Annotated in this window: 48 protein-coding genes and 1 pseudogene (1 of these 49 only partly in view); 26 read left to right on the forward strand and 23 right to left on the reverse strand. The window is 60.2% G+C overall.

The window, feature by feature from the left end; translation table 11 throughout:
• Positions 1-169 precede the first annotated feature (169 nt).
• A complete protein-coding gene (locus tag ACZRJ6_RS06450; RefSeq protein ID WP_149413428.1) occupies positions 170-739 on the reverse strand; it encodes a DUF2780 domain-containing protein in 570 nt (189 codons plus the stop codon).
• Positions 740-1,055: 316 nt separating this feature from the next.
• Here ACZRJ6_RS06450 and ACZRJ6_RS06455 point away from each other — a divergent pair, with 316 nt between their 5' ends.
• A complete protein-coding gene (locus tag ACZRJ6_RS06455; protein ID WP_463967843.1) occupies positions 1,056-1,514 on the forward strand; it encodes an anti-sigma factor domain-containing protein in 459 nt (152 codons plus the stop codon).
• Positions 1,515-1,612: 98 nt separating this feature from the next.
• Here ACZRJ6_RS06455 and fdhA read toward each other — a convergent pair whose 3' ends face one another.
• The 9 genes and pseudogenes from fdhA to ACZRJ6_RS06500 form a co-directional block, all read right to left on the reverse strand.
• Complete coding sequence (gene fdhA / locus ACZRJ6_RS06460; protein WP_133102340.1) at positions 1,613-2,812, reverse strand: formaldehyde dehydrogenase, glutathione-independent; 1,200 nt, start codon at positions 2,810-2,812, stop codon at positions 1,613-1,615.
• A 94-nt stretch (positions 2,813-2,906) separates the two neighbouring features.
• Complete coding sequence (gene purU / locus ACZRJ6_RS06465) at positions 2,907-3,764, reverse strand: formyltetrahydrofolate deformylase (RefSeq protein WP_149413425.1); 858 nt, start codon at positions 3,762-3,764, stop codon at positions 2,907-2,909.
• A gap of 152 nt (positions 3,765-3,916) precedes the next feature.
• Positions 3,917-4,549 carry a sarcosine oxidase subunit gamma gene (locus ACZRJ6_RS06470; protein WP_463967842.1) on the reverse strand — a complete coding sequence of 211 codons (633 nt, stop codon included), beginning with the start codon at positions 4,547-4,549 and terminating at the stop codon, positions 3,917-3,919.
• A gap of 27 nt (positions 4,550-4,576) precedes the next feature.
• Entirely contained in the window at positions 4,577-7,594 is a 3,018-nt protein-coding gene (locus tag ACZRJ6_RS06475) for a sarcosine oxidase subunit alpha (RefSeq protein ID WP_463967841.1), read from the reverse strand.
• A complete protein-coding gene (locus ACZRJ6_RS06480; RefSeq protein ID WP_076017832.1) occupies positions 7,591-7,893 on the reverse strand; it encodes a sarcosine oxidase subunit delta in 303 nt (100 codons plus the stop codon). The genes ACZRJ6_RS06475 and ACZRJ6_RS06480 overlap by 4 nt, the downstream gene beginning before the upstream one ends.
• A 14-nt stretch (positions 7,894-7,907) precedes the next feature.
• Entirely contained in the window at positions 7,908-9,158 is a 1,251-nt protein-coding gene (locus tag ACZRJ6_RS06485) for a sarcosine oxidase subunit beta (RefSeq protein ID WP_133102516.1), read from the reverse strand.
• A gap of 22 nt (positions 9,159-9,180) precedes the next feature.
• Positions 9,181-10,434, reverse strand: coding sequence for a serine hydroxymethyltransferase (glyA, locus tag ACZRJ6_RS06490; protein ID WP_133102345.1), 1,254 nt, complete (start codon positions 10,432-10,434; stop codon positions 9,181-9,183).
• A gap of 158 nt (positions 10,435-10,592) precedes the next feature.
• Positions 10,593-10,682, reverse strand: a pseudogene (locus ACZRJ6_RS06495) (outer membrane lipoprotein carrier protein LolA); the annotation flags it as partial.
• Between the two features lie 17 nt (positions 10,683-10,699).
• Positions 10,700-11,428 carry a TraX family protein gene (locus ACZRJ6_RS06500; protein ID WP_463967934.1) on the reverse strand — a complete coding sequence of 243 codons (729 nt, stop codon included), beginning with the start codon at positions 11,426-11,428 and terminating at the stop codon, positions 10,700-10,702.
• Between the two features lie 90 nt (positions 11,429-11,518).
• Between ACZRJ6_RS06500 and ACZRJ6_RS06505 the strand changes: the two genes are divergently transcribed.
• A complete protein-coding gene (locus ACZRJ6_RS06505; protein ID WP_463967840.1) occupies positions 11,519-12,559 on the forward strand; it encodes a threonine aldolase family protein in 1,041 nt (346 codons plus the stop codon).
• 83 nt (positions 12,560-12,642) lie between these two features.
• On the opposite strand, the gene gbcB is transcribed toward ACZRJ6_RS06505, so the two are convergent.
• Positions 12,643-13,743 carry a glycine-betaine demethylase subunit GbcB gene (gbcB, locus tag ACZRJ6_RS06510; RefSeq protein WP_463967839.1) on the reverse strand — a complete coding sequence of 367 codons (1,101 nt, stop codon included), beginning with the start codon at positions 13,741-13,743 and terminating at the stop codon, positions 12,643-12,645.
• A 283-nt stretch (positions 13,744-14,026) separates the two neighbouring features.
• Between gbcB and gbcA the strand changes: the two genes are divergently transcribed.
• Positions 14,027-15,322 carry a glycine-betaine demethylase subunit GbcA gene (gene gbcA, locus ACZRJ6_RS06515; protein ID WP_463967838.1) on the forward strand — a complete coding sequence of 432 codons (1,296 nt, stop codon included), beginning with the start codon at positions 14,027-14,029 and terminating at the stop codon, positions 15,320-15,322.
• 856 nt (positions 15,323-16,178) lie between these two features.
• Here gbcA and etfB read toward each other — a convergent pair.
• The 6 genes from etfB to ACZRJ6_RS06545 all read right to left on the reverse strand — a co-directional run bounded on the left by etfB (position 16,179) and on the right by ACZRJ6_RS06545 (position 23,909).
• A complete protein-coding gene (etfB, locus tag ACZRJ6_RS06520; RefSeq protein WP_463967837.1) occupies positions 16,179-16,949 on the reverse strand; it encodes an electron transfer flavoprotein subunit beta in 771 nt (256 codons plus the stop codon).
• A 15-nt stretch (positions 16,950-16,964) separates the two neighbouring features.
• Positions 16,965-18,185, reverse strand: coding sequence for an electron transfer flavoprotein subunit alpha (gene etfA / locus ACZRJ6_RS06525; protein WP_463967836.1), 1,221 nt, complete (start codon positions 18,183-18,185; stop codon positions 16,965-16,967).
• Positions 18,185-20,128, reverse strand: coding sequence for a dimethylglycine demethylation protein DgcB (dgcB, locus tag ACZRJ6_RS06530; protein WP_463967835.1), 1,944 nt, complete (start codon positions 20,126-20,128; stop codon positions 18,185-18,187). Before dgcB ends, etfA begins: the two co-directional genes overlap by 1 nt.
• A 132-nt stretch (positions 20,129-20,260) precedes the next feature.
• A complete protein-coding gene (dgcA, locus tag ACZRJ6_RS06535; protein WP_463967834.1) occupies positions 20,261-22,321 on the reverse strand; it encodes a dimethylglycine demethylation protein DgcA in 2,061 nt (686 codons plus the stop codon).
• 15 nt (positions 22,322-22,336) lie between these two features.
• Complete coding sequence (locus ACZRJ6_RS06540; protein WP_095147211.1) at positions 22,337-22,867, reverse strand: DUF5943 domain-containing protein; 531 nt, start codon at positions 22,865-22,867, stop codon at positions 22,337-22,339.
• A 64-nt stretch (positions 22,868-22,931) separates the two neighbouring features.
• A complete protein-coding gene (locus ACZRJ6_RS06545; RefSeq protein WP_133102352.1) occupies positions 22,932-23,909 on the reverse strand; it encodes a dipeptidase in 978 nt (325 codons plus the stop codon).
• A gap of 222 nt (positions 23,910-24,131) precedes the next feature.
• Between ACZRJ6_RS06545 and ACZRJ6_RS06550 the strand changes: the two genes are divergently transcribed.
• The gene (locus ACZRJ6_RS06550) at positions 24,132-24,536 is read left to right on the forward strand and encodes a lysozyme inhibitor LprI family protein (RefSeq protein WP_463967833.1); all 405 of its coding nucleotides are present in this window, start codon (positions 24,132-24,134) and stop codon (positions 24,534-24,536) included.
• Positions 24,537-24,586: 50 nt separating this feature from the next.
• Here ACZRJ6_RS06550 and ACZRJ6_RS06555 read toward each other — a convergent pair whose 3' ends face one another.
• A complete protein-coding gene (locus tag ACZRJ6_RS06555) occupies positions 24,587-25,549 on the reverse strand; it encodes a tyrosinase family protein (protein WP_463967832.1) in 963 nt (320 codons plus the stop codon).
• A gap of 106 nt (positions 25,550-25,655) precedes the next feature.
• Here ACZRJ6_RS06555 and ACZRJ6_RS06560 point away from each other — a divergent pair, with 106 nt between their 5' ends.
• On the forward strand, positions 25,656-25,901 hold the full coding sequence (locus ACZRJ6_RS06560) for a hypothetical protein (RefSeq protein WP_463967831.1): 246 nt from the start codon (positions 25,656-25,658) through the stop codon (positions 25,899-25,901).
• Between the two features lie 58 nt (positions 25,902-25,959).
• Positions 25,960-26,376 (forward strand): DUF3010 family protein, encoded by a 417-nt coding sequence (locus ACZRJ6_RS06565; RefSeq protein WP_463967830.1) that lies wholly within the window; start codon positions 25,960-25,962, stop codon positions 26,374-26,376.
• A 57-nt stretch (positions 26,377-26,433) separates the two neighbouring features.
• Here ACZRJ6_RS06565 and ACZRJ6_RS06570 read toward each other — a convergent pair whose 3' ends face one another.
• Positions 26,434-27,378 carry a GlxA family transcriptional regulator gene (locus ACZRJ6_RS06570; RefSeq protein WP_463967829.1) on the reverse strand — a complete coding sequence of 315 codons (945 nt, stop codon included), beginning with the start codon at positions 27,376-27,378 and terminating at the stop codon, positions 26,434-26,436.
• A 208-nt stretch (positions 27,379-27,586) separates the two neighbouring features.
• On the opposite strand from ACZRJ6_RS06570, the gene ACZRJ6_RS06575 reads away from it, so the two are divergent.
• The 6 genes from ACZRJ6_RS06575 (at position 27,587) to ACZRJ6_RS06600 (ending at position 32,748) form a co-directional block, all read left to right on the forward strand.
• Positions 27,587-28,531, forward strand: a complete 945-nt coding sequence (locus ACZRJ6_RS06575) for a choline ABC transporter substrate-binding protein (RefSeq protein WP_463967828.1) — start codon at positions 27,587-27,589, stop codon at positions 28,529-28,531.
• A 100-nt stretch (positions 28,532-28,631) separates the two neighbouring features.
• Complete coding sequence (gene cdhC / locus ACZRJ6_RS06580) at positions 28,632-29,519, forward strand: 3-dehydrocarnitine:acetyl-CoA trimethylamine transferase CdhC (protein ID WP_149413410.1); 888 nt, start codon at positions 28,632-28,634, stop codon at positions 29,517-29,519.
• Positions 29,520-29,592: 73 nt separating this feature from the next.
• A complete protein-coding gene (locus tag ACZRJ6_RS06585; RefSeq protein WP_463967827.1) occupies positions 29,593-30,558 on the forward strand; it encodes an L-carnitine dehydrogenase in 966 nt (321 codons plus the stop codon).
• A gap of 27 nt (positions 30,559-30,585) precedes the next feature.
• Positions 30,586-31,062: a thioesterase family protein gene (locus tag ACZRJ6_RS06590; protein ID WP_463967826.1), complete on the forward strand. Its 477-nt coding sequence runs from the start codon at positions 30,586-30,588 to the stop codon at positions 31,060-31,062.
• A gap of 9 nt (positions 31,063-31,071) precedes the next feature.
• Positions 31,072-32,232 carry a gamma-butyrobetaine dioxygenase gene (locus ACZRJ6_RS06595; RefSeq protein WP_463967825.1) on the forward strand — a complete coding sequence of 387 codons (1,161 nt, stop codon included), beginning with the start codon at positions 31,072-31,074 and terminating at the stop codon, positions 32,230-32,232.
• 252 nt (positions 32,233-32,484) lie between these two features.
• Positions 32,485-32,748 carry a hypothetical protein gene (locus ACZRJ6_RS06600; protein ID WP_149413406.1) on the forward strand — a complete coding sequence of 88 codons (264 nt, stop codon included), beginning with the start codon at positions 32,485-32,487 and terminating at the stop codon, positions 32,746-32,748.
• A 122-nt stretch (positions 32,749-32,870) separates the two neighbouring features.
• On the opposite strand, the gene gbdR is transcribed toward ACZRJ6_RS06600, so the two are convergent.
• Positions 32,871-33,974 (reverse strand): choline metabolism transcriptional regulator GbdR, encoded by a 1,104-nt coding sequence (gene gbdR / locus ACZRJ6_RS06605; protein WP_133102362.1) that lies wholly within the window; start codon positions 33,972-33,974, stop codon positions 32,871-32,873.
• A gap of 518 nt (positions 33,975-34,492) precedes the next feature.
• The gene (locus tag ACZRJ6_RS06610; RefSeq protein WP_463967824.1) at positions 34,493-35,869 is read right to left on the reverse strand and encodes an L-serine ammonia-lyase; all 1,377 of its coding nucleotides are present in this window, start codon (positions 35,867-35,869) and stop codon (positions 34,493-34,495) included.
• A 438-nt stretch (positions 35,870-36,307) separates the two neighbouring features.
• On the opposite strand from ACZRJ6_RS06610, the gene ACZRJ6_RS06615 reads away from it, so the two are divergent.
• The 3 genes from ACZRJ6_RS06615 to choV all read left to right on the forward strand — a co-directional run bounded on the left by ACZRJ6_RS06615 (position 36,308) and on the right by choV (position 39,343).
• The gene (locus ACZRJ6_RS06615; RefSeq protein WP_149413404.1) at positions 36,308-37,255 is read left to right on the forward strand and encodes a choline ABC transporter substrate-binding protein; all 948 of its coding nucleotides are present in this window, start codon (positions 36,308-36,310) and stop codon (positions 37,253-37,255) included.
• A 67-nt stretch (positions 37,256-37,322) separates the two neighbouring features.
• Positions 37,323-38,168: a choline ABC transporter permease subunit gene (choW, locus tag ACZRJ6_RS06620; RefSeq protein ID WP_133102365.1), complete on the forward strand. Its 846-nt coding sequence runs from the start codon at positions 37,323-37,325 to the stop codon at positions 38,166-38,168.
• On the forward strand, positions 38,165-39,343 hold the full coding sequence (gene choV / locus ACZRJ6_RS06625) for a choline ABC transporter ATP-binding protein (protein ID WP_463967823.1): 1,179 nt from the start codon (positions 38,165-38,167) through the stop codon (positions 39,341-39,343). The genes choW and choV overlap by 4 nt, the downstream gene beginning before the upstream one ends.
• Positions 39,344-39,428: 85 nt before the next feature.
• Here the strand turns inward: choV and ACZRJ6_RS06630 are convergent, their stop codons facing one another.
• Positions 39,429-41,426, reverse strand: coding sequence for a BCCT family transporter (locus tag ACZRJ6_RS06630; protein WP_463967822.1), 1,998 nt, complete (start codon positions 41,424-41,426; stop codon positions 39,429-39,431).
• A 439-nt stretch (positions 41,427-41,865) separates the two neighbouring features.
• On the opposite strand from ACZRJ6_RS06630, the gene betI reads away from it, so the two are divergent.
• From betI to yccS, 11 genes are all read left to right on the forward strand, one after another.
• The gene (gene betI / locus ACZRJ6_RS06635; RefSeq protein WP_463967821.1) at positions 41,866-42,459 is read left to right on the forward strand and encodes a transcriptional regulator BetI; all 594 of its coding nucleotides are present in this window, start codon (positions 41,866-41,868) and stop codon (positions 42,457-42,459) included.
• 112 nt (positions 42,460-42,571) lie between these two features.
• Positions 42,572-44,044 (forward strand): betaine-aldehyde dehydrogenase, encoded by a 1,473-nt coding sequence (gene betB, locus ACZRJ6_RS06640; RefSeq protein ID WP_463967820.1) that lies wholly within the window; start codon positions 42,572-42,574, stop codon positions 44,042-44,044.
• Positions 44,045-44,172: 128 nt separating this feature from the next.
• Positions 44,173-45,873: a choline dehydrogenase gene (gene betA, locus ACZRJ6_RS06645; protein WP_463967819.1), complete on the forward strand. Its 1,701-nt coding sequence runs from the start codon at positions 44,173-44,175 to the stop codon at positions 45,871-45,873.
• Between the two features lie 200 nt (positions 45,874-46,073).
• Positions 46,074-46,769: an RraA family protein gene (locus tag ACZRJ6_RS06650; RefSeq protein WP_149414459.1), complete on the forward strand. Its 696-nt coding sequence runs from the start codon at positions 46,074-46,076 to the stop codon at positions 46,767-46,769.
• A gap of 69 nt (positions 46,770-46,838) precedes the next feature.
• On the forward strand, positions 46,839-48,281 hold the full coding sequence (locus tag ACZRJ6_RS06655; protein ID WP_463967818.1) for a TldD/PmbA family protein: 1,443 nt from the start codon (positions 46,839-46,841) through the stop codon (positions 48,279-48,281).
• The gene (locus ACZRJ6_RS06660) at positions 48,281-49,597 is read left to right on the forward strand and encodes a TldD/PmbA family protein (RefSeq protein ID WP_463967817.1); all 1,317 of its coding nucleotides are present in this window, start codon (positions 48,281-48,283) and stop codon (positions 49,595-49,597) included. The genes ACZRJ6_RS06655 and ACZRJ6_RS06660 overlap by 1 nt, the downstream gene beginning before the upstream one ends.
• A 347-nt stretch (positions 49,598-49,944) precedes the next feature.
• Positions 49,945-50,835, forward strand: coding sequence for an alpha/beta fold hydrolase (locus ACZRJ6_RS06665; protein WP_463967816.1), 891 nt, complete (start codon positions 49,945-49,947; stop codon positions 50,833-50,835).
• 35 nt (positions 50,836-50,870) lie between these two features.
• Positions 50,871-52,298: a multidrug transporter subunit MdtD gene (gene mdtD / locus ACZRJ6_RS06670; RefSeq protein ID WP_463967815.1), complete on the forward strand. Its 1,428-nt coding sequence runs from the start codon at positions 50,871-50,873 to the stop codon at positions 52,296-52,298.
• A 155-nt stretch (positions 52,299-52,453) separates the two neighbouring features.
• On the forward strand, positions 52,454-53,791 hold the full coding sequence (gene dbpA, locus ACZRJ6_RS06675; RefSeq protein ID WP_256666344.1) for an ATP-dependent RNA helicase DbpA: 1,338 nt from the start codon (positions 52,454-52,456) through the stop codon (positions 53,789-53,791).
• A 177-nt stretch (positions 53,792-53,968) separates the two neighbouring features.
• Positions 53,969-55,147, forward strand: coding sequence for a BaiN/RdsA family NAD(P)/FAD-dependent oxidoreductase (locus tag ACZRJ6_RS06680; RefSeq protein ID WP_463967933.1), 1,179 nt, complete (start codon positions 53,969-53,971; stop codon positions 55,145-55,147).
• A gap of 150 nt (positions 55,148-55,297) precedes the next feature.
• On the forward strand, positions 55,298-57,481 hold the full coding sequence (gene yccS, locus ACZRJ6_RS06685) for a YccS family putative transporter (protein ID WP_463967814.1): 2,184 nt from the start codon (positions 55,298-55,300) through the stop codon (positions 57,479-57,481).
• 4 nt (positions 57,482-57,485) lie between these two features.
• Here yccS and ACZRJ6_RS06690 read toward each other — a convergent pair whose 3' ends face one another.
• On the reverse strand, positions 57,486-57,671 hold the 3' end of the coding sequence (locus tag ACZRJ6_RS06690; RefSeq protein WP_463967813.1) for a substrate-binding periplasmic protein. It continues 552 nt past the right edge of the window; 186 of the gene's 738 nt are visible here — the last part of the coding sequence; the start codon falls outside the window, past its right edge; the stop codon is at positions 57,486-57,488.

A 57,671-nucleotide genomic window follows, 5' to 3' on the forward strand; every position in this document is an offset into this window, starting at 1 on the left:
CCTTGGATAGAGTAGGCAGTGGGGGTTTAGACAGTAGCCGGGGAATTGGTTCGCTTTACGCAGCATACCCTGCCACTACCCTTGCGTTTCGCCAGACCGTCCAGAACTGGGTCAACCAGCTCTGGATGGAAAAAGATGCGCGTATCCAAGCATTACGCCGCGCCAGTCGTTAGCTGCCAGCGCCCCAGATACCGCTCAGGTTTTGCAACAGTGAACCGCCGATGCCCTGGTCACCCAGGTACTTGAGGATCACCGGGGCGAACTGGCCAACCATGCCACTGTCCATGCCCAGGGCGCTGAACGCGGTGTTCAGGTCATTGGTGTCTTTCACATTACCCAACACACCTTCCAGACCTGAGGTCTTGCTGCCGCCGCTCTGGCCGAGCATGCCGCTCAGAGCGCCCAGGCTGCCCAGTGCGTTGTTGCCCGACAGCTTGTCCAGGCCCGGCACACTCTTGCCCAGTTGTGAGTAATCGGTACCGCTCAGCTGATTCTTGGCCAGACCCAACATGGCGCCGGTACCACCGACAGCCTGCTCCGGTGTCACGTTCAATTGCGAGGTCAAGGCGCCCAGCAAACCGGCGGTTTGTGACGTCGGCGCTGCGGCAGCAGCCTTATCGCCACCCTGCATGCCGGAAATGGCGTTGGCCGCGTCGTTAAGGTTAAAGCCTGCTGCAAACACCGGGCTGGCAGCCAGGGTCAACAGGCAAGACAGGGCAACACCGTGTGAAATCTTCATCGAGACAACCTCTGGATTAGGAACTGCACCCCTACACACGGAGGGGCCAAAGCAGGCGTTTGACCGGGCACGCTCAAGAATTGTTCCGCGTTGGCCGGCGCCTGCAGATTTGTTCAGAAATTGAAGCGTTTCGACGGAGAAACAGGCGAGGCAAGGCCATTTGACATCACTGGAGCCAGTATTCATTGGACCAAAGGCCGGAACCCCTCAGTCATATCAGGGTCAATCCAGTACTGAAAAAATTCGTAACACCCAAAAGCAAAGAGCCACCACTGGCCGTCGCCCGTAGTACTCAACCACTGTCAGGAACAGCCTAATGACTCAGACCTCCTCCACCGTGATTGACCACAACCCCTCTTTCTGGACTCGCTCACGTCTATTCATCGGCGTCTGCGCCGTGGTGATTGCCGGCGTTGGTGGCGCGATCTACACCCAGGACAGCGTCAAGTCCGCCGCCACCCTGGTCAGCACCACCCAGCAACCTGCCGCGCAAATCATGGCCCACAAGGACTACCTGGAAGTTCACCCGATTGCCTCGACGGCACCGGAACCGGACCGCAGCCTGGAGCTGTGGGCACTTCCCGCTGGCGGCACACCCGTCTCCCTTGGTCTGTTGCCGGAAGATGGCAAGGGCATCATTGGCCTCAACCCGCGCCAGCAGGAAACCATCAGCGGGCCTGTGGAGTTGATGGTGAGTTCGGAAACCAAGGGTGGGTCAGTGAGCAAGCAGCCTACCGGACCTAGGGTGTATCAGGGGGCGTTGGCCATTCGCTGAGCCACTTTCCACTGGTCGTTCACCGAGTGGGAACGCTCATACAGTTACTTTGATGCAAAAAGGGCGACCCGCGGGTCGCCCTTTTCTTTGCCTTGCGTTTACGCCGCGCTAAACAACTTGTGCGGATCAATCACAAACTTCTTCGGCACGCCCGCATCGAACTCGCCATAGCCACGTGGCGCGTCATCCAGGCTGATGACTTCCACGCCCACAATGTCGGCAATCTTGATGCGATCCCACATGATCGCCTGCATCAACTGGCGGTTGTACTTCATCACAGGCGTCTGCCCGGTGTGGAAGCTGTGGGACTTGGCCCAGCCCAGACCGAAGCGAATGCTCAGGCTGCCCATTTTCGCGGCGGCATCCACCGCACCTGGATCTTCGGTGACATACAAGCCGGGGATGCCGATTTTGCCGGCAACACGCACCACGCCCATCAACGAGTTGAGCACGGTGGCCGGGGCTTCGTGCTTGACGCCGTCATGGCCGTGGCCGCGAGCTTCAAAGCCCACCGCGTCCACCGCACAATCGACTTCCGGTTCGCCCAGCAGTGCGGCGATCTGTTCGTGCAGCGGGGTGTCCTGGGACAGGTCAGCGATTTCGAAACCCTGGGCCTTGGCGTGGGCCAGGCGGATCGGGTTGACGTCGCCGATGATCACCACTGCCGCGCCCAACAGGCGGGCGGAAGCGGCTGCGGCCAGGCCGACAGGGCCGGCACCCGCCACGTAGACGGTGCTGCCTGGGCCGACACCGGCGGTGACTGCACCGTGATAGCCAGTGGGGAGAATGTCGGAGAGGCAAGTCAGGTCGCGGATTTTCTCCATGGCCCGGTCGCGATCCGGCAGCTTCAGCAGGTTAAAGTCAGCGTATGGCACCAGGGCGTATTCGGCCTGGCCGCCAGTCCAGTCGCCCATGTCGACATAACCATAGGCGCCGCCTGGGCGGGCCGGGTTAACGCTGAGGCAGACACCCGTGTGCATTTCCTTGCAGGAGCGGCAACGGCCGCATGCGACGTTGAACGGTACAGAAACCAGATCGCCGATTTGCAGGTTTTCGACGTCGCGACCTTTTTCAATCACTTCACCCGTGATCTCGTGACCCAGCACCAGGCCGGTCTGGGCCGTGGTGCGGCCGCGCACCATGTGTTGGTCAGAGCCGCAGATATTGGTGGAGACCACGCGCAGGATGACGGCATGTTCAATCTTCCTGCCACGGGGGTCCTGCATTTTGGGATAGTCGATTTTCTGTACTTCGACCTTGCCGTTGCCGAGATACACGACACCACGATTACCAGACATGCTTTCACCTCGCTGTTGTTGTTATGGAACCGCGTTGCCCAGGCAGGCAGCGCGTTAAATGCTCGGGTACAGATGCTGTTTCTTGTGTTGTTTGTCAGAGCACCACGGTGCGATTAGCGTTCAAGAACACCCGCCGCTCAATGTGATACCCCACCGCCCTGGCCAACGTCTGGCCTTCGATGTCCCGGCCCTTGGCGATCAAGTCTTCCGGGTAGTGACTATGGTCCACCACCTCGACGCCCTGAGCGATGATCGGGCCTTCGTCCAGGTCGTTGTTGATGTAGTGCGCGGTGGCGCCCACCAGTTTCACGCCCTTGTTGTAGGCCTGGTGATAAGGCTTGGCGCCCTTGAAACCAGGTAGCAGGGAGTGATGGATGTTGATGGCTTTGCCATCGAGCTTGCGGCACAGCTCCGGTGACAGCACTTGCATGTAGCGGGCAAGGATCACCAGCTCGGCGCCGGACTCTTCGATCACCTGCCACACCTGACGCTCCTGCGACGGCTTGTCGTTGGGGTCCAGGGGGAAGTGGTAATAGGGGATCTGGTGCCAGTCGGCCAGGGGCTTGAGGTCGGGGTGGTTGGAGACCACGGCGACCACATCCATGGACAACTGACCGATACGCTGGCGGTAGAGCAAGTCGTTAAGGCAGTGATCGGCCTTGGAGACCATGATCACCACTTTGGGCCGGTAGTTTGGCGCGGTGAGTTCGAAGATCATGCCGAAGGCTTCACCGCGCTCCACCAGGCCATCGCGAAAGCCTTGTTCATCGAAGCCGTCGGGCTGGCGGAACTCCACGCGGATGAAGAAGCGGCCCGAGAGCCGGTCATCGAAGGAGTGGTGTTCGGTGACGTAGCAGCCCTGCTCGAACAGATAGCGGGTCACCGCGTCCACCGTGCCGAGCACGCTGGGGCAATCGGCGGTCAAAATCCATGTATCGGGTACGCGGCTCATTGTTCGTGACTCCTAAGGCATCTGTAGGCAACGCTGCCTCCTGTAGGAGCGAGCTTGCTCGCGAAGAACTCAAGGGCGACGCGTGTATTCTGGAAGCACGCGTTATCGTTGGCGCTTTTCGCGAGCAAGCTCGCTCCTACAGGAGGGTCGGGTCAGGCTTCGACGTTCACCCCATACTCCGCCGCCGCATCCTGCAACCACAGCCACCAGTAATCCGAGAAGCTGCGACGAATCACCAACTCCCACGTGTCTTCAGCGGTATGGCGGATCACCAATTGCGACTTGGCGAACACCGTGCCAATTGCCTTGCCCACCGGAAAGTTGTCGGGATGCACGTCGTAGCTGGTGGATTTCATCAGCACGTCGCGCACATTCGGGCCGCTAAGCTCCAGAATTTGCTGGCCGCCGCTGACGTTGACGATCTGGATATGCAATCCCCCCAATGCGTCACGCAAGCTTTTCTCGGCGTCGAACTCTTCACCGCTCGGCACCACCAGCAGCCACTCATCCGGGCCGAGCCATTGCAGGCTGGTTTCACCCTTGACGATCACGGCCAGGGCACCAGGTAATTCGATGCCCAGGGCCTTGTGTACGCCAGCAGCGAAAGCGGCGTCATGGCCATCGCCACGAATGGTCAGGTGGCCGAGGAGTTTCTTTTCGCGGATGGTCACGCCGGCGTTCTTGCGACCCTTGCCCACCTGGCTGACAAGGTCGGCATGGTGCAGCGACGACTCGGCCTTGGCCCCGGTGATGGGGCGTTGTTGGTATACGTTGACTGCGGTCATATGGAGCACCTGTCTTGAATTCATGCGTCAGATATTCTGACGATCACCCTTGGGATCAAAGAACACCGAAGAAACAATCTGCGCCTCGATCACGCTGCCATCCGCCAGCGGTGCAAACACCCGCTCGCCGATACGCTTCAAGCCGCCCTTGACCACACCCATGGCAAACGAATAGCCGAGGGAGTTGTGGGCATAACTTGAGGTGACGTGGCCAACCATCTTCATCGGGATCGCCTGCTTGGTGTCGAACACCAGCTGCGCGCCTTCCGGCAACCACACGTTCGGATCAATCGGCTTCAAACCCACCAGTTGCTTACGCTCTTCACGCACGCAATCTTCACGGTTCATCCCGCGCCAGCCGATCCACGAGAACGGTTTGGTGCGGCCGACACACCAGCCCATGTTCAGGTCGTCCGGGGTCATCGAGCCGTCGGTGTCTTGCCCAACGATGATGAAACCCTTCTCGGCCCGCAGCACGTGCATGGTCTCGGTGCCGTACGGGGTCAGGTTGTACTGCTTGCCGGCTTCGACGATCTGCTCCAGCACGCCCATGGCGTAGTCGGCCTGCACGTTGATCTCGTAGGAGAGCTCACCGGTAAACGAGATACGAAACACCCGCGCTGGCACGCCGCCTACCAGGCCTTCCTTCCAGGTCATGAACGGGAAGCCGTCCTTGTCCAGGTCGATGTCAGTGACTTCAGCCAGCAGCTTGCGGCTGTTGGGCCCGGACAGGGTCATGGTCGCCCAGTGGTCGGTGACCGAAGTGAAGTACACCTTGAGGTCTGGCCACTCGGTCTGTTGGTAGATTTCCAGCCATTGCAGCACGCGCGCAGCGCCGCCGGTGGTGGTGGTCATCAGGAAGTGGTTGTCGGCGAGGCAGGCAGTAACGCCGTCATCGAAGACCATGCCGTCTTCCTTGCACATCAGGCCGTAGCGGGCCTTGCCCACGTCGAGCTTGGTCCAGGCGTTGCTGTAGATGCGGTTGAGGAACTCGCGGGCATCCGGGCCTTGAATGTCGATCTTGCCCAGCGTCGACGCGTCCAGCAGGCCGACGCTATCGCGCACCGCCAGGCATTCGCGTTTCACCGCGGCGTGCAGGTCCTCACCGTTGCGCGGGAAGTACCACGGGCGCTTCCACTGGCCGACGTCTTCAAACTCGGCGCCGTTTTTCACGTGCCAGGCTTGCAGCGCGGTGTAGCGCACCGGTTCAAAGATGTGCCCACAGTGACGGCCTGCTACCGCACCGAAAGTCACCGGTGTGTAGTTGGGGCGGAACATCGTGGTGCCCATTTGCGGGATGGTCACGTTCAGCGAGCGAGCAGCAATCGCCAGGCCGTTGACGTTGCCCAGCTTGCCCTGGTCGGTGCCGAAACCCAGTGCGGTGTAGCGTTTTACGTGCTCTACCGACTCGAAACCTTCGCGGGTCGCCAGTTCGATGGCGGCGGCGGTCACGTCGTTTTGCAGGTCGACGAATTGCTTCGGTGCCCGTGCAGTGGCTTTCTCATGAGGCACCTGGAACAGCGCCAACGTCGGTTCTTCCAGACGGGTCAGGGCTTTGGGCAATACGCCTTCCACCGGCTGGAAACCCGCTTCGCTGGCTGCGCGCACGCCGCCTTCAAAACCGTCCGCCAGGGAATCACCGAGGCCGTAGACACCGTTGATGCCGCCGACGCACACACGTTTTTGCGGTGCTTCGCCCGGTACAAAGCCGAGGATATCTTCACGCCAGGTCGGCTTGCCGCCCAGGTGCGAGGCCAGGTGAACCACTGGGCTGTAGCCGCCGGAACTGGCCACCAGGTCGCAATCCAGCCATTCGCCGGGGCTGGTAACTTTGTGGGCCTTGACGTCAATCGCCGCCACACGGACGCCGGTAACGTGCTTGCTGCCACGGGCCTCGATCACGGCGCTGCCGGTGAGGATGCGAATACCTTTGGCGCGCGCTTCTTCAACCAACGCGCCGCGTGGGTTGTGGCGAGCGTCGGCCACAGCCACCACTGCAAGGCCGGCATCAAGCCAGTCCAGCGCGACGCGGTAGGCGTGATCGTTGTTGGTGGACAGCACCAGTTTTTTGCCCGGTGCCACGCCGTAACGGCGCACGTAAGTCGAGACTGCACCTGCCAGCATATTGCCCGGCACATCGTTGTTGCCGTAGACCAGCGGGCGCTCACAGGCACCCGTCGCCAGTACCACGCGCTTGGCGCGGATGCGGTGGATACGCTGGCGCACCTGGCCAATCGGTGCGCGGTCGCCGAGGTGATCGGTAAGGCGCTCGTGAATGGTCAGGAAATTATGGTCGTGGTAGCCGTTGACCGTGGCGCGAGGCAGCAGCAGCACGTCCGGCAAGGATTTCAGTTCGGCGATCACACTGGCGACCCATTCGGCCGCCGGCTTGCCGTCGAGGCTTTCGCGCGAATCCAGCAGCGTGCCGCCGAACTCTTCCTGTTCATCGGCAATGATCACACGGGCACCACTACGGGCGGCGGCCAAGGCAGCAGACAGACCCGCAGGGCCAGCGCCGACAATCAGCACGTCGCAGTGACGGTTCATATAGTCGTAGGTGTCCGGATCGTTCTCGGTCGGCGAGCGACCAAGACCTGCCGCCTTACGAATGTACTTCTCGTAGGTCATCCAGAACGATTGCGGGTACATGAAGGTTTTGTAGTAGAAACCCGGCGGCATCAGCTTGCCGCCGACCTTGCCGAGAATGCCCATCACGTCGTTGTTGACGCTCGGCCAGCCGTTGGTGCTGGTGGCGACCAGGCCTTGGTAAAGCGCCTGTTGCGTGGCACGCACGTTAGGGATTTGCGTGGCTTCGGTAGCGCCAATCTGCAGCACTGCGTTGGGCTCTTCCGCACCGGCAGCGAAGATGCCGCGCGGACGCGAATACTTGAAGCTGCGACCAATGACGTCGACGCCGTTGGCCAGCAGGGCAGCGGCCAGGGTATCGCCTTCAAAGCCTTTGTAGCTCTGGCCGTTGAAGGTGAAGCTCAAGACTTTGTTGCGGTCGATCCGGCCACCGTTGGACAGGCGATTGATCTGACTCATACCTTCTCTCCAGAAGCCTTGGCGGTGAATTGAGGCTTGCTGCCAATCTTGTAGGTTTCAAGAATTTCGTAGGTGACGGTGTCGCGGGTGGCGTTGAAATACTGGCGGCAACCGGCGGCGTGAATCCACAGCTCGTGGTGCAGGCCACGGGGGTTATCGCGAAAGAACATGTAGTCGCCCCACTGCTCGTCGGTGCAGGTATTGGGGTCCAGCGGGCGCGGAATATGCGCTTGGCCGGAGGCGTGGAATTCCTCTTCGGAGCGCAGTTCGCCACAGTGAGGACAGAAGATATGCAACATAGGAATTTCTCCTGTTAGTGGGCGACGGCCGCAGCGCCGTGTTCGTCGATCAGCGCACCGTTGTGGAAACGGTCGATGGAGAATGGAGCCGCCAACGGGTGCATTTCACCCTTGGCGAGGCTGGCGGCAAATACGTTGCCCGAGCCTGGAGTCGCTTTAAAACCACCGGTGCCCCAACCGCAGTTGAAGAACATGTTCGGCACTGGCGTCTTGGAGATGATCGGGCAGGCGTCCGGCGTGGTGTCGACGATGCCGCCCCACTGACGGTTCATGCGCACGCGGGACAACACCGGGAACATCTCGACGATGGCCTGGATGGTGTGTTCGATCACCGGGTACGAACCGCGCTGGCCGTAGCCGTTGTAGCCGTCGATACCGGCGCCGATCACCAGGTCGCCCTTGTCGGACTGGCTGATGTAGCCGTGCACGGCGTTGGACATGATCACGCTGTCGATGATGGGCTTGATCGGCTCCGACACCAGCGCTTGCAGCGGGTGGGATTCGATCGGCAGGCGAAAGCCCGCGAGGCCGGCCATGTGCCCGGAGTTACCGGCAGTCACTACGCCAACGCGCTTGGCACCGATAAAGCCTTTGTTGGTTTCGACGCCAATGCACACACCGTTTTCCTTGCGAAAACCGATCACTTCGGTTTGCTGGATCAGGTCCACGCCGAGGGCATCAGCGGCACGGGCAAAGCCCCAGGCCACGGCATCGTGACGGGCCACGCCGCCGCGACGCTGGACGGTGGCGCCCAGTACCGGATAACGGGTGTTTTTTGAGCAATCGAGGTACGGGATCTCGTCCTCTACCTGTTTGGCATTAAGCAATTCGCCGTCGACGCCGTTGAGGCGGTTGGCGCTGACGCGGCGCTCGGAATCACGGATATCCTGCAAGGTATGGCACAGGTTGTAGACACCGCGCTGGGAGAACATCACGTTGTAGTTCAGGTCCTGGGACAGGCCTTCCCACAGTTTCATCGCGTGTTCGTACAGGTGCGCCGACTCGTCCCACAGGTAGTTGGAACGCACGATGGTGGTGTTGCGCGCGGTGTTACCGCCGCCCAGCCAGCCTTTCTCGACCACGGCCACGTTGGTGATACCGTGCTCTTTCGCCAAGTAATAGGCAGTCGCCAGACCATGCCCGCCACCGCCGACGATGACCACGTCGTAGACCTTTTTCGGGGTCGGTGTGCGCCACATTTTTTGCCAGTTTTCGTGATGGCTGAGTGAGTGTTTGAAGAGGCCAAAGCCCGAGTAGCGTTGCATAGTCATTACTCCAAAACCGCGCTCAGCGATAAACCGGGAAATCAGCGCACAGGGCGGACACATGCTTGGCGACGTTGGCCTCGACATCGGCGTCGCCGAGGTTGTCGAGGATGTCGCAGATCCAGCCGGCAAGCGTGAGGCACTGGGTCACTTTGAAACCGCGAGTAGTCACCGCAGGGGTGCCGATACGCAGGCCCGAGGTCACGAACGGCGACTGCGGGTCGTTAGGCACGGCGTTCTTGTTGACGGTGATGTGGGCGCGACCGAGGGCGGCGTCCGCCTCTTTGCCAGTAAGGCCCTGACGGATCAGGCTGACCAGGAACAGGTGGTTATCGGTACCGCCGGACACTACATCGTAGCCGCGTTTGATAAACACGCCGGCCATGGCCTGGGCGTTGTCGATCACTTGCTGTTGATAGGTCTTGAAGCCGGGCTCCAGGGCTTCCTTGAAGCACACGGCCTTGCCGGCGATCACGTGCATGAGCGGGCCGCCCTGGCCGCCGGGGAAAACGGCTGAGTTGAATTTCTTTTCCAGCTCTTCGTTGGCTTTGGCGAGGATCAGGCCGCCACGAGGACCGCGCAGGGTCTTGTGGGTGGTGGTGGTGACCACGTCGGCGTAAGGCAGCGGGTTCGGGTACAGGCCAGCAGCGACCAAGCCGGCAACGTGGGCCATGTCGACGAACAGGTAGGCGCCCACCTTGTCAGCGATCTGGCGAAAGCGTGGAAAATCCAGGGTCTTCGAATAAGCGGAGAACCCGGCGATGATCATTTTCGGCTGGTGCTCGACCGCCAGGCGTTCGACTTCGTCGTAGTTGATCAGCCCGGTGTCGGTATCGATGCCGTACTGCACGGCGTTGTAGAGCTTGCCGGAGAAGCTGACCTTGGCGCCGTGGGTCAAGTGGCCGCCATGGGCCAGGCTCATGCCCAGCACGGTGTCGCCAGCTTGCAGCAGAGCGAGGAACACTGCGGCGTTGGCCTGGCTGCCGGAGTGCGGCTGGACGTTGGCGTAATCGGCGCCGAACAGCTGCTTGGCTCGTTCGATGGCCAGGGCCTCGACCTTGTCCACATGCTCGCAGCCGCCGTAGTAACGCTTGCCCGGGTAACCTTCGGCGTATTTATTGGTCAGGCCGCTGCCCTGGGCTTGCATGACACGCTTGCTGGTGTAGTTCTCTGACGCGATCAGCTCGATATGATCTTCCTGACGCTGCTCCTCGGCATTCATGGCCGCCAGCAGTGCATCGTCATAACCCTGGATCTGGTCTTGCTTGCTGAACATCGCGTCTCTCCCAGCATTTCGTCTTGTTGAGGCCCGTGCACGCGGCAGCGCCCTTTGATGCGATGGTAGGGCTGGTGCAGACAGACCAAATGCCTACGGACGCCACGCAAAGGTGCGTTTACGACATGGGTTGAGCAAATGCTATTGGGGGGCTGACAAACTGTAGGAGCGAGCTTGCTCGCGAAAAACCTGAGGGCGCCGCGTTCAATCAGGCAGCCCGCGTTATCGTTGACGTTTTTCGCGAGCAAGCTCGCTCCTACAGGGGTCAGGCGATGATCTGACGGACGAGTAATAACAGGATGAAATGCAACGGATAGAGGGCATACGCCCAGCGCCGCATGGCGGGCGGTGAGACGTGTCCGGCATGTCGCAACAGGACAAGTCCGGCCAATGGCGCAATCAGGCATGTCGCTAACCCCAGCAGCGCAACAGCAGTGCCGCTATTGAGCAGAATCTGCCATTGATTGGCCGCTAGACACACCAGCCCCGGCAGCACGCTGAAATACCACGGCCTGCGAAACACCAGCAGCATCGCCAGCGGCAGCAACACGCCAAAGAAGCCGAACATCAATTGCGTCGAGAAAACAGCCGCCAGAACAAGAGCGATCAGCGCCAATCCTCGATCCATGAGCGCCTTCTGCTGCCATCCTCGGGCAACCAGCAACCCCAGCGCCAGAGTTGGCAGCACGTTGAGAGTGTCCGCATCGACGATGAACATCCGATACGGCACCTCACTGATCACACTGAACAGCAACAACCAACCCAGATAACGCCACTGCCCCGTCACCGGCGCATTCCCGACCCGATGCAAATTCGCCGCAATCGCCAGGCAGAACCACGGGAACGCCAAGCGCCCTGGCACATACAGCCCATCCAGGTTCAAACCGACATACCGCAGGTGATCCAGCACCATGCTTAGCAGCGCCAGCCACTTGAGCAGATCGAGGGCGCCATTGCGGACGCGGCTTACAGGAATCGTTTCAGTACCGTGCATAATTCCCCAAAGACTTTGCATTAACAGTGCGTGCGCACCCTCGACAATCTTGGTTAAAGTGCGCACCAACATCGACCATAGGAACGGGCCATGACCGACAAGAGCCAACAATTCGCCAGCGACAACTATTCCGGCATCTGCCCTGAAGCCTGGGCCGCGATGGAACTGGCCAACCAGGGCCATCAGCGCGCCTATGGCGATGATGAGTGGACCCACCGCGCCGCCGACGGCTTCCGCAAACTATTCGAAACCGACTGCGAAGTATTCTTCGCCTTCAACGGCACGGCGGCCAACTCCCTGGCGCTGTCTTCACTGTGCCAGAGCTACCATAGCGTGATTTGCTCGGAAACCGCCCACGTCGAAACCGACGAATGCGGCGCGCCGGAGTTTTTCTCCAACGGTTCCAAGCTGCTCACCGCCCGCACTGAAAACGGCAAGCTGACGCCTGAGTCGATCCGCGAGATCGCCCTCAAGCGCCAGGACATCCACTATCCAAAACCACGCGTTGTGACCCTCACCCAAGCCACCGAAGTCGGCAGCGTCTACACCCCGGAAGAAATCCGCGCCATCAGCGTCACCTGCAAGGAACTGGGGCTGAACCTGCACATGGACGGCGCGCGCTTCTCCAACGCCTGCGCGTTCCTCGGCTGCTCGCCTGCAGACCTGACCTGGAAAGCCGGCGTCGACGTGCTGTGCTTTGGCGGTACCAAGAACGGCATGGCCGTGGGTGAGGCTATCCTGTTCTTCAACCACAAACTGGCCGAAGACTTCGACTATCGCTGCAAACAGGCCGGGCAACTGGCGTCGAAGATGCGCTTCCTCTCCGCGCCATGGGTCGGCCTGCTGGAAAACGACGCCTGGCTCAAACACGCCCGCCATGCCAACCACTGCGCGCAACTGCTCAGCAGCCTGGTGGCGGACATTCCTGGCGTTGAGTTGATGTTCCCGGTACAGGCCAACGGCGTGTTCCTGCAACTCTCGGAACCGGCCATCGCCGCGCTGACAGCCAAGGGCTGGCGTTTCTACACCTTTATCGGCAAGGGCGGCGCGCGGTTCATGTGCGCGTGGGATACCGAAGAAGATCGCGTGCGGGAGTTGGCGGCGGATATTCGGGAAGTGATGAGCGCCTGAAACGCTGATACACAGGGTAAAACCGGTCTCTGTGGCGAGCGAGCTTGCCCGCTCGCCACAAGAGTTTGTGCACAACTTAGCGCTTAGAACTCGATACGCACGTCGCCCTTTGGCACGCTGCAGCACGACAGGATGTAGCCTTCAGCTTCATCTTCCTCGGTGATCCCGCCGTTGTGCTCCATCTCGACTTCGCCGCCCAGCTTCATCACCTTGCAGGTCCCGCAAATCCCCATGCCGCAAGCTTTGGGGATCAGCAGGCCGAGCTTGGCCGCAGCGGCGTGAACGGTCTCGCCCGGTGCCACGCGTATGCTCTTGCCAGAAGAAATGAACTCCACCTGATGCAGATCCGCCAGGGCGATTTCCGGTGCATCCGCCGCTTGTTCGGCTTGCTCCACCGCGTCGGCCCGGGCTTCCGGTGGCGTCGCACCGAAGGATTCCTCGTGGTAGCGGCTCATGTCGAAGCCGTTGACTTCCAGCAAGCGCTTGACTGCGTTCATGTACGGCGTGGGCCCACAGCAGAAGACTTCCCGCTCCAGGAAGTCTGGCACCATCAGTTCGAGCATTTTCTGATTCAGGTAACCGCGATAGCCGGCCCAGGGCTCGCCCAATCCATGTTTTTCGCAAATCAGGTGCAGGCTGAAGTTATCGATCCGCGACGCCATGTGCTCCAGCTCGCGGTGGTAAATGATGTCTTTCGGTGAGCGGGCACTGTGGACAAACACCATGTCGACATTGGCATTGGTGTCGTAATACCAGCGCGCCATGGACATCACCGGGGTGATACCCACGCCACCGCTCAGATACAGCACTTTCGGGTTGGTGAAGTCGATGGCGTTGAACAGCCCGACCGGCCCGTGCACCGCCAGCTCCTGGCCTTCGTGCAGGGTATCGTGCAGCCAGTTGGAAACCTTGCCGCCCGGTACACGCTTGATGGTTACCGAAAAGCTATAAGGCACCGACGGTGAGCTGGAAATGGTGTAGGAGCGCATGATCGGCTGGCCGTCGATTTCCAGCTCCAGGGTGACAAACTGCCCCGGCTTGAAAAAGAACAGGATCGGCTGATCAGCCATAAAGCAGAAGGTGCGCACGTCCCAGGTTTCCTGGATGACTTTGACGCAGCGGACGATGTGCCGACCATTGGCCCAGGTCTGGGTGGTTACCGGATTCAGGAAGCTGTTGGACATGCTTGTACTCCACCGCCGATGGTCGGCCTTATGGTGGCGATTCTGCGTAACGCGCGAACCACCCATTTATCTATCTGCGACATTCACATACTTATCGCGACCAGCCCCCATACCACGGGGGTTGCACGTCGGAAACAGAGTGGGCCATGTCGCTAATGGATAAGGTTGCGGGCGCCGCCGGCCCCACACTCGCTCCACATAAAGACGCTTTCTTTACGCCTTGCGCAGCACTAACCGTAGCCACTTTCGCCGGCCACACAGAATGGCCATGAGGACACACACGATGGACGTCACCGCAACCTTAAGCTTGGGCGATCCGCTGGAACCCGCACGCAAGGCCACCGCGCTCATGCTGCAAGAGCGCGAGCGCACCTTTTCGCTGCCGCAGCCGTTTTACTCTGATGAGCGGCTGTTCGATATCGATATGCAGGAGATCTTCCAGAAAGAGTGGTTGATCGCCGGCATGACCTGCGAAATCCCCACCAAGGGCAACTACATCACCCTGCAAGTGGGCAAGAACCCGATCATCGTCATTCGCGGCGCCGACGGCGTGGTGCATGCCTTTCACAACGTCTGCCGCCATCGCGGTTCGCGCTTGTGCACCAGCGACAAGGGCAAGGTGGCCAAGCTGGTCTGCCATTACCACCAGTGGACCTATGAGCTGGACGGCCGCCTGCTGTTCGCCGGCACCGAGATGGGCGCTGACTTCGACATGAAGCAGTACGGCCTCAAGCCAGTAAGCGTGAAGACCGCAGGCGGTTATATTTTCATCAGCCTGTCGCAGAACCCACCGGCCATCGACGACTTCCTGTCGACCCTGAGCCATTACATGGAGCCCTACGACATGGAAAACACCAAGGTGGCGATTACCACCACCTTGTTCGAAAAGGCCAACTGGAAGCTGGTGCTGGAAAACAACCGCGAGTGCTACCACTGCAACGCCTCGCACCCGGAACTGTTGAAAAGCCTGCTGGAATGGGACGACGTCACCGACCCACGGGCCGACCAAGCGTTCAAGGACCACGTTGCCGCCTCGGCCGCTGCCTGGGATGCCGAGAAGATCCCTTACGCCCACGCCAGCTTCGGCTTGCGTAACCGTATCGTGCGCATGCCGCTGCTCAAGGGCACCGTGTCCATGACCCTCGACGGCAAGCAAGGCTGCAAGAAGCTGATGGGCCGCATCCAGAACCCGGACCTCGGTTCGATGCGCATCCTGCACCTGCCCCACTCGTGGAACCACTGCATGGGCGATCACATCATCGTCTTCACCGTGTGGCCGATCAGTGCCCAGGAAACCATGGTCACCACCAAGTGGATCGTCCACAAGGATGCCGTGGAAGGCGTGGACTACGACGTCGACCGCATGCGCCAGGTGTGGGACGCTACCAACGACCAGGACCGTCGCCTGGCGGAAGAGAACCAACGTGGAATCAACTCCACGGCGTACCAGCCTGGGCCGTATTCCAAGACCTATGAGTTTGGTGTGGTGAACTTTGTGGATTGGTACAGCGAGCGGATGCTGAGCAACCTGGGGGCGGCACCGGCGCCGTACTTGAAAGGCGTTGCTGTGCACGAATAAAACCGCCAAGGAGCGAGCTTGCTCGCGAAGGACTTGAGATCGCCGCGTTCACTCAGGATGCCCGCGTCATCGTTAGCGTCCATCGCGAGCAAGCTTGCTCCTACAGAAGCCCTCGCTGTACAAAATTCAACCGATAGCCTTGAAGCTCTTTACCGCCCTGCCCTCCAGCCATCCCCTAACAACTTATCCACAAAGCCACCCACAGTAATTGTGGGCAACTGCGCTGCTCTCTCGAAATAAACTCAAGAAGATCCGTGACTTATTCAAAGTTATGGATTTTATCCAATATTGATCATTTTTTGATCTAAAGCCTGAAAGCCACGGTTTATATGCACTACAGAGGAACGCGAACACCTTATCCACAGAAGCGCCAACAGACTTTGGGGGCAACTTTGGTCTATCTGTGGAAAACCGCCCACTGCCTCGAAAAATCGAGGCTTTGAGAGGAGATTCAAGCTGAAATGACGATATTGATCATATTTTGATCAGCTCACTGAAAGCCTTTATCTATATGGGCTGTAGTGGATAGCAAACATCTTATCCACAGAAGCACCAACAGACTTTGGGGGCAACTCTGCGCCGGACATTTTCCTTATCCACAGAAAAACCCAAGGAAAAACCGTCAGTTAGGTTGGTTGTTTTTCGTACATAGGGCTACAGGGCTTGATTTACATAGGGTGTGGACAACCGCGAACAGGTTATCCACAGTTGGGCCAACAGGGATTGTGGGTAAACCCACAAACCTCCTGTAGGAGCGAGCTTGCTCGCGAAGAACTTGAGAGCGCCGCGTTAGACCAGACACGCTGCATTATCGTTGACGTTTTTCGCGAGCAAGCTCGCTCCTACAGAGGAGGGCTTAGCGAACGACGCCTTCCTCGATCAGCAGCTTGAGGATGGCTTGGGCGCCGTCTTCGGGGCTGACACCCTTGAGCACCTGCCCACCGCCACCGCTGGCCTTCGCCGTCGCCGCCTTCATGCGATCTGCGCCGCTCTTGGCCTTGATCACCTTCAAGCGCTTGGGCCGAGGCTTCGCCGGTTGCAGCACGGCGGCGATGAATAACTCATCCTCCAACACCTCAACGTCGTGAGCTTCCAGCAACCCACGCTGGGCCGGGCCATAGGCACTTTGCCGTGGTTTTGGCGCAGCGTTATCCACCGTGGCCAGAAACGGCAAACGCACCTTCAGGCGCCGCCGCTGGCCACGGGGCAGCGCTTGCAGCACATGGGCCACGCCACCGTCGATGGACTCCACCTGGGCCAGGCCGACAATCAGCGGCCAGCCCAGTTGCTCGGCCAACAGGAACGGCAACATCCCGGAACCTTCACCGGTTTCCGCCTGGCTGCCGGTCAGCACCACCTGGGCGCCGGCATCGCGCAGATAATCGCTGAGGACTGGCAGTGCGTCAGCGCCAGCGGGTTGTTCCAGCACATGCAGCTGTTCCAATCCCATGCCCAGGTAGGCGCGCAGAGTGGGTTCCGCAATATCACCGGCATGCAGCACTTGCAGGTTATTTCCAGCCAGCTGCAAACCCAGTTCCACGGCGCGGGCATCCTGTTCAGCCCGGCGTGGCCGGCCTGAAGTCGGGTGGGCGCCGATAGACACCAGGCTGATTACGTTGGTCGTCATGGCCATATCCTTTGCTTAAGCCGCATCGCGCTTGGCGCCATTGCGGTAGGCCTCGACCGCTGCGATCAAGGCTTGCAGAATCGCGGCGCTTTCGCCGATCACCGACAGGTCGGCACGCTTGATCATGTCGCAACCGGGGTCAAGGTTGATCGCCACCACCTTGTCGCAGGCACCGATGCCTTGCAGGTGCTGGATCGCCCCGGAGATCCCCACGGCCACGTACACCCGCGCAGTGACCCAAGTGCCGCTGGCGCCAACCTGGCGATCACGGGCCATAAAGCCGTCGTCCACCGCCACCCGCGACGCGCCTTCGGTAGCGCCCAGGGCAGCTGCGGCCTGGTGGAACAGCGCCCAATCCTTGACCCCGTTGCCACCGGAGAAAATAAATTCTGCCTCAGCCATGGGAATCGCTGCCGGGTCCACCGCCACCGCGCCAAGATCGTCGATACGCGGCAGGCTGCGCGCCAGGCTTGTGGATAACTCCACGGGCAATACTTCGTGACGTGTTTCGCTGACGGGTTCGGCGCACTCCACTGCGGCCAAAATCATTCGTGGCAGTGGTCTCACCAGGTCTTCCTGACCAGCTCCGGAGCGGCCGATACACTCCTGGCCCTTGATCTGCCACACCCGCGTTGCCGGACGTTCCTTGAGGCTCGCGGCAAACCGTCGGCCCAGTTCACCGCCACCGGTTCGGCTGTCAGGCAGCAACCAATGGCGCGGGTTGAACTGGTTATCCACAGCCCGCAGGCCCTGGACCCTTTGCTCCGGTGAATAACCGTCGAACTCATGACCTTCCAGCACCAGCAGTCGGTCGACACCCGCTGTGGCAAAGGCGTTTTCCTTATGTTCGCCAAACACCACCGCCAACACCGCACCGTCGTTGCCGGCCAACTGCCGGGCCAGGCCCAGCAAGTCACGGTCGTGACTGCTCAAGCGGCCGCCGACCATATCCGGCACCACGTTGATGTAGAACGCAGGTGCAGCCACCTGATGCAGCGGCAATTGCACTTGCGCCGCCGCCGAACGCTTGGCCGCGCCGCCTTGCTGGGCACCACTGCGGTCGATGCGTTTGATGCCGTTGGGGCCGATAAACCCGACGCCATGCACGTTCTTGCGGATGACGCCGTTGGGCCCCATCCAACTGTGTTGTACCGGCTGCATCGCCGCATGCAGCGGGTGCAGACGGTTGCGGGCGATCCATTCGGCCCGTGGGTCGCGGCGAATAATGTCGCTCATCAATGCACCTCCACGGGTTCGCGCTTGATCGGTGATTTGGCAGGCGCAGCGTCTTCCAGCAAGGCGTCGGCCACCAGCTCGGCGATGTCTTTGATCAATGGGCGAGGTTCGACGACACCTTCAAGCATCGCAGTGCACTGTGGACAACCCACGGCCACCAGCTCGGCGCCGGTTTCGCGGATGTCTTCCATGCGCATATCGGGAATCCGCTGTTTGCCGGGAATATCAGTAATCGGCGCACCGCCACCGCCACCGCAGCAACGGGAGCGGAAGCCAGAGCGTTGCATTTCCTTGACCTCGATCCCCAGCGCCCGCAGCACTTGGCGCGGCGCCTCGTATTCGCCGTTGTAACGGCCCAAATAGCACGGGTCGTGATAGGTCACGCTGTTGCCTTTGTGCTGGCCCAGATTGAGGGCGCCAGCATCGATCAACTCGGCCATATAGGTGCTGTGGTGCTGGACGAGGTAGTTGCCATCGAAGGCGCCGTATTCGTTTTTCAGCACATGGAAACTGTGGGGGTCGCAGGTGACGATGCGCTTGAAGCTGTATTTAGCCAGGGTCTGGATATTGCGCGCGGCCAACAGCTGGAAAGTCGCTTCATCGCCCAGACGACGGGCCACATCGCCGCTGTCGCGCTCTTCGAGGCCCAGCACGGCGAAGTCGACCTTGGCCGCTTTCAGCACTTTGACGAAGGCGCGCAAGGTGCGCTGGTTGCGCATATCGAAAGCACCGTCGCCGACCCAAAACAGCACGTCGGTGGTTTTCTTGTCGCTGAGCAGCGGCAGGTTCAAATCCGCCGCCCAGTTCATCCGCCCACCAGGGGCAAAGCCGCCAGGGTTGTCGGTGGCAATCAGGTTTTCCAGAACTTCGGCGCCCTTGTTCGGCGTCGCGCCCTTTTCCAGGGTGAGGTAGCGGCGCATGTCGACGATGGCGTCCACGTGCTCGATCATCATCGGGCACTCTTCCACGCAGGCGCGGCAAGTGGTGCAGGACCATAGGGTCTCGGCGTCCACCAGGCCATTGACGATCGGTTGATGGGGGTTGCCGCTGTGTTCGCCTACTGGCTTGCCTGGGTACGGGCTGCCGGCGAACTTCGCGTCGGTGCCGCCGGCCAGGCCGACGACCATGTCCTGGATGAGTTTTTTCGGGTTCAACGGTTGGCCGGCGGCGAACGCCGGGCAAGCGGCTTCGCACTTGCCGCACTGCACGCAGGCATCGAAACCCAGCAGCTGGTTCCAGGTGAAATCCTTGGGTTTTTCCACGCCCAGCGGCGCGGTTTTGTCGGTCAGATCCAAAGGCTTCAAGCCAGTGGAACGGCCACCGCCAAAGCGTTCGGCGCGACGGTGCCAAGCCAGGTGCAAGGCACCGGCGAAGGCATGTTTCATCGGCCCGCCCCAGGTCATGCCGAAGAACATTTCCGACACGCCCCACAGCACGCCCAGGCCGAGCAGCGCCGCCAGCAGCCAGCCGCCGAAATCGACAGGCAGAATCCCGGCCACTGGCAGGGTCACCAGGAAGAAGCTCACCGAGAACGCCATCAGGCTTTTCGGCAAGCGCATCCACGGGCCTTTCGACAGGCGCGATGGCGGGTTGCGACGGCGCAGGTAGACAAAGCTCGCGCCGACGAACATCAGCACCGAGGCCAGCAACAAGGCGTAGCCGAGGATGCGGTTATGCAGGCCGAAACCATGCACCAGGATCGCCAGCAGCGCCGACAGCACAAAGCCCAAGGCTGTGGCGACGTGGGTGTTGGCGATGTACTTATCGCGGGCGACCACGTGGTGCAGGTCGACCATGTAGCGCTTGGGCATGGCCAGCAGGCCGCCGATCAAGTCGACCTTGGACGAACGGCCGCGTCGCCACATGTTCACCCGGCGCAAGGCGCCAAGGACGGCAAGGCCCAGGGCAGCAAAGAGCAGGATGGGAAGAAGGGTGTTCAACATGGTGAAGCTCCCGCAAGGGTCTTGTAGGAGCGAGCTTGCTCGCGAAAAACCTGAGAACGCCGCGTTAAGTCAGACTTCCCGCGTCATCGTTCACGACCTTCGCGAGCAAGCTCGCTCCTACAGGGAGGTTGCCTAGAAATCCTTGCACAGGCGCAGGGCATCGTAGATGGCGGCGTGGGTATTACGCTGGGCCACACAGTCACCAATGCGGAACAGCAAGTACCCCTCACCCGCCTCGCTCAGGCACGGTTGCGGCTTGATCGCGAACAAGGCTTCGATGTCCATCTGGCCCTTGTTGCGCGAACCTGGCTTGAGTGCGTAGTAGATTTCTTCATCCGGGCGCACGCCGTTCTCGACCACCACCTGATCGACCACCCGCTCTTCCTTGGCGCCGGTGTATTCGTTCTCCAGTACCGCCACCAGCTTGTCGCCCTCGCGGTAGACCTTTTCCAGCATCATGTCGCCGGTCATGATCACTTCCTTGGGGTATATGCTGCGGTAGTAAGTCGGGAACGACGTACCACCGACGGCCACGCCCGGCTTGATATCGTCAGTGACAATCTCCACCTGGCTGCCCTTGTCGGCCAAGAAGTCCGCCACCGACAGGCCGGTGAACTCGCAAATGGTGTCGTACACCAGCACGTTCTTGCCCGGCGCTACCTTGCCGTCGAGCACATCCCAACTGCTGACTACCAAGCCTTCGGCTGCGCCCCAATGTTCGTTCTGCTCCAGAAACGGATGACCGCCAACCGCCAGCACCACCACGTCCGGATGCAGGTCGAGGATGGTCGCCGCATCCGCCGCCACGCCCAGGCGCAGGTCGACGTTCAGCCGCGCCAGTTCCAGCTGGAACCAGCGGGTGATCCCGGCAATCTGGTCCCGTTGCGGCGCTTTCGAGGCAGTGGTGATTTGCCCGCCGATAAATTCTTTCTTCTCGATCAGGGTTACATCGTGGCCACGTTCAGCAGCAACGCGGGCGGCTTCCATCCCGGCAGGACCGGCACCGACTACCACCACTTTGCGTTTCACTCCGGTGGATTTTTCGATGATATGCGGCACGCCCATGTATTCACGGGAAGTGGCGGCGTTCTGGATGCACAGCACGTCCAGGCCCTGATATTGGCGGTCGATGCAGTAGTTGGCGCCGACGCACTGTTTGATCTGGTCGATCTGGCCCATCTTGATCTTGGCGATCAAATGCGGGTCGGCGATGTGGGCGCGGGTCATGCCGACCATGTCCACGTAGCCGCCTTCCAGGATGCGGGTCGCCTGGTTCGGGTCCTTGATGTTTTGCGCGTGCAGCACTGGGGCCTTGACCACTTCCTTGATCCCGGCCGCCAAGTGCAGGAATGGCTCCGGTGGATAACTCATGTTGGGGATAACGTTGGCCAGGGTGTTGTGGGTGTCGCAGCCCGAGCCGACCACACCGATAAAGTCGAGCATGCCGGTGTCGTCGTAGTACTTGGCGATCTGTTTCATGTCCTCGTGGGACAGGCCATCCGGGTGGAATTCATCGCCGCACAAACGGATGCCGACGCAGAAATCCGGCCCTACTTCAGCGCGCACAGCCTTCAATACTTCAAGGCCGAAGCGCATGCGATTTTCAAAGCTGCCGCCCCATTCGTCGGTGCGCTTGTTGACCCGTGGGCTCCAGAACTGGTCGATCATGTGCTGGTGCACTGCCGACAGTTCCACGCCGTCCAGGCCACCGGCCTTGGCCCGTGCCGCAGCGCTGGCGTAGTTGCCGATCACTCGCCAGATTTCTTCCGGCTCGATAGTTTTGCAGGTGGCGCGGTGCACCGGTTCACGGATGCCTGACGGCGACAGCAGCGTCGGCCAATGCTCGCCATCCCAGCGCGAGCGACGGCCCATGTGGGTAATCTGGATCATGATCTTGGCGCCATGCTTGTGCATGGCATCGGCCAGGTTCTGGAAGTGCGGAATGATCCGGTCATCGGCCAGGTTCACCGATTTCCACCAGCCTTGCGGGCTGTCGATGGCGACACTGGAAGAACCGCCGCAGATCGCCAGGCCGATCCCGCCCTTGGCTTTCTCTTCGTAATACTTCACATAGCGGTCGGTGGTCATGCCGCCGTCGGTGGCATACACCTCGGCGTGGGCGGTACTGAGCACGCGGTTGCGGATGGTCAGTTTGCCGATCTGGATCGGCGCAAACATTGCTTCGAAAGCCATGGCAGGGTCCTCGACTTACAACGGCTTGACGGTGAACAGGCCGTCGTCGTGGCCCTCTTCGGAGCCGCCGTAGACCTGTTCCGCCACGGTGCGAACCTTGCTGCCGCGCGCTTGCAGGATCTGGTCCATGGCGCCGGCAAACCAGCCAGTGAACATGTAGTCGACCTTGCGCCCGACCTTGCCGTACACGTAGACGAATGCCGAGTGCTCGAGCTTGACGCTGGCGGTGCCTTTGTCGAGGTCGATGTCCTGGATCTTGAACAGGCCCCAGCCGCGTTGCGACAGGCGCTTCATGTAGTGCTCGAACACTGCGACGCCTTCCAGTCCGTGGCATTCAGCTTCTTTTTCACACCAGTGCCAGGCAGATTTGTAGCCGGCCTTGTAGAGAATTTCAGCGTAAGCGTCAGCGCCCAGAACTTCTTCGATGCCCATGTGGTTGTTGACGAAAAAGTGCCGTGGCACGTAGAGCATCGGCAGGGCGTCAGAGGTCCAGACACCGGTTTCGCTGTCGACTTCGATAGGCAATTGAGGGGCGATCTTGGCCATGGAAACTTAACTCCAGAAAATTCGTTGTGTTGTCGTGCTACGGGATCGTTGTTTAGAGGTGGGCTTATTCGCCCCAGACATCCTTGAGGACGCTGACCCAGTTCTCGCCCATGATCTTGCGCACCACGCGCTCAGGATGGCCGCGCTTGAGCAATGTCTCGGTCAGGTTGGGGAACTCGCCCACGGTGCGGATGCCCAGCGGGTTGATGATCTTGCCGAAGCTGGTCAGACGGCGGGCGTAGCCCTTGTCATGGGTCAGCATTTCAAAGAAATCCTGGCCATGACCCTGGGTGAAGTCGGTGCCAATACCGATGGCGTCTTCGCCGACGATGTTCATGGTGTATTCGATGGCTTCGGCGTAGTCGTCGATGGTCGAATCAATGCCCTTGGCCAGGAACGGCGCAAACATGGTCACGCCAACAAAGCCGCCGTGGTCGGCAATAAACTTGAGTTCTTCATCGGACTTGTTGCGCGGGTGCTCTTTAAGGCCCGACGGCAGGCAGTGGGAGTAGCACACCGGTTTTTTCGATTCGAGGATGACCTCTTCGGAAGTCTTGGAACCAACGTGGGACAGGTCGCACATGATGCCGACGCGGTTCATCTCGGCGACGATCTCGCGACCAAAACCCGACAGGCCGCCGTCGCGCTCGTAGCAGCCGGTGCCCACCAGATTCTGGGTGTTGTAGCACATCTGCACCACGCCAACGCCCAGCTGCTTGAAGATCTCGACGTAGCCGAGTTGGTCTTCAAAGGCATGGGCGTTCTGGAAGCCGAAAATGATGCCGGTCTTGCCCTGTTCCTTGGCGCGGCGGATATCGGCGGTGGTTTTCACCGGGATCACCAGGTCGCTGTTCTCGCGGATCAGGGTCTGGCTGGCGACGATGTTGTTGATTGTGGCCTGGAAGCCTTCCCACACCGATACTGTGCAGTTGGCGGCGGTCAGGCCGCCCTTGCGCATGTCTTCGAACAGGTCGCGGTTCCACTTGGCAATGATCAGCCCGTCGATAACGATGCTGTCGGCGTGCAGTTCGGCTGGGCTCATCAGGCTGTCCCCTTTTTGGCGATTCATGCGCCGAATCGTCTGCCGGCGCTTTGGGGCCAGCATATGCCCAGGGGCTGACGGAGCCGGGTGCAAAAACGACAGGGGAATTGCCGAAAGCGTCAATCCACGACAAAGGGTGCTATGACATGTCTGACTGGCGACTGTTCTTTGTCTTACGCTTGAGCCAGAATTCCCCGCATCACCTGATTATGAGACGGCGCAATGAAATCGATTTTCCTGGCTTTGGCACTCATCGCAACCGGCGTGCAGGCGGCAGAAGACCCCGACAGCACGCCCTGCGACGGCATAGAAAACGACCAGCAAACCCTGGAATGCGCCACCTACAACAAAACCACCGCCGAGCAACTGCTCAAGGACAACTACCAAAGCCTGCTGGAGGAGCGCATGCGTCCTCTCTATGGCAGCGACAAGGCAAAACTGGCCGACATCACCGCCCGCCTTGCCGACGCCCAGCAAAAATGGCAGAAGCTGCGGGACGCCGATTGCGCGGTGGACACCTTCCCGGCCGTGCCTGGGACCAAGGCTTATGCCATTGCGCAGAATGACTGCCTGGCGCGGATGAGCGACCAACGGTCGGAGTTTTTGGAGTCGATTGGGCAGGAATAAGGAACGTTCCCGCGCCGGAATACGGGAACGATCAACTGCCTGCAATGACCTTATGCCATGAAAGGCGATTTGAACGGGCTGCGCGTCGTCGAGCGAGCCGGCGCATATTCATAACCCAAGACGGCGATGTCCATGACATCGCGAATACGTCGATCCCACGGCTTCAGCACATCCTCGTAATTGTGGCCCTCGGGGCCATCGCGCATCGGTGTGTAATGCGGCGCCCACTGTGGTTTATCCAGCAGCATCTGCGCCTGCCAGTTCGCCCAGACCTTGTCGATAAAACAATGGTGCAGGAAAAACACCGGGTCTTCCGGTGAGGTCATTGCCAGCATGTTGCCACCGATCCACAAATGAATACGGTTATGCAGTTGGGAACCTGGTGTGGTGACTTGCGGGTCACCGCGCTGGGTCACCCAGCCTTCCAGGCGATTTCTGAAACCTCGGGTGTAAGGACCGGAGTCGTAAGGTGGTGCGTCATACAAACCTTCACGCATGGCCATGGCCAGGTCGGCCGGCGTCGGAAGCGAGGTAACAAGCTGGGCAAACTGGCGCTTGAGACCGGGCTCCGGGAGGCCGTCCTCCGGATATGCAGGGACGTGCCATTTATCGTATTGATGGGCAAACGCGCCCGTTTGGACCCGCCAGTGATCGTCAGGGTCACCGTCTCCCCCCATAAAGTTCTGCGACCAAACCGGTGAGTTCAGGGGGTCGTCGGCATCCTCAGTCCAGTCCCAGTAAGGCAAGGTGACGCTGGCATTGATGGCGCGCAAATCGGCTTCAAACTGCATCAGCATTTCCCGGTGCCAAGGCAAGAACGCTGGTCCCAGGTGAGCCCCATTACGGTAATCAGGGTCTTGAGGTTCATCCGGATGGACAGTCGGCACCATGACTGCATGATGCCAGTGAACATACTTGTCATACCCACCGTTAGCCTTGAGGGCCAGAACGCTATTGATGAAGGTCAATCGCTCCTGAGTGGTCAGCGAGCGGATGTTTTTCCTGATGACCATTGCACAACTCCCTTGGCAAAAAATGGGTTCGGAACTACGAGATAGATCCTCAGGCCAATCTAAGTGGCAATTTACAAAGAGGTCTACTGTCAGAAATAACAGTCTGGTGCTACTTTCTGACCAACACGGTGTCTCGCTAAGCTATCTCTACGTATTCTTCGGCATTGCCGCGATCAGCGGCGGCTACACCTCGGCGATGCACCTGGGCGTAGCCTTGGGCGCCGCGCTGGGTGGTGTGGTGATTGCCAAGGGCAGCCTGGAAATGACGCCGTTGGTGGGCGCGCTAATGACGGCACGGGCCCTGGCGGCTGCGTGCCTGAGCCTGATGGCAGGCGCCCGTCGAAAGCTTTGACCCTGATCCCAAGGTGCGCGACCATTCGCGGCCTCTCCACCCTTTCCAAGGCGACTCCATGAACATCTGCGGCATCGAAATCAAAGGCAGCGAAGCCATCATCGCCGTCGCCTCCCTGGACAGCCAAACACTGAACCACATCGCCCTGGCCACCAAAAAAATCGCCCTCGAAGACGACGATGAAGCGGCCAACGTCAAAACCTTTGCCACCCAAGTGGCCGCGTTTATCCACGACAACGGTATCACCCGCATCGCCATCAAGAAGCGCAGCAAGAAAGGCGAATTCGCCGGCGGCCCGACCACCTTCAAGATTGAAGGCATATTTCAGCTGCTGGAAGGCTGCGAGGTGACATTACTGTCGCCGCAGACTATCAACGCGCAAAACAAGAAACACGATTTCGCCCTGCCAGCGACGCTGAACAAGTATCAGCATGAAGCGTTTAAGGCAGCGTGTTCGGCGCTGGTGAAGAAGTAAGACTGAGCAGTTTTATAGTCAATTATGGTCGTCGCTCTAATTGACTATAAATTGCGGTCAAACCACCTCCCGTCGTCGATCCTCTCTCGGACACTTGGCAAATCGCGCCCGGTAACTTCGAGTGAAATACGACGGTGACTCAAAGCCGCAGGCAATGCTCACTTCCAGCACGCTCATGTCCGTCTGGCGAAGCAACTGCCGGGCCTTTTCCAGGCGCAGGCCCAGGTAAAAGTTGCTCGGCGTGTCGTTGAGGTGCAACCGAAACAGCCGCTCCAACTGCCGCCGCGTGACCTTGATCGCCTCCGCCAGCGCCAACGTACTCAGCGGCGGCTCGGTGTGCTGTTCCATCTCACCAATCACCTGCACCAGTTTCTTGTTGTTGATGCCGTAGCGCGTGGCGATCTGCATGCGCTGGTGGTCTTTGCGTGGGCGGATGCGGCCCAGTACGAACTGCTCGGACACCTGGATCGCCAGCTCCGGACCGTGGGCCTGGCTGATCAGGTCGAGCATCAGGTCGATAGAGGCGGTACCGCCCGCCGAGGTGATGCGTCGGCGGTCGATTTCGAACAGTTCCTGAGTCACCGTCAGCTGTGGATAGGACTCCTTGAAGGCGTCGATGGCTTCCCAGTGCAGGGTCAGGCGGTGGCCGTCGAGCAGACCTGCTTCGGCCAGGACAAAACTGCCGGTGTCGATGGCGCCAAGGCTCACGCCATCGTGGTCGAGACGGCGCAGCCAATATTCCAGGGCGGGCGTGGCGAACTTCAGCGGTTCGAAACCGGCCACCACCAGCAGGGTTGAACCCTTCTTCAGCGGTTCCAGCGCCGCGTCAGCATTGACCGACATGCCGTTGCTCGCCAGCACCGCGCCGCCATCCGCGCTCAGCACATGCCAACGGTACAGCTCACCACGAAAGCGATTGGCCACGCGCAACGGTTCGATGGCAGAAATAAAGCCGATGGCGGAGAAACCCGGCATCAGCAAAAAGTAGAAATCCTGGGACATGGAGCGCTCTCGTAGGACGGGCCGCGTGGGCACTGTGATACCCCAGTTCAATGGGTCATTCAAGCGGACAGGTCGCTGCAGTGCAAGAGCGGGTCGCCGCCGTGCGTTTTGTTTGCCCTCAAGCTGCGTAGCTTAAAACTGCACAACTTAGCTGCACGGCGCACAAAGACGCCGGAACCCACAATAACGACCTGCCGAGGGATGCACCATGAACCGATTGATCAGCCGCTGTGTGCTTACACTCAGCGCCAGCGCCATCTTGAGCACCAACGTCATGGCAGCCGATGCGGCTTCTTGCCAGAACGTGCGCATGGGCGTGGTGAACTGGACCGACGTAATCGCCACCAGCGCCATGACCCAAGTATTGCTCGACGGCCTCGGCTACAAGACCAAACAGACCAGCGCGTCCCAGCAAATCATCTTCGCCGGAATCCGCGATCAGCGCCTGGATATGTTCCTCGGCTACTGGAACCCGCTGATGACCCAGACCATCACCCCGTTTGTCGACGCCAAGCAGGTCAAGGTCCTTGATGCGCCGAGCCTCAAGGACGCCCGCGCCACCCTGGCGGTGCCGACCTACCTGGCCGACAAGGGCCTGAAAACCTTCGCCGATATCGCCAGGTTCGAAAAAGAATTGGGCGGCAAGCTCTATGGCATAGAACCCGGTTCAGGTGCCAACACCCAGATCAAGGCGATGATCGCCAAGAACCAATTTGGCCTGGGCAAATTCCAGCTGGTGGAGTCCAGCGAGGCCGGCATGCTTGCCGCAGTGGATCGCGCCGTGCGTCGCAATGAAGCCGTGGTGTTTTTCGGCTGGGCGCCGCACCCGATGAACGTCAACGTCAAGATGACTTACCTCACCGGCAGCGACGACGCCCTGGGCCCGAACGAGGGCATGGCCACAGTGTGGACCGTCACCTCGCCCACCTACGCCCAACAATGCCCCAACGTTAGCCGTCTGCTGAGCAACCTGACGTACACCGCCGAAGACGAGAGCCGGATGATGCAGCCGTTGCTCGATCACAAGGACGCTTTCGAATCGGCCAAACAGTGGCTCAAGGATCACCCGCAAGACCAGCAGCGCTGGCTGGAAGGGGTGACCACCTTCGACGGCAAACCGGCTGCCGCCAACCTGCAATTGACCAGCAAATAACCTTTTTTGAATCACCGTTTCGCAGCCGCCTTTGGCTGCGAACGGCATCACTACACCTTGAAACCACGCCTATAAATCACGCCTGCAAGGAATCCGTCTCATGAACCACGACGTCATCATCACCTGCGCTCTCACCGGTGCTGGCGACACGACCGCCAGAAGTCCACACGTGCCGGTCACACCCAAACAAATCGCTGCTGCGGCCGTGGAAGCCGCCAAGGCCGGCGCCACCGTCGTGCACTGCCACGTGCGTGATCCGCAAACCGGCAAGTTCAGCCGTGACGTGGCGCTGTACCGCGAAGTGATGGAGCGCATTCGCGAGGCGGACGTCGACATTATCGTCAACCTCACCGCCGGCATGGGCGGCGACCTGGAAATCGGTGGCGGCGAGAACCCCATGGAGTTCGGCCCCAACACTGATCTGGTCGGGCCGCTGACACGTCTGGCCCACGTTGAAGCGCTGCTGCCGGAAATCTGCACCCTGGACTGCGGCACCCTGAACTTCGGCGACGGCGACACCATTTACGTCTCCACCCCCGCGCAGTTGCGGGCTGGCGCAAAACGCATTCAAGAGCTGGGCGTGAAGGCCGAGCTGGAAATCTTCGACACCGGACACCTGTGGTTTGCCAAACAGATGATCAAGGAAGGCTTGCTCGATAACCCGCTGTTCCAGCTGTGCCTGGGCATTCCGTGGGGAGCACCGGCGGATACCACCACCATGAAAGCCATGGTCGATAACCTGCCGGCTGACGCGGTGTGGGCCGGGTTTGGTATCGGCCGCATGCAGATGCCGATGGCGGCGCAAGCGGTGCTGCTGGGTGGCAACGTGCGGGTCGGCCTGGAAGACAATCTGTGGCTGGACAAAGGCGTGCTGGCCACCAATGGGCAGTTGGTGGAACGCGCCAGCGAGATCCTCAGCCGACTGGGCGCGCGGGTCATGACCCCGGCAGAAGGCCGGATCAAGATGGGTTTGACCAAGCGCGGCTAATCACGATCACAGCCTCATCCTGTAGGCGTCCCCCTCGCGCCTACAGGAATTACCCTCTCTTTAGGAAGTTGCCATGCGCTTTATCACCGAAATCAAAACCTTCGCAGCACTGGGCAGCGGTGTCATCGGCAGCGGCTGGGTATCCCGCGCCTTGGCCCACGGCCTCGATGTAGTGGCCTGGGACCCGGCACCCGGCGCCGAAGCAGCCTTGCGCAAACGCGTCGCCAACGCCTGGGGTGCCCTGGAAAAACAAGGCCTGGCACCCGGTGCGTCCCAGGACCGCCTGCGTTTTGTCGCAACCATTGAAGAGTGCGTCAAAGACGCTGACTTCATCCAGGAAAGCGCCCCGGAACGCCTGGAACTGAAGCTGCAATTACACGCCCAGATCAGCGCGGCGGCCAAGCCCAATGCGTTGATCGGCTCCAGCACTTCAGGGCTGTTGCCCAGCGAGTTTTACGAAGGTTCGACCCATCCTGAGCGTTGTGTGGTCGGCCACCCGTTCAACCCGGTGTACCTGCTGCCGCTGGTGGAAGTGGTAGGCGGCAAAAATACCGCGCCAGAAGCGGTGCAGGCCGCGATCAAGGTGTATGAATCCCTCGGCATGCGCCCACTGCATGTACGCAAGGAAGTTCCAGGCTTTATCGCCGACCGCCTGCTGGAAGCGCTGTGGCGCGAGGCGTTGCACCTGGTCAACGATGGTGTGGCGACTACCGGCGAAATCGACGATGCAATTCGCTTTGGCGCGGGTTTGCGCTGGTCGTTCATGGGGACTTTCCTGACCTACACGCTGGCGGGTGGCGATGCCGGGATGCGCCACTTCATGGCGCAGTTTGGGCCAGCGTTGCAGTTGCCGTGGACGTATCTGCCCGCCCCGGAATTGACCGACAAGCTGATTGACGATGTGGTCGATGGCACCAGCGAGCAGTTAGGCAAGCACAGCATTTCGGCCCTGGAGCGCTATCGTGATGATTGCCTGTTGGCGGTGTTGGAGGCGGTGAAAACCACCAAAGCCAAGCACGGCATGACCTTCAGTGAGTAACCGATCATCTCCCCTGGAACCGATGCCATGCCCGCTCTAACCACCTACACCACAAAAATCCTCCCCGACTGGGTCGACTACAACGGGCACCTGCGCGATGCCTTCTACCTGCTGATTTTCAGCTACGCCACCGACGCGCTGATGGACACCCTGGGCCTGGACAGCGACAACCGCGAAGCCAGCGGCAACTCGCTGTTCACCCTGGAACTGCACCTCAACTACCTACACGAAGTGAAGCTGGGCGCCGAGGTTGAAGTTCGTACGCAACTGATCGCCCACGACCGCAAGCGCCTGCACCTCTATCACAGCCTACATCGGGTGGGAGAAGAGCGGGAACTGGCCGGCAACGAACAAATGCTGCTCCACGTCGATCTCGCTGGGCCGCGTTCGGCACCGTTCACTGAGGCGATATTGGACAAGCTGGCGGCCATCACTGGCGAACAAACCGATCTGGCAAAACCCGCCCTCCTCGGCCGCGTCATTGGCCTGCCACCGGAAAAATAGGGGATCACCATGAACACCGCCGCCGCTGTTGCCGACTTCCGCACTTACCCGCTGATCAGCGCCCTCGCCGATGTGCAGGTGTTGGCCGATCAGGTGCGGGTGCAGTGGGCCGATGGCCGGGGCAGCCCGTTCCATCATCAGTGGCTGCGAGACAACTGCCCGTGTCCGGCCTGCGTGTACAGCGTGACCCGCGAACAGGTGCTGGAGATTGTCGATGTCGACGAGGACCTCACGCCCCTAAGCGCACACATCGATCAGGGTTTCCTGCGTGTGGAGTGGCACGGCGGCCACAGCAGCCGCTTCGATCCCGGCTGGCTGCGGGCCCATGCCTATGACGATGTATCCCGCGCCGAACGCCGGGCCGCCAAGCCAATATCCAAGCTGTGGGACAGCCGCTTTGAACTACCGGTTTTTGAATACGCAGCCTTGATGGAAGACCCGAAGGCACTGCTGCAATGGCTGCTGGCCCTGCGCGACAGCGGCCTGACCCAAGTGCGCGACGTACCTGTCGAACCGGGTTCCCTGGCACTTATCGCCAGGCGCATTTCATTCATCCGCGAGAGTAATTTCGGCGTGCTGTTCAACGTGCAATCCAAGGCCGATGCCGACAGCAATGCCTACACCGCTTTTAACCTGCCGCTGCACAGCGACTTGCCCACCCGCGAGCTGCAACCGGGGCTGCAATTTCTGCATTGCCTAGTCAATGACGCCAACGGTGGCGAGAGTATTTTTGTCGACGGTTTTGCCATTGCTCGCGCCTTGCGAGAAGAAGATCCCGAAGCGTTTCGTGCGCTGTGTGAAATCCCGGTGGAGTTTCGCAACAAGGACCGCCATAGCGACTATCGCCGCCTGGCGCCGATCATTGCGCTGGATGCCCTGGGTGAGGTCGCGGAGATCCGCATGGCCAACTTTCTGCGCGGGCCGTTTGAGACGTCGGTGGAGCAGATGCCATTGTTGTACCGCGCCTATCGACGGTTTATCGCAATGACGCGCGAGGATCGGTTTCGCCTGGTCAAACGATTGAATCCCGGTGAGTTGTGGTGCTTCGATAATCGCCGCACGTTACATGCGCGCAATGCCTTTGACCCGGCTTCGGGGGCGCGGCATTTCCAGGGCTGCTATATCGATCGGGATGAGTTGTTGTCGCGAATCCTGGTGCTGCAGCGATAAGCAAAAAAAGCCCCGATCAAGCCGTGACAGGATCGGGGCAGAGTGCTTTGTGTGAGCTGCGCATCCCGAGGGTGACCAAACCTTCAAGCTGCTTGCTTGAGTCCAGTGTGCCCATTCCTTGGGCTGGCGAGTTAGCCGAAAACGACCTGTTCATAGGTGTCACGACCATTCGTGCATTCAGTCCTTGCCGACATCCCGATCGCCTACCAGAATCGACCTCAATCCCCCGCTCCCCTAACAAGGATAAACGTCATGATGCACGCGGATTTGATTGACCAGGACGACCTGCTTGGCCAACTGCGGTCGTTGGGTTTCGAAGTGTCCAGCGGCGCCACCGCCGAGCAGGCCTGCGAATGTGCCGTGCGCGGCTTGAGTGAAGCGCGAGCCAAGGCGCTCAAGGGCATGGTCGAGCAGATGTACACCAGCAGCGCGACGATTTTGCCGGCGGTAAGGCAGGCTATCGATAAGCAGCTGTTACCGGCGCTGGTGCAGTTTCGGCAGAACTCCGGCGCCTGAAAATCACTGTCTCTATAGGAGCGAGCTTGCTCGCGAAAAACCTGAGGACGACGCGTTCATCCAGGATGCCAGCGTCATCGTTCACGACCTTCGCGAGCAAGCTCGCTCCTACAGTTAGAGCGTTAGAGCCTTACACTCGCGAAAGTCGACTCATTGCGAGCCTGGCTCAACGCCGACAACGGCCCGGACAGCGGTGACAACACCAACGCCTGCGGGATCGGCATCATTGCCACTTGCTGGGTGGTGTTGGAACCGACGCGCTCATCCCGTGGTGGAATGCCGAAGTATTCTCGGTAGCACTTGGAGAAGTGCGGCGTGGAGACAAACCCGCACACCGATGCCACTTCGATGATCGACATCGGCGTTTGCTTGAGCAACTGCCGTGCACGGATCAGGCGCAACTTGAGGTAGTAGCGCGACGGCGAACAGTGCAGGTATTTCTGGAACAACCGCTCCAGCTGACGCCGGGAAACGGCGACATACACCGCCAGTTCATCGAGGTCGATGGGTTCTTCCAGATTGGCCTCCATCAGCGCAACGATTTCCTGCAGTTTCGGCTGATTGGTGCCGAGCATGTGCTTGAGCGGTACACGCTGGTGATCCTGCTCATTGCGGATGCGTTCGTAAACAAACATCTCGGAGATCGCCGCCGACAATTCACGACCGTGGTCGCGGCTGATCAGGTGCAGCATCATGTCCAGCGGCGCAGTGCCGCCGGAGCTGGTGAAGCGGTTGCGGTCCAGGGTGAACAGGCGTGTGCTCATGGCCACGCGTGGGAAAGCTTCCTGCATCGACGCCAGGCATTCCCAGTGCACGCTGCAATCAAAGCCATCCAACAGACCTGCGCAAGCCAAAGCCCAGCTGCCGGTGCACACCGCACCGAGACGGCGCGACTGGCGCGCCTGGCTTTGCAGCCACGACACATGTTCACGGGTGACGGTGCGCTGGATACCCACGCCGCCGCAGACAATGATGGTGTCCAGGGCCGGAGCTTTGTGCATCGAGGCATCGGGGGTGATTTGCAGACCGTCGCTGGCCCACACATGGTTTCCATCGACACTCAAGGTCGTCCAGCGGTACAGCTCGCGGCCGGACAATTGATTGGCCATGCGCAGCGGTTCTACTGCGGAGGCCAGGGAAATCAGCGTGAAATTGTCCAGCAGCAAAAAGCCGATGGATTGAGGCGCACGGTTCTGGGGTTGAGCCCCGGAGTTGAACGACGTCATCGCGGTATCTCCTCACACAAAGCGGGTGATGGCCTCAGGCGAGGCTCTTGTTATTGCACTCATCTTCCTCGGGAATATTTCCTGGGAGAGAGGCTTTGAATTGATAGAGCAAATGCCATGCCTAAAGTTGAATGGCCATTCAATAACTCCTGAAAACGACCTGCTGACGTGTCTATATAAGCCCGCGCACGGAGTGGGGGATATGACCCGAAAAAAACGCGATAGGAAGCAGGCTCAAGGGGTGTGAGCAGATCGGTAGCACTTGTGGGAAGCGGATGAAACGACGTAGGAAAAGTCTGTCACCACAAGCACAGGTGACGGGTGGTCAGCGGCGGATTCGTTTGGGAGCTACTTATCTATTTGCGACGCGCTAAAAGGTGGCGTGACGAGAGGGTGTGCTCAATGTAGGAGCGAGGGGGACGCCTAGTTCTTGCTCGCGAAAAACCTGAGAGCGTCGCGTTCATTCAGGATGGGCGCGTTATCGCTCACGACCTTCGCGAGCAAGCTCGCTCCTACAGTCAACATTCAACGGCACTCACCGCCAACCCACCCCGTGAAGTCTCCTTGTACTTGTCATGCATATCCGCGCCGGTATCACGCATGGTGCGGATCACCCGGTCCAGGGAGATAAAGTGCTGACCATCGCCACGCAAGGCCATCTGCGCCGCATTGATCGCTTTCACCGCCGCAATGGCATTACGCTCGATACACGGCACTTGCACCAGGCCGCCCACCGGGTCGCAGGTCAGGCCCAGATTGTGCTCCAGGCCAATCTCCGCCGCATTGCACAGCTGTTCCGGCGTAGCGCCGAGAATCTCCGCCAGCCCGGCCGCCGCCATGGCGCAGGCTGAGCCGACTTCGCCCTGGCAACCGACTTCGGCGCCGGAGATCGAGGCATTCTTTTTACACAAAATCCCCACCGCCGCCGCGCTGAGGAAGTAGTCCACCACGTTGGCTTCGGTGACCACCTCGCTGAATTTCATAAAGTAGTGCAACACCGCCGGAATGATCCCCGCCGCACCGTTGGTAGGTGCCGTGACCATGCGCCCGCCGGCGGCGTTTTCCTCGTTCACGGCCAGGGCGAACAGGTTGACCCACTCCATGGCGCTCAAGGTCGAGCCGATCACGTTGGGCTTGCCCAGCTCCTGCAAACTGCGGTGCAACCTGGCCGCACGCCGCCGCACGTTCAGGCCGCCGGGGAGGATGCCTTCGTGTTTGAGGCCTTGTTCGACGCAATCTTGCATTGCACGCCAGAGTTTCATCAGGCCACTGCGAATGTCCTCCTCCGAACGCCAGACCTTTTCGTTGGCCAACATCAATTCGGCGACCCGCAGGTTGTGGGTCTTGCACAAACTCAGCAATTGCACGGCGCTGGAAAAATCATAGGGCAGCTCAGTGCGATCCATGTCTGCCACGCCACTGGCGGCCTGCGCTTGATCCACCACAAAACCGCCGCCCACTGAATAGTAGGTGTCGCGGTGCAGTTCAGTGTCATCAGCGAACACCACCAGGGTCATGGCATTGGGGTGGAACGGCAGGTTTTCATCGATCAGGCGCATGTCCCGCGACCACAGGAACGGCACCGACAAACGCCCGTCCAGCAGCAAGGTGTTGGTCTCGCGCAGGGCCTCGATGCGCAGGCCAATCAGCGACGGATCAATCGCATCCGGCCACTCGCCCATCAGCCCCATGATCACGGCATTGTCGCTGCCGTGACCGATGCCCGTGGCCGATAAAGAGCCGTAGAGCTGAACTTCAACGCGCCGTACCTGTTCCAACAGACCACGTTCACACAATCCTTGAACGAATAACGCCGCGGCGCGCATGGGGCCGACGGTGTGAGAACTGGAAGGGCCGATGCCGATCTTGAACAGGTCGAAAACGCTAATAGCCATTACCGTGAAACTCCTCGATGAGCACAGGCCAGGCATAGAAAACACCTGGTGACGGAGCTGCTACGCTCAAGCTGCTTTCCGCCGAGATGGGCGCATCATCAAGCTTTTGTTGCCCCGTTCGGCGTCTCACACCGACGTACCCATGCTTACCAGCGCCGCCCCCGTGCGATCACTCGTTTTGACCGTTTTTTTACGGTGCAGATCGACAAAAAGTGCAGTATTGCCTTGGAAAAATTCTGTAAGCGACGTCACCGACACTGGATACGACCATCCCTGTACTGGATACGACGCCCCCTGTAGGCGTCAGATTTTCACTGGTACATGATCAAGTCACGACTCGTTTGCAAGGTACCGTGGCAGAGCTGTGTCGCACGCCCCAACCGCAACACTTATAAAGCGCGGCAAACGCCGCCAGAAAAACACCAGGAGTCCAAACCCATGAAAGGTTCCCCGTCGTTGTTGTTGGCCGCCATGCTGAGTCTGCCCCTTGCGGCACAAGCCGCAGAACCGGCGCAATGCAGTACCGTCAATTTCTCGGATGTCGGCTGGACTGACATCACCGTCACCACCGCCACCACCAGCGTGGTCCTCGAAGCCCTCGGCTACAAAACCCGCACCACGATGATTTCCGTTCCAGTGACCTACAAGTCCCTGGCCGACGGCAAGAACATGGACATTTTCCTCGGCAACTGGATGCCGACCATGGAAAACGACATCAAGCAGTACCGTGATGCCGGCACCGTGGAAACCGTGCGCGCTAACCTGGAAAACGCCAAGTACACCCTGGCGGTGCCCGAGGCGCTGTACAACAAGGGCCTGAAAGACTTCGCCGACATCGTCAAATTCAAGAAAGAACTGGACGGCAAGATCTACGGCATTGAGCCGGGTAACGACGGTAACCGCACCATCCAGAGCCTGATCGACAAAGACGCCTTCGGCTTGAAGACCGCCGGTTTCAAGGTGGTCGAGTCCAGCGAAGCCGGGATGTTGTCCCAGGTAGATCGCGCTCAGCGCCGTGGCACCGATGTGGTGTTCCTGGGCTGGGAGCCGCACCCGATGAACACCCGTTTCAAGATGAAGTACCTCACCGGCGGTGACGATTCCTTCGGCCCCGACTACGGCAAGGCGACCATCTACACCAACACCCGCAAAGGCTACGTCCAGGAATGCAGCAACGTCGGTCAGTTGCTGAAAAACCTGGCGTTCACCCTGGACATGGAAAGCACCCTGATGGGCAATGTCCTGGACGACAAAATGAAACCCGAAGCCGCCGCCAAGGCGTGGCTGAAGAAAAACCCGCAAGTGCTCGACACCTGGCTCGCCGGTGTTACCACCATCGATGGCAAACCAGGTTTGGAGGCCGTAAAAGCCAAGCTCGCCGAGTAACCGCTGACCCCGGGCCGGTAGGCTGGCCCGGGATGTTTTCCCTCTTCGCATGTGGACACTCACTACCATGCTGACTGAACAGAAAATCCCCCTTGGCCAGTACATCGCTGCCTTCGTTGAATGGTTGACGCAAAACGGCGCCGACTACTTCGACGCAATCGCATCGACACTGGAAACGATGATCCACGGCGTGACGTTTGCGCTGACCTGGTTCAATCCGCTGGCATTGATCGGTCTGATTGCGCTGCTTGCTCACTTTATTCAACGCAAATGGGGACTGACGGTTTTCGTCATCCTTTCCTTTCTGCTGATCCTCAACCTGGGGTACTGGCAGGAAACCATGGAGACCCTGGCGCAAGTGTTGTTCGCCACCCTGGTCTGCGTGGTCATCGGTGTGCCGCTGGGCATCGTCGCCGCACACAAACCGATGTTCTACACCCTGATGCGGCCGGTACTCGATCTGATGCAGACCGTACCGACCTTCGTCTACCTCATCCCTACCCTGACCCTCTTCGGGCTGGGTGTGGTGCCCGGCCTGATTTCCACGGTGGTGTTCGCGATTGCCGCGCCCATCCGTCTGACCTACCTGGGTATCCGTGATGTCCCGCAAGAGTTGCTGGACGCAGGCAAGGCCTTTGGCTGCTCACGCCGTCAATTGCTCTCGCGTATTGAACTGCCCCACGCCATGCCGAGCATCGCCGCTGGCATTACCCAATGCATCATGCTGTCGTTGTCGATGGTGGTAATCGCCGCCCTGGTGGGCGCCGACGGCCTCGGCAAACCGGTGGTCAACGCACTGAACACCGCCGACATTGCCCTGGGCTTCGAAGCCGGCCTGGCGATCGTGCTGCTGGCGATCATGCTCGACCGTATCTGCAAACAACCCGACGCCAAAGTAGGGGGTGACGCATGAGCATCATTCGCTTTGATCAGGTCGACGTGGTGTTCTCCAAGGACCCCCGTGAAGCCCTGAAACTGCTTGACCAAGGCATGACCCGCGACCAGATCCTGAAAAAAACCGGGCAAATTGTCGGCGTCGAAAAGGCCAGCCTCGACATCGAGAAAGGCGAGATCTGCGTGCTGATGGGCCTGTCCGGCTCCGGTAAGTCGAGCCTGCTGCGTTGCATCAACGGCTTGAACACCGTCAGCCGCGGGCAACTGTTTGTTGAGCATGAAGGCAAACAGATCGACATTGCGTCTTGTACGCCAGCCGAGCTGAAAATGATGCGCACCAAGCGCATCGCCATGGTCTTCCAGAAATTCGCCCTGATGCCGTGGCTGACGGTGCGCGAAAACATCAGCTTCGGCCTGGAGATGCAGGGCCGGCCGGAGAAAGAACGCCGCAAGTTGGTGGACGAGAAGTTGGAGCTGGTGGGCCTGTCTCAGTGGCGCAACAAGAAACCCGATGAGCTGTCCGGCGGCATGCAGCAGCGTGTGGGCCTGGCCCGGGCCCTGGCGATGGACGCCGATATCCTGCTGATGGACGAACCCTTCTCCGCCCTCGACCCGCTGATCCGCCAGGGTTTGCAGGATGAACTGCTGGAGCTGCAACGCAAGCTGAGCAAGACCATCGTATTCGTTAGCCATGACCTGGATGAGGCGCTGAAACTGGGCAGCCGCATCGCGATCATGAAAGACGGGCGGATCATCCAGTACAGCGTGCCGGAAGAGATCGTGCTGAACCCGGCGGATGACTATGTGCGCACCTTCGTCGCCCATACCAACCCGCTGAACGTGCTGTGCGGCCGCAGCCTGATGCGCACGCTGGACAACTGCAAACGGGTCAACAGCTCGGTATGTCTCGATCCTAGCGGCGACTCGTGGCTGGACCTGGCCGAAGGCAACACCATCAAGGGCGCACGCCAGAATGGTTCAGTGCTGAACCTGCAGAACTGGGCGCCTGGGCAAGCGGTGGAGGGGCTGGGTCGGGTACCGACGCTGGTGGATTCCAATATTGGTATGCGCGATGCGTTGCAGATTCGCTATCAGACAGGAAACAAGCTGGTGCTGCAGGACAACGACAAGGTGGTGGGTATTTTGGGTGACAGCGAGCTGTACCACGCGCTGTTAGGCAAGAACCTGGGCTGAAAAAAAGGGATCGCGGTGAGCGATCCCTTTTTGTTTTAGGCAGTTTGATCGTTCCCATGCGGGGGAACGGTCACTGTCTCAACCCTCAGCTATAGACACGGCCAAGGAGCTGGCGATGGCTTTCAAACTGATCGAGCACATCCCGGGTAATTTGTTCCGGGGTGAAGCCCATCAGGTCGTATTCCTGGCTGCCGTTGTGCAAATACACCTCGGCGCGGTAGTAGCGCGTGCGCTCTTCCTCGCCCTGAAGCGACTCACTCGGCGCCGCCAGGTAGCCATCCAGGCTGACCTCGTAGACAAATGGGTTGCCCTCTTCCATCTCGATCCGCACGCCCATGCAGCACTTGGACTTACCGAGCACAGTCTGCACATCCAGCCCTTGAGCACGCAAGGCCGCCGCCGCTTCTTCCAGCGCTGGCGTCACCTTTTTATCCATAAAGCGCTGCACCACGGCTTGGGTTGGGTGCAGGTCGAGGGCAGTCAAGCGCTCGCTGAAACCATGACGACCACGCTCAGCCAGTTGCGCTTGCTCCAGCTCGATCGCCACGTCCTGGCGCATGGCCTTGTGCAGACCGAACATAAACAGAATCAGCACCACAGAGAACGGCAGGCCGGCCAGCACCACCATGGTTTGCATGGCTTCAAAGTTACCGGCGAACAGCAAACCGATAGTCACCAGGGTGATCACCGACGACCAGAAAATCCGCAGCCAGTGCGGCGCATCTTCGTCAACGTTGCCGCCCTTGCAAGACAGGTTCGCCATCATCACCGCGCCGGAATCCGCCGGGGTCAGGAACAGCACGAAGCCCACAAAAATCGACACACCAATGACAATTTTCGACGCGGGGTAATGCTCAAGCAGTTGGTAGATTGCCATGGACGGTTGTTCCAGGGCAGTTTTGCCCAACTCCACCGCGCCATGGTTAAGCACCAGGTCCAGCGCCGAGTTGCCGAAGATCGACAACCACGCCAGGGTGAAGCCCAGCGGGATCAGCAACACGCCGGCCACCAGTTCACGCACGGTACGACCACGGGAAATACGCGCGATAAACATGCCCACGAATGGTGCCCAGGAAATCCACCAGGCCCAGTAGAACAGGGTCCACAGGCCCATCCAGCGCTCGGACTTCTCGCCATCGCCTTCGTATACATACAAGTCGAAGGTTTTCAGCACGATGCCGTTCAGGTAATCGCCGGTGTTCTGCACCAGGCCATTAAGCAAATGCAGGGTCGGCCCGAACAACAGCACGAAAATCAGCAGGCCGCTGAACAGCACAATATTGAGGTTGGACAGGCGGCGAATACCGTTTTCCACACCCGACACGGCGGCGATGGTTGCCACGGTGCTCATCACGATGATCACGATCAGCAGGTTGGTGTTGTTGTGCTCCATACCGAACAAGTTTTCCAGCCCCGACGATACTTGCAGCGAGCCAATGCCGAGGTTGGTCACCAGGCCCAGCAAGGTCACGAACATGCCAAAGCCGTCCACCGCGTGACCGGCAGCGCCTTTGACCCAACGCTCGCCCACCAGCGGGTACAGCGCCGAACGCAAGGCCAGCGGCTGGTTATGACGATAGGCAAAGTACGCCACGGCCAGACCGACCAAGGCATAGATCGCCCAGCCGTGCAGGCCCCAGTGCAGGAAGGTCAACTGCAACGCCTGCCGTGCGGCCGTGCCAGTGGCAGCGGCGCCTTCAGGCGGATTGAAGTAGTGGTCCAACGGCTCCGAAGCACCGAAGTACAACAGCGAGATGCCGATCCCCGAAGAGAACAGCATGCCGGCCCAGGCGCCATAGCTGAAGTCTGGGGTGTCGTCCTTGCTGCCCAGTTTCAACTTGCCGTAGGACGAAAACGCCAGGCCCACCACAAATACCAGGTAGGCGGCGATGACCACCATGTAGTACCAGCCAAAGCTTTTGGACAGCCAGGCCTGGGCTACACCAAGCACCCGGCCGGCCTCTTGCGGGGCGATGATCAAAATGGCCGTCAACAACAGAATCAGCGCGGTAGAGGTGTAGAACACCCAACCGTTGACCCGTACCTTTTCTGGCGGGGTCTTTATAAGAGAGGCAGAACTCATGGCACAGATGCTCCAGGCAGTGCGAGAGAGAAACACAAGGCAGCGCTTTACCCGATCCATCGATTTTTTGGCAGTCGACTGGCGGGTGATATAAAGACACCCCGAAAAACCCTGAACCCCACAAAAGCAACATTGTTGGCTGGCGGCGAAAGCCTTGGACGAGCTCTTTTCAGTAAAAAAAGCGTCGCGTCATGACCTTAAGCGTCTTGCCCATTCAAACGTTCCGTCTTCGCCAGCTCGCGCTATGCCACGTGGTCGTTTCAGAGGTTTTTTTTCAGATGTCTGGTGTCGCGCCTTGTCGGTAAAAAACCTACAGGGCGTGACGATTTGTCGCAGATCTTATTCTTTGTTGATTGAACGTTCAATCAAAACAAAATAGACTGGCCCACAAGCCGACGGACGTTTATCGCTCGTCGGCAGGCCTAAGGAGAGGTGCACGATGCCCAAGGTCGGTATGCAACCCATACGCCGCCAGCAGTTGATCGAGGCCACGTTGACGGCCATCGATCAGGTCGGAATGGGAGATGCCAGCATTGCGCTGATCGCCCGCCTGGCCGGTGTCTCGAATGGCATCATCAGTCACTACTTTCAGGACAAGAATGGCCTGATCGCCGCCACGATGCGGTACCTGATGAACGTCTTGATCGAGAATGTCCACGTTCGTCGGCACGCGTTGAAGGATGACAGCCCACGGGCGCACCTGCAGGTGATCATCGAAGGCAACTTCGACGCCAGCCAGGTCAACGGCCCAGCAATGAAAACCTGGCTGGCCTTCTGGGCCTCCAGCATGCACCACCCGTCTTTGCACAGGTTGCAGCGGATCAACGATCACCGCCTGTATTCCAACCTGTGCTGCCAGTTCCGCCGTGCGATGCCACTGCCCGAGGCACGCAGCGCAGCCCGCGGGCTAGCGGCCCTGATCGACGGTTTGTGGTTGCGCGGCGCACTGTCGGGAGACGCTTTCGACACTGAGCAGGCGCAACGGATCGCTTACGAATATATGGATTTCCAATTGGCCAAGCAGGTGAGTTAGAGCACACATAATCGCTCAACCCCTGAACTGCTGCTGATCGGTGTTGCCAGAACCTTAATGGCCCCACCCTTTAGTGGTTAACGCCAACCACTTATGCACTTGCGAGGACTTTATGGCCCGTTTCGAACTGCAAAAACTCTACATTGACGGCGGCTACTCCGACGCTGGCAGCGATGCCACCTTCGAAGCCATCAACCCGGCTAACGGTGAAGTTCTCGCCAACGTACAACGCGCCACCAAGGAAGACGTTGAACGTGCCGTGGTCAGCGCCGAAAAGGGCCAGAAAATCTGGGCCGCGATGACCGCCATGGAGCGTTCGCGCATCCTGCGTCGCGCCGTTGAAATCCTGCGCGAGCGCAACGATGAGTTGGCCGCGCTGGAAACCCTGGACACCGGCAAGCCGTACTCCGAGACCCAATACGTCGACATCGTCACCGGCGCCGACGTGCTGGAATACTACGCAGGCCTGGTGCCCGCCATCGAAGGCGAGCAAATCCCGCTGCGTACCACTTCGTTCGTCTACACCCGTCGCGAGCCCCTGGGCGTCGTGGCCGGTATCGGCGCGTGGAACTACCCGATCCAGATCGCCCTGTGGAAGTCCGCGCCAGCCCTGGCCGCCGGCAACGCGATGATCTTCAAACCAAGCGAAGTCACTTCGCTGACCACCCTGAAACTGGCCGAGATCTACACCGCGGCCGGCGTTCCAGACGGCGTGTTCAACGTCCTGACCGGCAGCGGCCGTGAAGTCGGCACTTGGCTGACCGAACACCCGCGCATCGAGAAAATCTCCTTCACTGGCGGCACCGACACCGGCAAGAAGGTCATGGCCAGCGCTTCCAGCTCTTCGCTCAAAGAAGTGACCATGGAACTGGGCGGCAAATCCCCGCTGATCATTTTCGACGACGCCGACCTCGATCGCGCCGCCGACATTGCGATGATGGCCAACTTCTACAGCTCGGGCCAGGTTTGCACCAACGGTACTCGCGTATTCGTTCCGACCGCCCTCAAAGGCGCGTTCGAAGCCAAGATTGCCGAGCGCGTAGCCCGCATCCGCATTGGCAGCCCGCAAGACGAAAACACCAACTTCGGCCCGCTGGTCAGCTTCGCCCACATGGAAAGCGTGCTCGGCTACATTGCCAAAGGTAAGGAAGAAGGCGCGCGCCTGCTGTGCGGCGGCGACCGTCTGACCGACGGCGAATTCGCCAAGGGTGCCTACGTTGCGCCGACCGTGTTCACTGACTGCACCGACGAAATGACCATCGTCCGTGAAGAAATCTTCGGCCCGGTGATGAGCATCCTCACCTACGACACCGAAGAAGAAGTGATCCGCCGCGCCAACGACACCGACTTCGGCCTGGCCGCTGGCCTGGTAACCAAGGACCTGAACCGCGCGCACCGCGTGATTCATCAGCTGGAAGCCGGTATCTGCTGGATCAACGCCTGGGGCGAGTCCGACGCCAAGATGCCGGTCGGTGGCTACAAGCAGTCGGGTGTTGGCCGTGAGAACGGCATCACCTCGCTGAACAACTTCACACGCATCAAATCGGTACAGGTTGAGCTGGGCGACTACGCATCAGTGTTCTGAGGAGCCTCAAGCGGCAAGCTTCAAGCTGCAAGTAAAAGCAGTTTGGTTTGCCGCACCTCCCAGATACACCGCTCGCTGCTCTTTCTTGCAGCTTGAAGCTTAGAGCTTGTAGCTCTCAAGGAGACCCCATGACTCAAGAATACGATTACATCATTGTTGGCGCAGGTTCTGCGGGCAACACCTTAGCGACCCGTCTTACCGAAGACGAAGGCGTCACCGTCCTGCTGCTGGAAGCCGGCGGCCCGGACTACCGCCTGGATTTCCGCACCCAAATGCCAGCCGCCCTGGCCTTCCCACTGCAGGGCCGCCGCTACAACTGGGCCTACGAAACCGATCCAGAGCCATACATGGACGGCCGCAAGATGGAATGCGGTCGTGGCAAGGGCCTGGGTGGCTCTTCCTTGATCAACGGCATGTGCTACATCCGTGGCAACGCCATGGACTACAACGGCTGGGCGAAAACCCCAGGGCTGGAAGACTGGTCTTACCTGGACTGCCTGCCGTATTTCCGTAAAGCGGAAACCCGCGACATCGGCCCTAACGACTACCACGGTGGCGAAGGCCCGGTCAGCGTGACCACGCCAAAAGCCGGCAACAACCCACTGTTCGCCGCCATGGTTGAAGCCGGCGTGCAGGCCGGTTACCCGCGTACCGACGACTTGAACGGTTACCAGCAGGAAGGCTTCGGCCCGATGGACCGTACCGTGACGCCGAACGGCCGTCGCGCCAGTACCGCCCGCGGTTACCTGGATACGGCCAAGAAGCGTTCGACGCTGACCATCGTCACCCATGCTCTGACCGACAAAGTGCTGTTTGAAGGCAAGCGTGCCGTGGGCGTGCGTTACCTGATCGGCGCCGCTGAAGAGCGCGTTGAAGCCCGTGCCCGCAAGGAAGTGCTGGTGTGCAGCGGCGCTATTGCTTCGCCGCAGATTCTGCAACGCTCCGGCGTTGGCCCGGCGAAACTGCTGGAAAGCCTCGACATCCCGGTGGTCCACGACCTGCCAGGTGTCGGTGAAAACCTGCAGGATCACCTGGAAATGTACCTGCAATACTCATGCACCCAGCCAGTCTCGCTGTACCCGTCGCTGCTCTGGTACAACCAGCCGGCCATCGGTGCCGAGTGGCTGTTCAACGGCACCGGTATTGGCGCCAGCAACCAGTTCGAAGCCGGCGGTTTCATCCGTTCGCGCGAAGAATTCGAATGGCCGAACATCCAGTACCACTTCCTGCCGGTCGCTATTAACTACAACGGCAGCAACGGTGTGAAAGAGCACGGTTTCCAGGCCCACGTGGGTTCCATGCGTTCGCCGAGCCGTGGCCGCATCCAGCTGAAGTCGAAGAACCCACGGGAATACCCGAGCATCCTCTTCAACTACATGTCCAGCGAACAGGACTGGCAGGAATTCCGTGACGGCATCCGCCTGACCCGAGAAATCATGCAGCAGCCAGCACTGGACGCCTTCCGTGGCCGCGAAATCAGCCCCGGCATTGAAGTGCAGACCGACGAGCAACTGGACAAGTTTGTCCGTGAGCACGCCGAAACCGCGTTCCACCCGTCCTGCTCATGCAAGATGGGCACCGACGAGATGGCTGTGGTCGATGGCGAAGGTCGCGTACATGGCATGCAGGGCCTGCGTGTGGTCGATGCCTCGATCATGCCGCTGATCACCACCGGCAACCTGAATGCGCCAACGATCATGATCGCCGAGAAAATCGCCGACAAGATCCGTGGCCGCCAACCGCTTGCGCGCAGCACGGCGGATTACTACGTGGCGGGCGACAAGCCAGCGCGTGGCAAGCCGCTGCGTGAAGTAAGCCGTACTGCGTAATAACTGATACGCCCCTGTGGCGAGGGGCAAGCTCCCTCGCCACAATGGATTACAGCCCTGGCCGCACAGGCTGTAAACCCGCCCCACACCGCACCGCCCTTGATCCCACCCCCCGCGCAGGCCTAATCTATTGCCGCGCAAACGTTTCACCTTCCTGCCCTACCGATACGCCGGCACTTGCCTGGCCACGAGGCTTTCTCATGTTTGATGTCGTTTCTTCGAGCAAATGGCCTACCGGCTTCCTGATCAATCCAAACGTTGAACCACTGGACCCAAAATGGCTGAAGGAATTCAGCAAGATCCCGGCCGCTGCCGTCAGCGACTGCCTGGGTCGTAACGTCGGTGGCCTGGGACTCAAGTCCTTCCACGGTAATGCGCCGATGCTCGGCAGTGCACTGACTGTGCGCGTGCGTCCGGGTGACAACCTGATGATTCTCAAAGCCATGCAGATGGCCCGTCCGGGCGATGTGCTGGTGATCGACGGCAGCGCCGACCTGACCCGCGCCGTGTTCGGCGGCATCATGCGCGCCATGGCCCTGAAGGCCGGCATCGTCGGCGTGGTGATCAACGGCGCCCTGCGCGACCTCGACGAATGGCAAACCGGCGAACTGCCGGCTTACGCCATCGGCGGCGTACACCGTGGTCCGAGCACCGACGGCGGCGGCGAAATCAACGTGCCGATCTCTTGCGCCGGCATGCTGGTGGCCCCTGGCGACCTGATGATCGGCGACGGCGACGGCGTGGTCGCAGCTTCGCGCACTGAACTGCCGGAACTGCTGGTGCGCTGCCATGACCTGCTGGCCCGCGAGAAAGCTACACTGGCGGCTATCGAAGCCGGCACCCTGGACTCTGATCGTTTTGACGCCATCCTGCGCGCCAAGGGTTGCCCGGTCTAAAGCCAAAAGCATCGCGGGCTTGCCCGCGATGAGGGCCTCAGGGCCTGCGCTGCCCACAAGGAAGGCCCCATGTTCGACAAGCACCCCATCCTCAAAAAGCACTTCGCCGCCCTGCGCACTACCGCCGATTTTTTCTCCCTGCGCTACGTGCGCGAATCCGGCCAATACCTGTCAGTGCGCAAGAACGTCGCCGAGCCCCCACACCTGAACCGCGACGAAGGCGCGATGCTCACCGTGCGCCTCAACGGTGTCGAAGCCTACGCCGCGACCAACGATATTTCCCTGCCAGGCCTGCAAGCCGCCCTTGAGCGCGCCGAACAGCAGGCCCGGTTGATCAAGCCCCACGCCCTGCTCGACCTGCGCGACCAGCCGGTGTCCAGCGACGTTGCCGACTACCTGTCGCCCGACCTCAACCAGGCGTTCCCTTCCCTGAGCGATTGCTACCAACTGCTCGGCGCCGAATCCTTTGCGGTGCCCAAGGACGAGCGTCTGGTGAACTGGGAAGTCAACCTGGGACTGACCCACGTCGAACAGATCTACCTCAACAGCGTTGGTGCCGAACTGCGCCAGGCCCAGCGGTTTATTTTTCCGGGCCTGAGCGTCACCGCCTACGATGGCAGCGATAGCCAGACCCGCACCCTGGGTGGCACCAACTTCGGCCAGCAAGGCGGCTTCGATGTGATCAGCCGCTTCGGCCTGATCGGCGCCGCTGCGCAGATCGCCGACCAGGCCCTGCAACTGCTGTTGGCACCTAACACGCCGCAAGGTCCACGCGACCTGTTGCTGATGCCTGACCAGATGATGTTGCAGATCCACGAATCCATCGGCCACCCGCTGGAACTGGACCGCATCCTCGGCGATGAGCGCAATTACGCTGGCACCAGCTTCGTCAAGGCCAGCGACTTTGGCAGCCTGCAATACGGCTCCAGGCTGCTCAATGTGACCTTCGATCCGGACATTCCCGAACAGCTCGCCAGCTACGGCCATGACGACGACGGAACCGCCGCCAGCAAGCAATTCCTGATCCGCGAAGGCCTGTTGCTCAAGCCATTGGGCGGCGCGCTGTCGCAATACCGCTCGGGTATGGGCGGCGTGGCCAACAGCCGCGCGTGCAGCTGGAACCGCCCGCCTATCGACCGCATGGCTAACCTCAATATCGAGGCTGGCGACCAGACCCAGGCGCAACTGATCGAAGGCATCGAGCACGGCATTCTCATGTCCACCAACCGTTCGTGGTCCATTGATGACGCTCGCAACAAGTTCCAGTTCGGCTGCGAATGGGGCCAACTGATTGAAAACGGCGAACTCAAGGGTGTGGTAAAGAACCCCAACTACCGGGCCATTTCCGCGCAGTTCTGGCGCAAGCTCAGCGCCGTCGGCGACGCCAGTACCTTCAAGGTCCTGGGTACGCCGAACTGCGGCAAGGGCGAGCCCAACCAGGTAATCCGCGTCGGCCATGCATCGCCGGCGTGTGTATTCAGCAATGTTGATGTGTTTGGGGGAGACGCCTGATGGAGACCTTCAAGGCCCTGGTGGATTGGCTCAAGCAGGCCATCACCGAAGAGGAACAGTTTCATCTGGGTTACGCGGCGGAATCGTCCGAGTTCGTGCGTTTCAACCACGCCAAGGTGCGTCAGGCCGGCCAGGTGCAACAGGCCAGCCTGAACCTGAAACTGATCAATGACGGTCGCCATGCTGACCTGGGTATTACCTTGGCTGGCGAACCGGAGCTGGATCGCCAGCGCCTGGCCGATGGCCTGCAACAACTGCGCGAGACCTTGGCGCTGCTGCCGCAAGATCCCTATCTATTGCTCAACCACAACGCCTGGCAAAACAAGGACCAGCAGGCTCTACCGCTGCCAGGGCTGGCTCAGGTATTGGAAGAAATCAACCAGGCTGCACACGGTGTGGATATGGTCGGTTTCTACGCCGCTGGTCCCATTAGCCGCGGTTTTGCCAGCTCCTCGGGCGCCTTCGGCTGGCATCAGGCCAATAGCTTCAACTTCGATTTCAGCCTGTTCCACGCCAACGGCGAAGCCGTGAAAGCCAGCTACGCCGGAAACGACTGGGACAGTGCCGACTTCGCCCGTCGTTTCCAGCAGGCGCGCGAGCAACTGGAGTTTCTTGGCCGCCCGCTGCACACCTTGGCGCCGGGACAATACCGCGCCTATATCGCTCCGGCGGCGCTGGAAGAAATCATCGGCATGCTCACCTGGGGCGGTTTTTCCGCCCAGGCCATCGCCAGCAAAAGCAGCCCGTTGCAGCGCCTGTATAGCGGCGATCAAGCGTTGAGCCCCTTGGTGGGCATCGATGAACAGGTCAGCGGCTCACTGAGTTCGGCGTTCTCTCGTGACGGCTATCCCCGCAGCGACGTGAAGCTGATCAGCGCGGGCAAGGCCGAAGGCCGGCTGGTCCACTCCCGTAGCGCCGCCGAGTACGGCTTGAGCGCCAACGGCGCCAGCGACGACGAATCCCCCAGCGCGTTGCAGATGGCCGCAGGTAGCCTGGCCCAGGCCGATATCCTCAAGCAGTTGGGCACCGGCCTGTACATCAGCAACCTGTGGTACCTGAACTACTCCGACCAGCCGGCGGCGCGCCTGACCGGTATGACTCGCTTCGCCACGTTCTGGGTGGAAGACGGCGAGATCAAGGCGCCGGTCAGCACCATGCGTTTTGATGACAGTGTCTACAACCTGCTGGGTTCGCAGCTGGAAGCGCTAACCGCTGATCGGGAATTGCTGCTGTCAGCCAGTACGTATAGCCAGCGCAATACCTCGTCCAACTTGTTACCGGGGGCACTGGTCAAGCGGTTGACTCTGACCCTGTAGACACGCATTCCCAATGCGACAACTATCCAATGTGGGAGCCGGGCTTGCCCGCGATGCAGGCGACTGGGTGTATCAATTACACCGCGGTGAGGCCATCGCAGGCGAGCCAGCGCCCACATTGAATCGCGTTACTCCCTCAAGACCGCATTGCGCCATGCGCAAAATTTCGCTTCAGACACTGGCCATCCGACCTGTTGTCGTCTTTGAAAAACCTCGCTATAAAGGCCAGTGGCATCTAGCCACGTCCGCGCGGTAAAAAACTCAAACAACTCCTGCGCAACCCCCAACCCACTTGCCCCCAAGTGATGCATGACCTTGCCCGGGAAAGGGCAAGCTGGAGCGTTGACATGAACCATGGAAGTTTTGTCATTGAAAAGCTGTTCAAGCACTACAACGTTCACGTAGAGCAGCTTGGTCACAACCCAGAGAAGAAAACCGTGCTGTTGGTCAATGGCGCGCTGTCCACCACCCGCTCGTTTGCCCGCACCAGCAAATGCCTGGCCGAGCATTTCAATGTGCTGATGTTCGATTTGCCGTTCTCGGGTTATTCGCGCCCTCACAACACCGAACTCGACCTGGTGACCAAGGACGACGAAGTGCAAATCCTCCGGGCCCTGGTGGAGCGCTTTGAGGTCAATCACCTTGTCTCGGCCTCTTGGGGCGGTATCTCCACGCTGTTGACCCTGGCCCACAACCCGCCCTCCATCGAAAGCTCGGTGGTTATGGCCCTGGCGCCCAGCCTCAATCAGGCGATGCTCGAATACGTGGAGCGCGTCCGAGTGCTGATCGAGGCCGATGACAAGTCCGCCGTCGGCCATCTGCTCAACGAGACCGTCGGCAAGTTCCTGTCGTCACGGCTCAAGCGCAACAACCACCGTCACCTGTCGAACATGGCCACCACCGAATACCGCCAGGCGCGCTTTCATATCCACCAGGTGCTGCAAATGGGCGACGGCAATTACCTGCCGCAACTGCGCCAGATCGAAACCCCGGTGCACTTTCTCAATGGCACGCTGGACGAATACACGCCGGCCGAAGACGCCCAACTGTTCAAGCAATATGTCGGTCGTAGCAGCTTCGTCACTGCCGAATACACCGGCCATTTGCTCGACCTGGAGTCCCACGACGCTGCTCTGGCGGTGCATCGGGCGCTGATTGATTTCCTGGTGGGCAAGGACGTGGCGCTGTCAGATATCGACGAACCGCCAGTGGGAAAAGAGGCAGCCGATGGCGCATAATCGCCAAAACATAGCCTGCTAACAAAAGGGAACTCATGCCGAATCGCGCCCCTCTCGACGCCAAGACCGCCCGCTGGCTACCCTGGGTGGTAGCGATTGCCTTCTTCATGCAGTCGCTGGATGGGACGATTCTCAACACCGCATTACCCGCCATGGCTCAGGACCTGGCGGAAAACCCACTGCGCATGCAAGGGGTGGTGATCGCCTACATGCTCACCGTGGCCCTGCTGATCCCTGCCTCGGGCTGGATCGCCGACCGCTTCGGCACCAAAAAAATCTTCTTCGGCGCGATCATGCTGTTCAGCATCGGCTCGTTGCTCTGCGCCCTGTCCAGCACATTGACCATGCTGATAGGCGCCCGCGTGATCCAGGGCCTGGGCGGCGCACTGATGCTGCCGGTCGGGCGACTGGTAGTGCTGCGCGCCTACCCCCGCTCGGAGCTGGTGCGAATCATGGGTTTCATCACCATTCCCGGCCTGCTTGGGCCCTTGCTCGGCCCGACCATGGGCGGCTGGATGGTGCAATACCTGACCTGGCACTGGATCTTCCTGATCAACTTGCCGGTGGGCATGATCGGCTGCTACGCCGTATGGAAATTTATCCCCGACCTGCGCGGCAGCGAACGCACGCGTTTTGATGGCGTGGGCTTTCTGCTGTTTGGCGCGGCGATGGTGCTGATCACCATCGCCATGGAAGGCCTGGGGGAGTTGCACCTGCCGCACCTGCGGGTGATGTTGCTGCTATTCGGCGGCCTGGCGTGCCTGGCTGCCTACTGGCTGCGGGCCGGGCATATCGATAACCCGTTGTTTTCGCCGGTGTTGTTCAAGACCCGGACCTTTGCCGTGGGCATTCTCGGCAACCTGTTCGCCCGCCTGGGCAGCGGTGCCCTGCCGTTCCTAGTGCCGCTGCTGTTGCAGATTGCCCTGGGTTACTCGCCGTCCCAGGCCGGGATGAGCATGTTGCCTTTGGCGGCGGCGGCGATGGTCGCCAAGTCCATTGCGCGACCGCTGATCGAACGCCTGGGCTATCGCATCGTGCTCACCGGCAACACCCTGCTGCTGGGGATGATGCTGGCGAGCATGGGCCTGGTCAGCGAACAGACGCCGTACCCGCTGCTGCTGGCCATGCTGGCGGTACTAGGAGCGATCAACTCGCTGCAATTTACCGCGATGAATACCGTGACGCTGATTGATCTGGACGACGCCCAGGCCAGCAGCGGCAACAGTTTGCTGTCGGTGGTGGCGCAACTGTCCCTGAGCCTGGGGGTGGCCTGCGCCGGTGCGCTACTCGGTGGCTTTACTGCCGAAGTGGGCAACGACGGGGTCAATACCGTGCTCGGTGCGTTCCAACTGACCTTTCTCACCGTGGGCATCATGGCGATGCTGGCGGCGGCGATCTTTTTGCAGCTTTCACCCAAGGATGGCCGACGAGTGGTCAGCCGCGAACACGATATCGAGCACTGAAATAGTGGGAAAAACCTGCGCCACCCAGGACTTCTCGTCTGGAACGTGCAGGGAAAATCCTTCGAGGCTGGTACACTGCGCGACATTTTGTTTTGCAGGCCAGTCCCGTGACCACCATCGCCACCGCTTTTAATACTTTGCCGCTGTCCGCCGCCATGCTGGCTAACCTCGACTCTCTGGGTTATGTCGAGATGACGCCGATCCAGGCGCAAAGCTTGCCGGTGATCCTCAAGGGGCTGGACCTGATCGCCCAAGCCAAGACCGGCAGCGGCAAGACCGCGGCTTTCGGCATTGGCCTTTTGAACCCGATCAACCCGCGCTATTTTGGCTGCCAGGCCCTGGTGATGTGCCCAACTCGCGAGCTGGCCGACCAGGTTGCCAAGGAAATCCGCCGCCTGGCCCGCGCCGAAGACAACATCAAGGTGTTGACCCTGTGCGGTGGCGTGTCCCTGGGACCACAGATTGCTTCGCTGGAACACGGCGCGCACATCATCGTCGGCACCCCGGGCCGTATCCAGCAGCACCTGCGCAAGGGTTCGCTGGTACTCGACGGGTTGAACACGCTGATCCTCGATGAAGCCGACCGCATGCTCGACATGGGCTTCTACGATGCCATCGAAGACATCATCAGCAAGACCCCGGCCCGCCGCCAAACCCTGCTGTTCTCCGCAACCTACCCGGTGAGCATCAAGCAGCTGGCGTCCAAATTCATGCGCGCGCCGCAGCAAGTGAAAGCCGAAGCTTTCCACTCCGATTCGCAGATTGAGCAGCGCTTCTACGAAATTTCCCCGGAAGAGCGCATGGAAGCAGTGACCAAGGTCCTGGCGCACTTCCGTCCGGCCTCTTGCGTGGCCTTCTGCTTTACCAAGCAGCAAGTGCAGGAAACCGTCGACCACCTGACGTCCAAGGGCATTTCTGCCGTCGGCCTGCATGGCGACCTGGAGCAGCGTGACCGTGACCAAGTGCTGGCGATGTTCGCCAACCGCAGTACTTCGGTATTGGTGGCCACTGACGTCGCCGCCCGTGGCTTGGACATTGACGCGCTGGACATGGTGATCAACGTTGAGCTGGCCCGCGACTCGGAAATTCACATTCACCGCGTAGGCCGTACAGGTCGCGCCGGTGAGACTGGCATTGCTATCAGCCTGGTAGCACCGTCTGAAGCCCACCGCGCCCAGGCCATCGAACAACTGCAAAAAGCTCCACTGAACTGGGACCAACTGAGCAACCTCAAGTCCCAGGGTGGCGCGCCGCTCGTGCCGGTCATGAGCACCCTGTGCATTGGTGCCGGTCGCAAGGACAAGGTTCGTCCGGGCGACATCCTCGGCGCTCTGACCGGTGAAGCCGGGATTCCAGGCGCCCAGGTGGGCAAGATCGCGATCTTTGATTTCCAGGCGTTTGTGGCCGTGGAGCGCGGGGTCGCCAAGCAGGCGTTGCAGCGTTTGAATGACGGCAAGATTAAAGGCCGCTCGTTGCGCGTTCGCATTCTCTAAGAGCGCCGCGTAACCACTGTAGGAACCAGATCAATGTGGGAGCCGGGCTTGCCCGCGATGCAGACGACTCGGTCTAACAGACTGAGTTGATGCCATCGCAGGCAGGCCAGCTCCCACATTTCATTGCATTGCATATCAGGATTTGCAGTGAACCAGAATTTGCATGAGGACTGTATTTTGCGCTCTACCGAAGTCGTGATCATTGGCGCCGGCGCCGCGGGTTTGATGTGTGCACTGACCGCCGCCGGGCGTGGGCGCAAAGTGATGTTGGTCGATCATGCGAACAAGGCCGGCAAAAAAATCCTGATGTCCGGTGGTGGCCGCTGCAACTTCACCAACCTGTACACAGAACCTGTCAACTTCCTCTCCCACAACGCGCACTTCTGCAAGTCTGCCCTGGCCCGCTACACCCAGTGGGACTTCATTGGCATGGTGGCCAAGCACGGCGTGCCATACCACGAGAAGAAGCTCGGCCAATTGTTCTGCGATAACAAATCCAGCGACATCCTCGGCATGCTGCTCGATGAGTGCGAGCAAGTGGGCGTGAGCCTGCACTTGGACACCTCGATCCAGCAGATCGAAAAACTCGACGCCGGGTATCAGTTGCAAACCACCCTGGGCGAGTTGCGCTGCGAATCCCTGGTGATTGCCACGGGCGGGCTGTCGATCCCGACCTTGGGCGCCACCGGCTTCGGTTATCAGGTGGCCAAACAGTTCGGCCATGAACTGCTTCCAACCCGCGCCGGGCTGGTGCCATTCACCATCACCGATCAGCTCAAGGAATTGTGCGGCGAGTTGTCCGGCACTTCGGTGGATTGCCTGGTGAGCTGCAACGACCAGAGTTTTCGCGAGAACATTCTGTTTACCCATCGCGGCCTGAGTGGGCCAGCGATTTTGCAGATTTCCTCGTACTGGGAATCCGGCGACGCCGTGGAAATCAACCTGCTGCCTGATCATGACGCCCACGCCTGGCTGCAACAGCAGCAGACCGAACGCCCAAACAGCGAGCTGAAAACCCTGCTGGGTGAGATCTTCACCAAGAAGATGGCCAACCTGTTGGCCGAGCAGTGGTTTATTTCCAAGCCGATGAAGCAGTACACCCACGCCGAACTGGCGGATATCGCGGCGAAGCTGGCAAGCTGGCAATTGGTCCCGGCGGGCACCGAAGGCTATCGCACGGCGGAAGTAACCTTGGGTGGCGTGGACACGCGGGAAGTGTCGTCCAAGACGATGGAGTCCCTGAAAAGCCCTGGGTTGTACTTCATCGGTGAAGTGCTGGATGTAAGCGGGCACCTGGGCGGGTTCAATTTCCAGTGGGCGTGGGCATCCGGCTACGCTGCTGCGCAATACGCCTGACATCCTCTAAAACCGTAGGAGCTGTCGAGTGAAACGAGGGTGTGTATTTCAAGGCCGAACATATTTTGCCCTCAGATGTGATTGCCACCCTTGCCGTGGCGTCATTACTGGCTCAATTTAGCGGCATCGTCCCGGAAGACCCCAGACTTCATGTCATCGACCTCGTTCAACCATTCCATGCGGCGCCTTTGGGCGCTGGACAAGTTCAGCTACAGCGTACGGGTATTCATCGCCCTCACCGGCAGCATGGCGCTGTGCTGGTACCAGGATGAGATGACGCTGCTGATCCCGCTGTTCCTGGGGATTATCGCCAGCGCCCTGGCCGAGACCGATGACAGTTGGCAAGGCCGCCTCAATGCGCTGGCGGTGACGCTGGTGTGTTTCAGTATTGCGGCGCTGTCGGTGGAATTGCTCTTCCCCTACCCGTGGATTTTCGCCCTGGCCCTGGCCCTGGCCAGTTTCGCCCTGACCATGCTCGGCGCGCTGGGGGAGCGTTACGGCGCTATCGCCTCGGCGACCTTGATTCTGTCGGTCTACACCATGATCGCTGTTGACCAGCGCGGCGGAGCGGTCACCGATTTCTGGCACGAACCCTTGCTGCTGGTGGCTGGTGCCGCCTGGTACGGGGCGCTCTCGGTGCTGTGGCAGGCGCTGTTTTCCAACCAGCCGGTGCAACAGAGCCTGGCGCGGTTGTTCCGCGAACTGGGGCACTACCTCAAGCTCAAGTCGACCCTGTTCGAACCGATCCGCCAACTGGATGTAGAAGCGCGGCGTCTGGAACTGGCCCAGCAAAATGGCCGGGTGGTGGCGGCGCTGAACGCGGCCAAGGAGATCATCCTGCACCGGGTCGGTAATGGCCGACCGGGGGCCAAGGTCAGCCGCTACCTCAAGCTGTACTTCCTGGCACAGGACATCCACGAACGCGCAAGCTCATCGCACTACCCCTACAACGCCTTGGCCGAAGCCTTCTTCCACAGCGACGTGCTGTTCCGCTGCCAGCGCCTGCTGCGCCAGCAAGGCAAGGCCTGCCAGGCTCTCGCCGAATCGATCCAATTGCGCCAGCCCTTCGTCTATGACGCAAGCTTCGCCGAAGCCCTGGGCGACTTGCACGCCTCCCTGGAACACCTGCGCATCCAGAGTAACCCGGCCTGGCGCGGCCTGCTGCGCTCGCTGCGGGCGCTGTCAGCCAACCTGGCGACCCTCGACCGCTTGCTCAGCGACGCCAGCAACCCCGACAGCCTGGCGGATGCCACAGATAGCAACCTGCTGGACCGCTCGCCACGCAACCTCAAGGAAATGTGGACGCGCCTGCGTACCCAACTGACGCCGACATCCTTGTTGTTCCGCCATGCCCTGCGCCTGTCCCTGGCGCTGAGCATCGGCTACTTCATGGTGCATCTGATCCACCCTTCCCAAGGCTACTGGATCATCCTCACCACCCTGTTCGTATGCCAGCCGAACTACGGCGCCACCCGGCGCAAGCTCGGCCAGCGAATCATCGGCACCGCCATCGGCCTGACCGTGGCCTGGGCGCTGTTCGATCTGTTCCCAAGCCCACTGGTGCAATCGATGTTCGCCATCGCTGCCGGCCTGGTGTTCTTTATCAACCGCACCACGCGCTACACCCTGGCGACGGCGGCGATCACCCTGATGGTGCTGTTCTGCTTCAACCAGGTGGGCGATGGCTACGGGCTGTTCCTGCCGCGACTGTTCGATACCTTGCTCGGCAGCCTGATTGCCGGGTTAGCCGTGTTCCTGTTCCTGCCGGACTGGCAGGGTCGACGCCTGAACAAAGTGCTGGCCAACACCCTGACCTGCAACAGCATCTACCTGCGGCAAATCATGCAGCAATATGGCGCAGGCAAAAGCGACGACCTCGCTTACCGCCTGGCCCGCCGCAATGCCCACAACGCCGATGCGGCACTGTCCACCACCCTGGCCAATATGCTGATGGAGCCGGGACATTTCCGTAAGGAAGCCGACGTGGGCTTTCGCTTCCTGGTGCTGTCCCACACCTTGCTCAGCTACCTGTCGGGGCTGGGTGCACACCGCGAAACCCAGTTACCGGCCGAGGTGCGCGAGCACTTGATCGAAGGTGCCGGCAAAACCCTGGCGGCGAGCATCGACGAGATCGCCACGGGGCTGGCCAACAAACAGCCGATCGCGATTCAAAGCGATACCGAGGAAGCGCTGGCGGTTGAGCTGGAGCAGATGCCCGATGAGATCGACGAAGGGCAGCGCTTGGTGCAGACGCAGTTGGCGTTGATTTGTCGACAGCTGGGGCCGTTGCGGACGTTGGCAACGCATCTGATCAAGGACACCAGCGCCGCGTGAACCGCTACATCCCGTGCTGCTTCAACAACTTTGCATAACTGCCATCGGCCTTCATCCTGGCAATCTCCCGATCAAACCCGGCAACAATTTGCTTGTGCTGCGGGTTTTTCAGGCTGACCAGGATATGCAGGCTGTTTTCACTCAACGGTTTGGGCAGAAACTCCACCGCATTGCGCACCCTGGCTGACTC

The organism is Pseudomonas sp. C321, assembly GCF_055407105.1.

What these genes read in the sequence shown, in the direction of transcription:
- choW (WP_133102365.1), top strand. Translation starts at nt 37,323, where the DNA reads ATGCTGACTGAACAGAAAATCCCCCTTGGCCAGTACATCGCTGCCTTC.
- ACZRJ6_RS06610 (WP_463967824.1), bottom strand. Translation starts at nt 35,869, where the DNA reads ATGGCTATTAGCGTTTTCGACCTGTTCAAGATCGGCATCGGCCCTTCC.
- ACZRJ6_RS06575 (WP_463967828.1), top strand. Translation starts at nt 27,587, where the DNA reads ATGAACCGATTGATCAGCCGCTGTGTGCTTACACTCAGCGCCAGCGCC.
- ACZRJ6_RS06555 (WP_463967832.1), bottom strand. Translation starts at nt 25,549, where the DNA reads ATGGTCATCAGGAAAAACATCCGCTCGCTGACCACTCAGGAGCGATTG.
- ACZRJ6_RS06565 (WP_463967830.1), top strand. Translation starts at nt 25,960, where the DNA reads ATGAACATCTGCGGCATCGAAATCAAAGGCAGCGAAGCCATCATCGCC.
- ACZRJ6_RS06455 (WP_463967843.1), top strand. Translation starts at nt 1,056, where the DNA reads ATGACTCAGACCTCCTCCACCGTGATTGACCACAACCCCTCTTTCTGG.
- gbdR (WP_133102362.1), bottom strand. Translation starts at nt 33,974, where the DNA reads ATGACGTCGTTCAACTCCGGGGCTCAACCCCAGAACCGTGCGCCTCAA.
- ACZRJ6_RS06570 (WP_463967829.1), bottom strand. Translation starts at nt 27,378, where the DNA reads ATGTCCCAGGATTTCTACTTTTTGCTGATGCCGGGTTTCTCCGCCATC.
- glyA (WP_133102345.1), bottom strand. Translation starts at nt 10,434, where the DNA reads ATGTTCAGCAAGCAAGACCAGATCCAGGGTTATGACGATGCACTGCTG.
- betI (WP_463967821.1), top strand. Translation starts at nt 41,866, where the DNA reads ATGCCCAAGGTCGGTATGCAACCCATACGCCGCCAGCAGTTGATCGAG.
- cdhC (WP_149413410.1), top strand. Translation starts at nt 28,632, where the DNA reads ATGAACCACGACGTCATCATCACCTGCGCTCTCACCGGTGCTGGCGAC.
- gbcB (WP_463967839.1), bottom strand. Translation starts at nt 13,743, where the DNA reads ATGTCCAACAGCTTCCTGAATCCGGTAACCACCCAGACCTGGGCCAAT.
- ACZRJ6_RS06485 (WP_133102516.1), bottom strand. Translation starts at nt 9,158, where the DNA reads ATGCAACGCTACTCGGGCTTTGGCCTCTTCAAACACTCACTCAGCCAT.
- etfB (WP_463967837.1), bottom strand. Translation starts at nt 16,949, where the DNA reads ATGACGACCAACGTAATCAGCCTGGTGTCTATCGGCGCCCACCCGACT.
- ACZRJ6_RS06585 (WP_463967827.1), top strand. Translation starts at nt 29,593, where the DNA reads ATGCGCTTTATCACCGAAATCAAAACCTTCGCAGCACTGGGCAGCGGT.
- ACZRJ6_RS06660 (WP_463967817.1), top strand. Translation starts at nt 48,281, where the DNA reads ATGGAGACCTTCAAGGCCCTGGTGGATTGGCTCAAGCAGGCCATCACC.
- fdhA (WP_133102340.1), bottom strand. Translation starts at nt 2,812, where the DNA reads ATGTCTGGTAATCGTGGTGTCGTGTATCTCGGCAACGGCAAGGTCGAA.
- ACZRJ6_RS06615 (WP_149413404.1), top strand. Translation starts at nt 36,308, where the DNA reads ATGAAAGGTTCCCCGTCGTTGTTGTTGGCCGCCATGCTGAGTCTGCCC.
- purU (WP_149413425.1), bottom strand. Translation starts at nt 3,764, where the DNA reads ATGAGCCGCGTACCCGATACATGGATTTTGACCGCCGATTGCCCCAGC.
- ACZRJ6_RS06540 (WP_095147211.1), bottom strand. Translation starts at nt 22,867, where the DNA reads ATGGCCAAGATCGCCCCTCAATTGCCTATCGAAGTCGACAGCGAAACC.
- ACZRJ6_RS06655 (WP_463967818.1), top strand. Translation starts at nt 46,839, where the DNA reads ATGTTCGACAAGCACCCCATCCTCAAAAAGCACTTCGCCGCCCTGCGC.
- betB (WP_463967820.1), top strand. Translation starts at nt 42,572, where the DNA reads ATGGCCCGTTTCGAACTGCAAAAACTCTACATTGACGGCGGCTACTCC.
- ACZRJ6_RS06450 (WP_149413428.1), bottom strand. Translation starts at nt 739, where the DNA reads ATGAAGATTTCACACGGTGTTGCCCTGTCTTGCCTGTTGACCCTGGCT.
- ACZRJ6_RS06505 (WP_463967840.1), top strand. Translation starts at nt 11,519, where the DNA reads ATGACCGACAAGAGCCAACAATTCGCCAGCGACAACTATTCCGGCATC.
- ACZRJ6_RS06470 (WP_463967842.1), bottom strand. Translation starts at nt 4,549, where the DNA reads ATGACCGCAGTCAACGTATACCAACAACGCCCCATCACCGGGGCCAAG.
- dbpA (WP_256666344.1), top strand. Translation starts at nt 52,454, where the DNA reads ATGCTGGCTAACCTCGACTCTCTGGGTTATGTCGAGATGACGCCGATC.
- ACZRJ6_RS06480 (WP_076017832.1), bottom strand. Translation starts at nt 7,893, where the DNA reads ATGTTGCATATCTTCTGTCCTCACTGTGGCGAACTGCGCTCCGAAGAG.
- betA (WP_463967819.1), top strand. Translation starts at nt 44,173, where the DNA reads ATGACTCAAGAATACGATTACATCATTGTTGGCGCAGGTTCTGCGGGC.
- choV (WP_463967823.1), top strand. Translation starts at nt 38,165, where the DNA reads ATGAGCATCATTCGCTTTGATCAGGTCGACGTGGTGTTCTCCAAGGAC.
- ACZRJ6_RS06595 (WP_463967825.1), top strand. Translation starts at nt 31,072, where the DNA reads ATGAACACCGCCGCCGCTGTTGCCGACTTCCGCACTTACCCGCTGATC.
- ACZRJ6_RS06545 (WP_133102352.1), bottom strand. Translation starts at nt 23,909, where the DNA reads ATGAGCCCAGCCGAACTGCACGCCGACAGCATCGTTATCGACGGGCTG.
- ACZRJ6_RS06600 (WP_149413406.1), top strand. Translation starts at nt 32,485, where the DNA reads ATGATGCACGCGGATTTGATTGACCAGGACGACCTGCTTGGCCAACTG.
- ACZRJ6_RS06650 (WP_149414459.1), top strand. Translation starts at nt 46,074, where the DNA reads ATGTTTGATGTCGTTTCTTCGAGCAAATGGCCTACCGGCTTCCTGATC.
- etfA (WP_463967836.1), bottom strand. Translation starts at nt 18,185, where the DNA reads ATGAGCGACATTATTCGCCGCGACCCACGGGCCGAATGGATCGCCCGC.
- ACZRJ6_RS06630 (WP_463967822.1), bottom strand. Translation starts at nt 41,426, where the DNA reads ATGAGTTCTGCCTCTCTTATAAAGACCCCGCCAGAAAAGGTACGGGTC.
- ACZRJ6_RS06500 (WP_463967934.1), bottom strand. Translation starts at nt 11,428, where the DNA reads ATGCACGGTACTGAAACGATTCCTGTAAGCCGCGTCCGCAATGGCGCC.
- gbcA (WP_463967838.1), top strand. Translation starts at nt 14,027, where the DNA reads ATGGACGTCACCGCAACCTTAAGCTTGGGCGATCCGCTGGAACCCGCA.
- ACZRJ6_RS06590 (WP_463967826.1), top strand. Translation starts at nt 30,586, where the DNA reads ATGCCCGCTCTAACCACCTACACCACAAAAATCCTCCCCGACTGGGTC.
- mdtD (WP_463967815.1), top strand. Translation starts at nt 50,871, where the DNA reads ATGCCGAATCGCGCCCCTCTCGACGCCAAGACCGCCCGCTGGCTACCC.
- ACZRJ6_RS06475 (WP_463967841.1), bottom strand. Translation starts at nt 7,594, where the DNA reads ATGAGTCAGATCAATCGCCTGTCCAACGGTGGCCGGATCGACCGCAAC.
- ACZRJ6_RS06550 (WP_463967833.1), top strand. Translation starts at nt 24,132, where the DNA reads ATGAAATCGATTTTCCTGGCTTTGGCACTCATCGCAACCGGCGTGCAG.
- dgcB (WP_463967835.1), bottom strand. Translation starts at nt 20,128, where the DNA reads ATGTTGAACACCCTTCTTCCCATCCTGCTCTTTGCTGCCCTGGGCCTT.
- dgcA (WP_463967834.1), bottom strand. Translation starts at nt 22,321, where the DNA reads ATGGCTTTCGAAGCAATGTTTGCGCCGATCCAGATCGGCAAACTGACC.
- yccS (WP_463967814.1), top strand. Translation starts at nt 55,298, where the DNA reads ATGTCATCGACCTCGTTCAACCATTCCATGCGGCGCCTTTGGGCGCTG.
- ACZRJ6_RS06665 (WP_463967816.1), top strand. Translation starts at nt 49,945, where the DNA reads ATGAACCATGGAAGTTTTGTCATTGAAAAGCTGTTCAAGCACTACAAC.